Source organism: Sphingobium scionense, assembly GCF_014197035.1.
Lineage (GTDB): Bacteria > Pseudomonadota > Alphaproteobacteria > Sphingomonadales > Sphingomonadaceae > Sphingobium > Sphingobium scionense.
In genome coordinates this window covers 1-54,945 of the sequence record NZ_JACIEU010000009.1, presented here as the reverse complement: position 1 = coordinate 54,945, position 54,945 = coordinate 1, and the positions used below count along the sequence as shown (strand labels likewise).

General features: G+C 64.1%; 58 protein-coding genes, 1 tRNA gene and 1 pseudogene (1 of these 60 only partly in view). 15 read left to right on the top strand and 45 right to left on the bottom strand.

All coding sequences use genetic code 11. The features are described from left to right. The 7 genes in view from trbL to trbB are tightly spaced (at most 4 nt apart) and all read right to left on the bottom strand, a layout consistent with a single transcriptional unit that may run on beyond the window. Positions 1-63, bottom strand: the 5' portion of a protein-coding gene (trbL, locus tag GGQ90_RS12020) for a P-type conjugative transfer protein TrbL (protein WP_160984534.1). The gene continues 1,248 nt to the left of window position 1, outside the view; only the first 63 of its 1,311 coding nucleotides appear in the window; its start codon is at positions 61-63; the stop codon falls past the left edge of the window. Between the two features lies 1 nt (position 64). Beyond that, positions 65-370, bottom strand: a complete 306-nt coding sequence (gene trbK-alt / locus GGQ90_RS12015) for a putative entry exclusion protein TrbK-alt (protein ID WP_160984535.1) — start codon at positions 368-370, stop codon at positions 65-67. 4 nt (positions 371-374) lie between these two features. Continuing rightward, the gene (trbJ, locus tag GGQ90_RS12010; protein ID WP_188082361.1) at positions 375-1,133 is read right to left on the bottom strand and encodes a P-type conjugative transfer protein TrbJ; all 759 of its coding nucleotides are present in this window, start codon (positions 1,131-1,133) and stop codon (positions 375-377) included. Next, on the bottom strand, positions 1,130-3,619 hold the full coding sequence (gene trbE / locus GGQ90_RS12005; protein WP_188082360.1) for a conjugal transfer protein TrbE: 2,490 nt from the start codon (positions 3,617-3,619) through the stop codon (positions 1,130-1,132). The genes trbJ and trbE overlap by 4 nt, the downstream gene beginning before the upstream one ends. Then, positions 3,616-3,888 (bottom strand): VirB3 family type IV secretion system protein, encoded by a 273-nt coding sequence (locus tag GGQ90_RS12000; RefSeq protein WP_160984538.1) that lies wholly within the window; start codon positions 3,886-3,888, stop codon positions 3,616-3,618. Before GGQ90_RS12000 ends, trbE begins: the two co-directional genes overlap by 4 nt. Beyond that, the gene (locus GGQ90_RS11995; RefSeq protein ID WP_160984539.1) at positions 3,888-4,220 is read right to left on the bottom strand and encodes a TrbC/VirB2 family type IV secretion system protein; all 333 of its coding nucleotides are present in this window, start codon (positions 4,218-4,220) and stop codon (positions 3,888-3,890) included. The genes GGQ90_RS12000 and GGQ90_RS11995 overlap by 1 nt, the downstream gene beginning before the upstream one ends. Further along, positions 4,217-5,203: a P-type conjugative transfer ATPase TrbB gene (trbB, locus tag GGQ90_RS11990; protein WP_160984540.1), complete on the bottom strand. Its 987-nt coding sequence runs from the start codon at positions 5,201-5,203 to the stop codon at positions 4,217-4,219. Before trbB ends, GGQ90_RS11995 begins: the two co-directional genes overlap by 4 nt. Positions 5,204-5,478: 275 nt before the next feature. Between trbB and GGQ90_RS11985 the strand changes: the two genes are divergently transcribed. Continuing rightward, positions 5,479-6,120 carry a GNAT family N-acetyltransferase gene (locus GGQ90_RS11985; protein WP_223178233.1) on the top strand — a complete coding sequence of 214 codons (642 nt, stop codon included), beginning with the start codon at positions 5,479-5,481 and terminating at the stop codon, positions 6,118-6,120. Between the two features lie 80 nt (positions 6,121-6,200). On the opposite strand, the gene GGQ90_RS11975 is transcribed toward GGQ90_RS11985, so the two are convergent. From GGQ90_RS11975 to GGQ90_RS11930, 11 genes are all read right to left on the bottom strand, one after another. Then, the gene (locus GGQ90_RS11975; RefSeq protein ID WP_160984542.1) at positions 6,201-6,626 is read right to left on the bottom strand and encodes a ribbon-helix-helix domain-containing protein; all 426 of its coding nucleotides are present in this window, start codon (positions 6,624-6,626) and stop codon (positions 6,201-6,203) included. A 9-nt stretch (positions 6,627-6,635) separates the two neighbouring features. Then, positions 6,636-8,609 (bottom strand): conjugal transfer protein TraG, encoded by a 1,974-nt coding sequence (locus tag GGQ90_RS11970; protein ID WP_160984543.1) that lies wholly within the window; start codon positions 8,607-8,609, stop codon positions 6,636-6,638. Between the two features lie 14 nt (positions 8,610-8,623). Further along, the gene (locus GGQ90_RS11965; RefSeq protein ID WP_160984544.1) at positions 8,624-10,384 is read right to left on the bottom strand and encodes a DUF3363 domain-containing protein; all 1,761 of its coding nucleotides are present in this window, start codon (positions 10,382-10,384) and stop codon (positions 8,624-8,626) included. Positions 10,385-10,622: 238 nt separating this feature from the next. Then, entirely contained in the window at positions 10,623-11,306 is a 684-nt protein-coding gene (locus tag GGQ90_RS11960) for a lytic transglycosylase domain-containing protein (protein ID WP_246428228.1), read from the bottom strand. Between the two features lie 109 nt (positions 11,307-11,415). Continuing rightward, positions 11,416-11,751: a DUF736 domain-containing protein gene (locus GGQ90_RS11955; protein ID WP_160984546.1), complete on the bottom strand. Its 336-nt coding sequence runs from the start codon at positions 11,749-11,751 to the stop codon at positions 11,416-11,418. Positions 11,752-11,785: 34 nt separating this feature from the next. After that, the gene (locus tag GGQ90_RS11950) at positions 11,786-12,331 is read right to left on the bottom strand and encodes a S26 family signal peptidase (RefSeq protein WP_188082359.1); all 546 of its coding nucleotides are present in this window, start codon (positions 12,329-12,331) and stop codon (positions 11,786-11,788) included. Continuing rightward, on the bottom strand, positions 12,328-12,834 hold the full coding sequence (locus GGQ90_RS11945; RefSeq protein ID WP_160984548.1) for a DUF2840 domain-containing protein: 507 nt from the start codon (positions 12,832-12,834) through the stop codon (positions 12,328-12,330). The genes GGQ90_RS11950 and GGQ90_RS11945 overlap by 4 nt, the downstream gene beginning before the upstream one ends. After that, entirely contained in the window at positions 12,831-13,097 is a 267-nt protein-coding gene (locus tag GGQ90_RS11940) for a helix-turn-helix transcriptional regulator (RefSeq protein ID WP_160984549.1), read from the bottom strand. Before GGQ90_RS11940 ends, GGQ90_RS11945 begins: the two co-directional genes overlap by 4 nt. Before the next feature lie 126 nt (positions 13,098-13,223). Then, positions 13,224-13,772 carry a DNA -binding domain-containing protein gene (locus tag GGQ90_RS29310; protein ID WP_202408072.1) on the bottom strand — a complete coding sequence of 183 codons (549 nt, stop codon included), beginning with the start codon at positions 13,770-13,772 and terminating at the stop codon, positions 13,224-13,226. After that, on the bottom strand, positions 13,729-14,007 hold the full coding sequence (locus GGQ90_RS29305; RefSeq protein WP_160984550.1) for a transcriptional regulator domain-containing protein: 279 nt from the start codon (positions 14,005-14,007) through the stop codon (positions 13,729-13,731). Before GGQ90_RS29305 ends, GGQ90_RS29310 begins: the two co-directional genes overlap by 44 nt. A gap of 133 nt (positions 14,008-14,140) precedes the next feature. Beyond that, on the bottom strand, positions 14,141-14,410 hold the full coding sequence (locus GGQ90_RS11930; RefSeq protein WP_160984551.1) for a DNA -binding domain-containing protein: 270 nt from the start codon (positions 14,408-14,410) through the stop codon (positions 14,141-14,143). 277 nt (positions 14,411-14,687) lie between these two features. On the opposite strand from GGQ90_RS11930, the gene GGQ90_RS11925 reads away from it, so the two are divergent. Further along, positions 14,688-14,882, top strand: coding sequence for a helix-turn-helix domain-containing protein (locus tag GGQ90_RS11925; RefSeq protein ID WP_246428227.1), 195 nt, complete (start codon positions 14,688-14,690; stop codon positions 14,880-14,882). Positions 14,883-14,965: 83 nt separating this feature from the next. Here the strand turns inward: GGQ90_RS11925 and GGQ90_RS11920 are convergent, their stop codons facing one another. The 8 genes from GGQ90_RS11920 to GGQ90_RS11885 all read right to left on the bottom strand — a co-directional run bounded on the left by GGQ90_RS11920 (position 14,966) and on the right by GGQ90_RS11885 (position 22,303). Continuing rightward, positions 14,966-15,295, bottom strand: a complete 330-nt coding sequence (locus GGQ90_RS11920; RefSeq protein WP_160984553.1) for a DUF736 domain-containing protein — start codon at positions 15,293-15,295, stop codon at positions 14,966-14,968. A gap of 489 nt (positions 15,296-15,784) precedes the next feature. Beyond that, entirely contained in the window at positions 15,785-17,605 is a 1,821-nt protein-coding gene (locus tag GGQ90_RS29005) for a hypothetical protein (protein WP_202408032.1), read from the bottom strand. Beyond that, a complete protein-coding gene (locus GGQ90_RS11910; protein WP_160984554.1) occupies positions 17,602-18,786 on the bottom strand; it encodes a DUF2235 domain-containing protein in 1,185 nt (394 codons plus the stop codon). The genes GGQ90_RS29005 and GGQ90_RS11910 overlap by 4 nt, the downstream gene beginning before the upstream one ends. 8 nt (positions 18,787-18,794) lie before the next feature. Next, a complete protein-coding gene (locus tag GGQ90_RS11905) occupies positions 18,795-19,514 on the bottom strand; it encodes a DUF6602 domain-containing protein (RefSeq protein WP_160984857.1) in 720 nt (239 codons plus the stop codon). Continuing rightward, positions 19,511-20,413: a CBASS oligonucleotide cyclase gene (locus GGQ90_RS11900; RefSeq protein WP_160984555.1), complete on the bottom strand. Its 903-nt coding sequence runs from the start codon at positions 20,411-20,413 to the stop codon at positions 19,511-19,513. Before GGQ90_RS11900 ends, GGQ90_RS11905 begins: the two co-directional genes overlap by 4 nt. Beyond that, positions 20,410-20,910 carry an HORMA domain containing protein gene (locus GGQ90_RS11895; protein ID WP_160984556.1) on the bottom strand — a complete coding sequence of 167 codons (501 nt, stop codon included), beginning with the start codon at positions 20,908-20,910 and terminating at the stop codon, positions 20,410-20,412. Before GGQ90_RS11895 ends, GGQ90_RS11900 begins: the two co-directional genes overlap by 4 nt. Then, positions 20,907-21,383, bottom strand: a complete 477-nt coding sequence (locus tag GGQ90_RS11890) for a hypothetical protein (RefSeq protein WP_160984557.1) — start codon at positions 21,381-21,383, stop codon at positions 20,907-20,909. Before GGQ90_RS11890 ends, GGQ90_RS11895 begins: the two co-directional genes overlap by 4 nt. Then, positions 21,380-22,303, bottom strand: coding sequence for an AAA family ATPase (locus tag GGQ90_RS11885; protein WP_237449535.1), 924 nt, complete (start codon positions 22,301-22,303; stop codon positions 21,380-21,382). The genes GGQ90_RS11890 and GGQ90_RS11885 overlap by 4 nt, the downstream gene beginning before the upstream one ends. Positions 22,304-22,602: 299 nt before the next feature. Between GGQ90_RS11885 and GGQ90_RS11880 the strand changes: the two genes are divergently transcribed. Together GGQ90_RS11880 and GGQ90_RS11875 are read left to right on the top strand one after the other, a co-directional pair. Beyond that, complete coding sequence (locus GGQ90_RS11880; protein WP_160984558.1) at positions 22,603-22,929, top strand: helix-turn-helix domain-containing protein; 327 nt, start codon at positions 22,603-22,605, stop codon at positions 22,927-22,929. 1 nt (position 22,930) lies between these two features. Beyond that, positions 22,931-23,836, top strand: a complete 906-nt coding sequence (locus tag GGQ90_RS11875) for an ImmA/IrrE family metallo-endopeptidase (RefSeq protein WP_160984559.1) — start codon at positions 22,931-22,933, stop codon at positions 23,834-23,836. Positions 23,837-23,996: 160 nt separating this feature from the next. Here the strand turns inward: GGQ90_RS11875 and GGQ90_RS11870 are convergent, their stop codons facing one another. The 5 genes from GGQ90_RS11870 to GGQ90_RS11850 form a co-directional block, all read right to left on the bottom strand. After that, the gene (locus tag GGQ90_RS11870; RefSeq protein WP_188082358.1) at positions 23,997-24,155 is read right to left on the bottom strand and encodes a hypothetical protein; all 159 of its coding nucleotides are present in this window, start codon (positions 24,153-24,155) and stop codon (positions 23,997-23,999) included. Between the two features lie 313 nt (positions 24,156-24,468). Continuing rightward, a complete protein-coding gene (locus tag GGQ90_RS11865) occupies positions 24,469-25,383 on the bottom strand; it encodes a DUF2493 domain-containing protein (protein ID WP_160984560.1) in 915 nt (304 codons plus the stop codon). Between the two features lie 328 nt (positions 25,384-25,711). Next, positions 25,712-26,743 carry a DUF7146 domain-containing protein gene (locus tag GGQ90_RS11860; protein WP_160984561.1) on the bottom strand — a complete coding sequence of 344 codons (1,032 nt, stop codon included), beginning with the start codon at positions 26,741-26,743 and terminating at the stop codon, positions 25,712-25,714. A gap of 120 nt (positions 26,744-26,863) precedes the next feature. Then, positions 26,864-29,017, bottom strand: a complete 2,154-nt coding sequence (locus GGQ90_RS11855; protein ID WP_160984562.1) for a ParB/RepB/Spo0J family partition protein — start codon at positions 29,015-29,017, stop codon at positions 26,864-26,866. 127 nt (positions 29,018-29,144) lie between these two features. Then, a complete protein-coding gene (locus GGQ90_RS11850; protein ID WP_188082501.1) occupies positions 29,145-30,344 on the bottom strand; it encodes a DUF932 domain-containing protein in 1,200 nt (399 codons plus the stop codon). Positions 30,345-30,483: 139 nt separating this feature from the next. On the opposite strand from GGQ90_RS11850, the gene GGQ90_RS11845 reads away from it, so the two are divergent. The 4 genes from GGQ90_RS11845 to GGQ90_RS11830 all read left to right on the top strand — a co-directional run bounded on the left by GGQ90_RS11845 (position 30,484) and on the right by GGQ90_RS11830 (position 33,321). Then, entirely contained in the window at positions 30,484-30,810 is a 327-nt protein-coding gene (locus GGQ90_RS11845) for a type II toxin-antitoxin system PrlF family antitoxin (RefSeq protein ID WP_160984563.1), read from the top strand. Beyond that, positions 30,810-31,301 carry a type II toxin-antitoxin system YhaV family toxin gene (locus tag GGQ90_RS11840; protein ID WP_160984564.1) on the top strand — a complete coding sequence of 164 codons (492 nt, stop codon included), beginning with the start codon at positions 30,810-30,812 and terminating at the stop codon, positions 31,299-31,301. The genes GGQ90_RS11845 and GGQ90_RS11840 overlap by 1 nt, the downstream gene beginning before the upstream one ends. A gap of 67 nt (positions 31,302-31,368) precedes the next feature. Then, positions 31,369-31,605 (top strand): hypothetical protein, encoded by a 237-nt coding sequence (locus tag GGQ90_RS11835; protein ID WP_188082514.1) that lies wholly within the window; start codon positions 31,369-31,371, stop codon positions 31,603-31,605. An 18-nt stretch (positions 31,606-31,623) separates the two neighbouring features. After that, positions 31,624-33,321, top strand: a complete 1,698-nt coding sequence (locus GGQ90_RS11830) for a recombinase family protein (RefSeq protein ID WP_188082500.1) — start codon at positions 31,624-31,626, stop codon at positions 33,319-33,321. On the opposite strand, the gene GGQ90_RS11825 is transcribed toward GGQ90_RS11830, so the two are convergent. From GGQ90_RS11825 to GGQ90_RS11805, 5 genes are all read right to left on the bottom strand, one after another. Beyond that, positions 33,280-33,356, bottom strand: a tRNA-Arg gene (locus GGQ90_RS11825). The two genes, GGQ90_RS11830 and GGQ90_RS11825, sit on opposite strands and share 42 nt — an antisense overlap. A gap of 36 nt (positions 33,357-33,392) precedes the next feature. Beyond that, positions 33,393-33,881 carry a DUF1178 family protein gene (locus GGQ90_RS11820; RefSeq protein ID WP_188082357.1) on the bottom strand — a complete coding sequence of 163 codons (489 nt, stop codon included), beginning with the start codon at positions 33,879-33,881 and terminating at the stop codon, positions 33,393-33,395. Beyond that, the gene (locus tag GGQ90_RS11815) at positions 33,878-34,708 is read right to left on the bottom strand and encodes a carbon-nitrogen hydrolase family protein (RefSeq protein ID WP_188082356.1); all 831 of its coding nucleotides are present in this window, start codon (positions 34,706-34,708) and stop codon (positions 33,878-33,880) included. The genes GGQ90_RS11820 and GGQ90_RS11815 overlap by 4 nt, the downstream gene beginning before the upstream one ends. A 5-nt stretch (positions 34,709-34,713) precedes the next feature. Beyond that, positions 34,714-34,971, bottom strand: a complete 258-nt coding sequence (grxC, locus tag GGQ90_RS11810; RefSeq protein WP_188082355.1) for a glutaredoxin 3 — start codon at positions 34,969-34,971, stop codon at positions 34,714-34,716. A 50-nt stretch (positions 34,972-35,021) separates the two neighbouring features. Beyond that, entirely contained in the window at positions 35,022-35,768 is a 747-nt protein-coding gene (locus GGQ90_RS11805; protein WP_188082354.1) for a ComF family protein, read from the bottom strand. 41 nt (positions 35,769-35,809) lie between these two features. Between GGQ90_RS11805 and GGQ90_RS11800 the strand changes: the two genes are divergently transcribed. Continuing rightward, entirely contained in the window at positions 35,810-36,670 is an 861-nt protein-coding gene (locus GGQ90_RS11800) for a class I SAM-dependent methyltransferase (RefSeq protein ID WP_188082353.1), read from the top strand. A gap of 6 nt (positions 36,671-36,676) precedes the next feature. On the opposite strand, the gene GGQ90_RS11795 is transcribed toward GGQ90_RS11800, so the two are convergent. Next, on the bottom strand, positions 36,677-38,458 hold the full coding sequence (locus GGQ90_RS11795) for a diguanylate cyclase (protein ID WP_188082499.1): 1,782 nt from the start codon (positions 38,456-38,458) through the stop codon (positions 36,677-36,679). A gap of 165 nt (positions 38,459-38,623) precedes the next feature. Beyond that, positions 38,624-39,502: a metallophosphoesterase family protein gene (locus tag GGQ90_RS11790; RefSeq protein ID WP_188082352.1), complete on the bottom strand. Its 879-nt coding sequence runs from the start codon at positions 39,500-39,502 to the stop codon at positions 38,624-38,626. 69 nt (positions 39,503-39,571) lie between these two features. On the opposite strand from GGQ90_RS11790, the gene GGQ90_RS11785 reads away from it, so the two are divergent. Then, positions 39,572-40,465 (top strand): diacylglycerol/lipid kinase family protein, encoded by an 894-nt coding sequence (locus tag GGQ90_RS11785; RefSeq protein WP_188082351.1) that lies wholly within the window; start codon positions 39,572-39,574, stop codon positions 40,463-40,465. A gap of 142 nt (positions 40,466-40,607) precedes the next feature. Here GGQ90_RS11785 and GGQ90_RS11780 read toward each other — a convergent pair whose 3' ends face one another. Beyond that, positions 40,608-41,573 (bottom strand): acylglycerol kinase family protein, encoded by a 966-nt coding sequence (locus GGQ90_RS11780; RefSeq protein WP_188082350.1) that lies wholly within the window; start codon positions 41,571-41,573, stop codon positions 40,608-40,610. Positions 41,574-41,580: 7 nt separating this feature from the next. Next, entirely contained in the window at positions 41,581-42,075 is a 495-nt protein-coding gene (locus GGQ90_RS11775; protein ID WP_188082349.1) for a DUF2141 domain-containing protein, read from the bottom strand. 137 nt (positions 42,076-42,212) lie between these two features. On the opposite strand from GGQ90_RS11775, the gene lptF reads away from it, so the two are divergent. Together lptF and lptG are read left to right on the top strand one after the other, a co-directional pair. Beyond that, positions 42,213-43,424, top strand: a complete 1,212-nt coding sequence (gene lptF / locus GGQ90_RS11770; RefSeq protein WP_188082348.1) for an LPS export ABC transporter permease LptF — start codon at positions 42,213-42,215, stop codon at positions 43,422-43,424. A 4-nt stretch (positions 43,425-43,428) separates the two neighbouring features. Next, entirely contained in the window at positions 43,429-44,529 is a 1,101-nt protein-coding gene (gene lptG, locus GGQ90_RS11765; protein ID WP_188082347.1) for an LPS export ABC transporter permease LptG, read from the top strand. A gap of 612 nt (positions 44,530-45,141) precedes the next feature. Here lptG and GGQ90_RS11760 read toward each other — a convergent pair. Next, positions 45,142-46,302: pseudogene (locus tag GGQ90_RS11760) on the bottom strand (IS30 family transposase). Positions 46,303-46,635: 333 nt separating this feature from the next. Then, entirely contained in the window at positions 46,636-47,703 is a 1,068-nt protein-coding gene (locus tag GGQ90_RS11755) for a fatty acid desaturase family protein (RefSeq protein ID WP_188082346.1), read from the bottom strand. Positions 47,704-47,848: 145 nt separating this feature from the next. Between GGQ90_RS11755 and GGQ90_RS11750 the strand changes: the two genes are divergently transcribed. Continuing rightward, positions 47,849-49,006 (top strand): N-acetyltransferase, encoded by a 1,158-nt coding sequence (locus tag GGQ90_RS11750; RefSeq protein WP_188082345.1) that lies wholly within the window; start codon positions 47,849-47,851, stop codon positions 49,004-49,006. Between the two features lie 15 nt (positions 49,007-49,021). Here GGQ90_RS11750 and GGQ90_RS11745 read toward each other — a convergent pair whose 3' ends face one another. The 3 genes from GGQ90_RS11745 to GGQ90_RS11735 all read right to left on the bottom strand — a co-directional run bounded on the left by GGQ90_RS11745 (position 49,022) and on the right by GGQ90_RS11735 (position 53,300). Further along, complete coding sequence (locus tag GGQ90_RS11745; protein WP_188082344.1) at positions 49,022-49,837, bottom strand: sialate O-acetylesterase; 816 nt, start codon at positions 49,835-49,837, stop codon at positions 49,022-49,024. Next, the gene (locus tag GGQ90_RS11740; protein ID WP_188082343.1) at positions 49,834-52,062 is read right to left on the bottom strand and encodes a TonB-dependent receptor; all 2,229 of its coding nucleotides are present in this window, start codon (positions 52,060-52,062) and stop codon (positions 49,834-49,836) included. Before GGQ90_RS11740 ends, GGQ90_RS11745 begins: the two co-directional genes overlap by 4 nt. A gap of 329 nt (positions 52,063-52,391) precedes the next feature. Further along, positions 52,392-53,300 carry a LysR family transcriptional regulator gene (locus tag GGQ90_RS11735; RefSeq protein ID WP_188082342.1) on the bottom strand — a complete coding sequence of 303 codons (909 nt, stop codon included), beginning with the start codon at positions 53,298-53,300 and terminating at the stop codon, positions 52,392-52,394. A 232-nt stretch (positions 53,301-53,532) separates the two neighbouring features. On the opposite strand from GGQ90_RS11735, the gene GGQ90_RS11730 reads away from it, so the two are divergent. Beyond that, entirely contained in the window at positions 53,533-53,787 is a 255-nt protein-coding gene (locus tag GGQ90_RS11730) for a hypothetical protein (RefSeq protein WP_188082341.1), read from the top strand. Between the two features lie 22 nt (positions 53,788-53,809). Next, positions 53,810-54,694: a bestrophin family protein gene (locus tag GGQ90_RS11725; RefSeq protein ID WP_188082340.1), complete on the top strand. Its 885-nt coding sequence runs from the start codon at positions 53,810-53,812 to the stop codon at positions 54,692-54,694. Positions 54,695-54,945: the final 251 nt, after the last annotated feature.

Sequence of the window (54,945 nt, the reverse complement as noted above, 5' to 3'; positions counted from 1 at the left end):
CCCGCTGTCGATGTAGCGGGTGAAGACGTCCAGAAAGCGATCGACGACGCCAGTGCCGCCCATATCAGTTCTCCTGTGCCGAAGCGTCTTCGGCGATGCGGGCGGCGGGCCGCGCGCCGGGCGCGAGGAACCGGCGGCGGTTCTCGGCCCAGGCGCGCAGGCAGTCGGAGTCGCTCGCCCCGGCCGCTCCGATCGACTGGCAGCGGCGCAGTTCGATCAGCAGCGGATCGACTGTCTCCGAGCTGTCAGCGACGGCCGCCGGCTCCTCGCGCGCAGGCTCAGGCGCGCGGCTCATCTCGATCGCCGTCATCGTGATGGCGATGGCGACGAAGATGATGGCGCCGATGCGCGCGAGGAGCTTGGTGTCCATCGGATCAGTCGTGGAACATGCTTGCGTTGCCCGGCTGGTAGCCGGTGGACCGCGTCAGGAAGCGGCGTCGCCGTTCGCGGCTTTCGGCCTCGACCGCCGCATCACGCGCCGAATCCAGCGCCTGCGCCCGGCCCTGCGCGGCGAGCAGCGCCGTCAGGTCCGCGAGCTGCTGCGATTGCAGCGCGAGAAGCTGGTTGCCCGCCTGTGCCGCCTGGAGCGCGCCCGTCGCCGACTGGCTGGACGTAACCAAGCCATCCATCGTCGTGCGCGCGCCGTCGATGTTGGCGACGACGCCGGCCTGAACGCGAAGCGCGTCCTCGAACGCGCCGACGCTATCCTCCCAGCGCGCGTTGGCGTTGGCGACCATCTGCGCGTGGGTGCCGGTCAGCGCCGCGCCCTTGTAGCGTCCGTTGAACACCTGCTGGACGTTCTGCACGTCGTAGGCGATCCGCTGCGCCTCACCGAGAAGCTGCTGGGTGCGCTGCACCTGCTGCTGCAACTGCTGGAGCGAGCTGAACGGCAGCGAAGCCAGGTTACGCGCCTCGTTGATGAGGCTGGTCGCCTGCTGCTGGATTTGCTGAATCTGATTGTTGACCTGCTGGAGCGACCGGGCGGCGGTCAGCACGTTCTGCGCATAGTTGGTCGGGTCATAGACGATCCCGCCGAACTGAGCCTGGGCCGGCGTGGCGACGGTGATGCCGATCATGCTCGACGTGGCGATGGCGCCGGCCAGCATGGCACGGCGCAGGATATTGGGTTTCATGGGGTCATGTCCTTCAAGGCAAGGGGGAGCTGGCCGGTATCTTCCCGGCCACCGGCCAGCGGATCGGATTGGGGTTCGGGAAGAAGATCGACCGCCCAGGCCAGGCCGCGATGGCGCAGCCATTCGGCGGCGAAGCGCTCGCGGCCATGGGTCTCGACCAGCTCGGCGATGCGGAGCTGATCGGTCTTGGAAGACGCGGCGGCGAAGGCCAGCGCGACCTCGCCCAGCCCCAACTCGAACAGCCGGTTGCCGCGCCGCGATTGGCAGTAGTAGTCACGCTTGGGCGTCGCCCGGCTGAGGATTTCGATCTGGCGGGCGTTGAGGCCGAACCGCTCGTAGATCGCCGCGATCTGCGGCTCGGCGGCGCGCTCGTTCGGCAGGAAGATGCGCGTCGGGCAGCTTTCGATGATGGCCGGCGCGATGTTCGAGGTTTCGATGTCGGCGAGGCTCTGCGTGGCGAAGACCACGCTGGCGTTCTTCTTGCGCAGTGTCTTCAGCCACTCGCGGAGTTGTGCGGCGAAGTCCGGGCTGTCGAGAACCAGCCAGCCCTCGTCGATGATGATGAGCGTGGGACTGCCGTTGAGCCGTCCCTCGATCCGATGGAACAGGTAGGACAGGACCGCGGCGGCCGAGCCGGCGCCGACCAAGCCCTCAGTCTCGAACGCTTGGACCGATGCCTCGCCGAGCCGTTCCGCCTCGGCGTCGAGCAACCGGCCCCATGGCCCGCCAAGGCAATAGGGGGCAATCGCCTGCTTGAGCTGCTGGCTCTGCAGCAGCACGGCCAGGCCGGTCAGCGTGCGTTCCGTGACGGGCGCACTGGCGAGCGAGCCGAGCGCGGACCAGATATGCTCCTTGGCCTGCGGATCGACCGCGACGCCTTCGGACGCGAGGATCGCCGCCAGCCATTCGGCCGCCCAGGCGCGCTCTGCGGACTCGTCGATGCGGGCGAGCGGCTGGAGCTGGACACCGTCACCGGCCTCGTCGGCAAGCATCCCGCCCAAGTCCTGCCAATCGCCGCCCATGCCGATCGCGGCGGCGCGGATGCTGCCGCCGAAGTCGAAGGCGAAGACCTGGCCGTTCTCGTAGCGCCGGAACTGCATCGCCATGAGGGCGAGCAGCACCGACTTGCCCGCGCCGGTCGGCCCGACGATCAGCGTGTGGCCAACGTCGCCGACATGAAGGGAAAACCGGAACGGGGTCGAGCCTTCGGTCTTGCCATAGAGCAAGGGGGGAGCGCCGAAATGCTCGTCCCGTTCCGGCCCCGCCCACACTGCTGACAGGGGGATCAGGTGGGCGAGATTGATGGTGGAGATGGGAGGTTGGCGGACATTGGCGTAGGTGTGGCCGGGCAGGCTCCCCAGCCATGCCTCGATCGCGTTCATGCCCTCGGGGATGACGGTGAAGTCGCGGCCTTGAATGACCTTCTCGACCAGCCGCAGCTTCTCGGCGGCAATGGCGGGGTCGCGGTCCCACACCGTCACCGTCGCGGTGACATAGGCCATGCCGGCATAGTCGGCGCCCAGCTCCTGCAGGGCGGTGTCGGCGTCGGCGGCCTTGTTGGAGGCGTCGCTGTCCACGAGGACCGACGCCTCGTTGGTCATCACCTCCTTCAAGATCGCGACCACGCTCTTGCGCTTGGCGAACCACTGGCGGCGGATGCGGCTCAGCAGCTTGGTCGCATCGGTCTTGTCGAGCATGATGGCGCGGGTCGACCAGCGATACTCGAAGGCGAGCCGGTTCAGCTCGTCGAGCAGACCGGGGAAGGTCACGCTCGGGAAGCCGACGATGGTGAGCGTGCGAAAATGTTGGTCGCCGAGCTTCGGTTCGAGCCCGCCGGTCAGCGGCTCGTCGGCTAGCAGCGCGTCGAGGTGCATGGGGGTCTCCGGCACACGGACACGCTGGCGGTGGGTCGAGATGGTGCTGTGCAGGAAGGTCAGCGTCTCGGCGTCGTCGAGCCAGCGGACCTCGGGCACGAAGCCCTCGACCAGGTTGAGCACGCGGTCGCTGCGATCGGTGAAGCCTTTGAGCAACTCCCACGGATCGACGCCGGTCGTGGCCCGGCCTTCGTAGAGCCAGCCTTCGGCCCTCGCGGCTTCTTCGGCCGGCGGCATCCACAGCAGCGTGAGAAAATAGCGGCTCTCGAAATGCGCGCCTTCCTCGCTGAATTGCTCGCGCCGCTCCCAATCGACCAGTTCAGATACGGCATCGGGGAAGCTGGACGTCGGATAGTCAAGCGCTGGCGTCCGCTGCGCCTCGACGAAAATCGCCCAGCCCGAGCCTAGGCGCCGGAGCGCCCCGTTCAGTCGCGCCGTCGTGGCGACCAGCTCGGCCGGGGTGGCGCTGTCGAGATCGGGACCGCGAAAGCGCGCCGTGCGCTGGAAGCTGCCGTCCTTGTTCAGAACGACTCCCTCGCCGACCAGCGCGGCCCAAGGCAGGAAGTCGGCCAGGTGCGCAGCTTTGCTGCGATACTCGCGCAAGCTCATCATGGCCGCATCCATGTCGGATAACGGAGATGGCGGCGCGCCACGTCCACGAATTGCGGATCGCGGCGCGCGGCCCAAACGGACAGCGCATGGCCTACGGCCCAGATGGCCAGGCCGGCGATCCAGAGCCGCAGGCCGAGACCGATCGCGCCCGCCAGCGTGCCATTGACGATGGCAAGAGAGCGCGGGGCGCCGCCGAGCAGAATCGGCTCGGTCAGCGCCCGGTGGACCGGCGCCAAATAGCCGGGGATGGGCTCGACCCCGTCCGACATCAGACCAGCGCCCCGCCGCCGAAGCTGAAGAAGCTGAGGAAGAACGAGCTGGCCGCAAACGCGATCGACAAGCCGAACACGATCTGGATCAGCTTGCGGGAGCCGCCGCTCGTATCACCGAACGCGAGCGTCAGGCCCGTAACGATGATGATGATGACCGCGACGATCTTCGCCACCGGTCCCTCGATGCTTTCGAGGATGCTTTGCAGAGGCGCTTCCCACGGCATCGACGAACCACCCGCATGGGCGGGGGCGGCGATTGTCAGCGCGACGACGCTGGCGGTGGCGGCAAGCATGGCGCGGCGTGCGCCACGCGACAGAACGTGGATCATTGTTCGTCTCCAAGGTTGGGGGCTGTGAGGGAGGTCAGGCGGTAGTCGCCGGTGGCTGAGTCGAGCCCTTCGACACGGGCCAGCTCGGCGAGGCGGCGGCCGTGTCCATCGCGGACCAGCACGGCGATCAGGTCGATCGTCTCGGCGAGCAGCGCGCGCGGGACCGTGACGACGGCTTCCTGAATGAGCTGCTCCATCCGCCGCAGCGCCCCGAGCGCCGAGCCGGCGTGGATCGTGCCGACGCCGCCCGGATGGCCGGTGCCCCAGGCTTTGAGAAGGTCGAGCGCCTCGGCGCCGCGAACCTCGCCGATCGGGATGCGGTCCGGCCGCAAGCGCAGCGACGAGCGGACCAGCTCCGACAGCGAGACGACCCCATCCTTGGTCCGCATGGCGACGAGATTGGGCGCCGCGCATTGCAGCTCGCGCGTGTCTTCGATCAGAACGATGCGGTCGGTCGTCTTCGCCACCTCGGCGAGCAGCGCGTTGACCAGCGTCGTCTTGCCACTGCCGGTCCCGCCGGCGACGAGGATATTGGCGCGGGTCTCGACACCATGCCGCAGCGCCTCGGCCTGAACCGCCGACATGATCCCGGCACGCGCATAGTCGTCGAGCGTGAAGACGGCGACGGCCGGCTTGCGGATCGCGAAGGCGGGCGCGGCGACGACGGGCGGCAGCAGCCCCTCGAACCGCTCGCCGCCCTCGGGCAGCTCCGCCGAAACTCGCGGCGCGCGGGCATGAACCTCGACGCCGACATGGTGCGCGACCAGACGGATGATCCGCTCACCATCGGCGGCCGACAGCAGCTCGCCGGTATCGCTGATGCCTTCGCCGAGCCGATCGACCCAAAGCCGGCCGTCCGGGTTGAGCATCACTTCGATGACGGCGGGATCGTCGAGCCAAGCCGCGATCGCCGCGCCCAGCGCCGTGCGCAGCATTCGCGCGCCGCGTGTCTTGGCTTCGGATCGGATCGGCTGGACGGTCAAGGATCGGCCCCTGGATCAGGCCGGGCGAACCGCCGCCCGGCGTCAGGAGCACATCAAGAGACGCAGAAATATTCGATCTGCAACAGCTACTTGGCGGGGTAGTAGAGGCGGCGGTAGATACGGCGCCGGCGGCGGATTACTCCTCGTCGATTTGGATCCGCCGCGTTGAATTGGCCCGTTGCCAACGAATCGGCGAACGGTGGAAAGTGGTGGATTGTTGCCAGACCGCCTTGCAGCTTCCATGATGCGGATAGCTGTCGTTCTATTCGCGAGAGATGATGAGCAACCAAGGCGTCGATCCGCTGATCCTAAATGCATGGCTCTCAGCTCGGTCGATCGTACGGGGGTTGCCGTCGCCAGTCCCCGAATACGGAGGCTTTCGCGTCGATACTAAGTCGGACGCCGAAGTCGCCCGCTGGGTTTTCCCCAGGATAGGGTCGGGTCTCGAACAGCTTGCTCGTTCCATCAGCGAGCCGCGCTTTCTCCTTAAGCTCTGCGGTGCCGCCGACGAACTGCGAGCGGTGCTACCAATGGGCTGGGAGCTTCACACCCCGAGCTATTTCATGCAGGCAACTGGCAAGCCTCCCGCAAGGCGCCTAGCCGACGGGTATAGGATCGAGGCTAAGCGGGTCGGTATGGTGTTTGAGGCGCGGATATTCTCTGAAATAGGCGCACTCGCGGCGAGCGGTTATGCGGCGGAGACGCGGGGCGTCGTAATATACGATCGGATCGTGACGGAGCCTGAGCATCGCCGAAAAGGCTTGGGGCATGCCCTAATGCTAACGCTGCATGACGCTCGCCAGCATCCCAGCAGCCCGGAATTGCTCGTGGCCACGGAAGACGGCCGAGCGCTCTATTCGGCGCTAGGATGGGAGACGATCTCGCCATATTCGACGGCCTCGATCGTCACGCCGTAAAGTCGGCTTTTGGCGGTCGCCGCATCATTGCCGAGAGGCTGCAACTTGGCGCTTCTGGCCATCTTGCTACGAGTTTGCACTCACTCCGTCTCGGCGGCGGACCTCGGCCAGACATCCTCGGGGATTTCGTCCATCAAGCTCTTGCCGCTGGCGTAGCGTCGGCCGAGCGTTTCCACGAACCCCTCGTAGCGCTTGCGGCCCTTCACCTGCGCCGCCGCCTGATCCTCGTCGGGCAGCGGCGGGGTCACGGACAGCCAGAACCGGACGAACAGGCTCAGCGCCTCGGTGGTAAGCCCGGTGTTGCGCTCAAGCCGCTGGACCTGACGCGACAGGCGGTCGAGCCGCCGCGCGAACGCGGCCTCCATCCGGTCGGCGCCGTCCGGCGACAGGTAGGACGCCACGGCAGCCTCCACGATCGCCGAGCGTGATATGCGCCGCCGGATCGCCAGCTCGTCCACTTGCTTGGCGAGCGCGGGCGGGAAATAGACGTTAAGCCTGGTTCGCATGGTGCCCTCCTAAAGCTCGATGCCGTCGCCGGGATCGAGCGACGCCTGTCGCGCGAGCCCCTGCATTCGTCGCCGCACGGCAGCCTGGCGGACCGCGTCGTCCTGCTCGTCGTCGACGATCGAAAACTCCTGCGCCGCAGGTACCGGGGTTTCCGGCACGATGGCGACATGCTCGGGCAGCTCGGGCTCCCGGCGCAGCCCGCCATTGCCGACGTCCTCGGCGTCGCGGATGATGCGCGCGACCTGCTTCGGATCGGCGACAGCCTGCCTCCCGGTCCAATCGTCAGGACGGATCGCAGCGGCCGCGGACGCTGGTGCCTGCATGATCCGCTCGGACAGGCGCCGGTCCTGAAAATAGCGCGCCTTCTTCGCGCGGATCGGATGGACGCCCGCCACCATCACGATCTCGTCATCGGGCGGAAGCTGCATCACCTCGCCCGGGGTGAGGAGCTGACGGGCTGTCTCGGAGCGCGACACCATCAGATGCCCGAGCCACGGCGAAAGGCGATGCCCGGCATAGTTCTTCATCGCGCGCATCTCGGTGGCGGTGCCGAGCGCATCCGACACGCGCTTGGCGGTGCGCTCGTCGTTGGTGGCGAAGCTCACGCGGACATGGCAGTTGTCGAGAATGGCGTTGTTCGGGCCATATGCCTTCTCGATCTGATTGAGCGACTGCGCGATCAGGAATGCCTTGAGGCCGTAGCCCGCCATGAACGCCAGGGCGGACTCGAAGAAGTCGAGCCGGCCGAGCGCCGGAAACTCGTCGAGCATCAACAACACGCGATGGCGGTTGCCCTTCGGGGTCAGCTCCTCGGTCAGCCGGCGCCCGATCTGGTTGAGGATGAGGCGGATGAGCGGCTTGGTGCGGGAGATGTCGCTGGGCGGCACGACCAGATACAATGTCGCCGGCCGATCGCCCTCGACCAGATCCGCTATGCGCCATTGGCAGGCTCGCGTAACCTCGGCCACGACGGGATCGCGGTAGAGGCCGAGAAACGACATGGCGGTGCTGAGCACGCCCGATCGCTCGTTGTCAGACTTGTTCAACAACTCGCGCGCGGCCGAAGCAACGACGGGATGCACGCCTGCTTCGCCGAGGTGCGGCGTCGCCATCATCGCGGCCAGCGTTTGCTCGATCGTGCGCGCCGGGTCCGAGAGGAATCCGGCGACACCGGCCAAGGTCTTGTCCGCCTCGGCATATAGGACGTGGAGGATCGCGCCGACCAGCAAGCTATGGCTCGTTTTCTCCCAATGGTTCCGACGCTCCAGCGATCCTTCGGGATCGACCAGCACGTCCGCGACATTCTGCACGTCGCGCACTTCCCACTGGCCACGCCGCACCTCCAGCAACGGATTGTAGGCCGCCGAGGCGGCATTAGTCGGATCGAACAGCAGCACGCGGCCGTAGCGCGCCCGGAAGCCGGCGGTTAGCGTCCAGTTCTCGCCCTTGATGTCGTGGACGACCGCCGACGCCGGCCAGGTCAGCAGCGAAGGCACGACCAGGCCGACGCCCTTGCCGCTGCGGGTTGGGGCGAAGCACAGCACATGCTCTGGGCCGTCGTGGCGCAGATAGTCGCGGGCGAGCCTGCCCAGCACGACGCCGTTCGGCCCGAGCAGCCCGGCGCCGCGAACCTCGCGCTCAGTCGCCCAGCGCGCAGACCCGTACGTCTCGGCGTTTTTTAGTTCACGTGCGCGCCACACCGACATGCCGATGGCGACGGCGATCGACGCGAACCCGCCGGACGCGGCGATATAGGCGCCTGTCAGGAATATGCGCGGTGCATAGGCGTCGAAGCTGAACCACCACCAGAAGAAGGCTGGCGGCGGATAGACCTGCCACTTGCCGACCATGAACCAAGGCGGCCCCAGCTCGGGCTGATAGGCGAGCGCGGCGGCTGTCCACTGCGTCGCGCCCCACACCCCGGCGAGCACGGTCAGGAACACGATGATGATCTGGCCCCAGAGTATCTTGGTCGCGGACATGGAGTTCTCCTGATTTAGATCCCGAGGCCGCGCTCGCGGCCCAGCGTCCAGTCGATGCCCCCGCCGGCGCGGACGACGCCCGACACCTGTCGGCCGAGTTGCTGTTCGAGGGTGCTGGCCCACGGCACGAGCCGGAAGCCGAGCCCGTCGTCGATCATGGCGAAGCGGCCTGACGCGAGCGCGAGGCGCTGGCGCACGGTGCCGGCGATCTTCTCGCCGGACGCGGCGGGGCGATAGGCAAGGCCGGTCTCCCCCGCGATCTTCGCCCCAACCGCGTCCAGCTCGCGCTTGCGGAGCGTGTCGAGCATCCCGCGCTCGAACACCGTCCGCTCGCCGAACCTGCGCGCCAGCCCTTCCTTGACGAGATGGTCGGTGCGCGCATCCATCGCACGGCGCACCTCCGCGCCGAACCCGCCGTCTGCGACGCGCGCGCCGCGCTCGATCAGCCTGTGGTCTAGCCAGGTCGCGCCGGGCGCTTTCACCTGCGCGGCAAGGTCTATGTCCGACCGCGTGGCTAGCACCAGCGTCGGCTTCTCCTCGCCGGGCCGGCCGACGCCGCGCAACTCGACGATGCCGCCGAGCTTGGGGCTATGCTCCAGCGCCTCGACGCCCGGCAGGCGAACATGGTGGGTGCGCCCGTCCGTGCCGTCGATCACGGCATAGGCGGTGCCGGTCAGCTCGTCGTGCAACCCCTTGTCGATCAGCCTGCCGGCGATCGGCTTCTCGGGCGCACTGGTGACGACGGCGTAGCTGTCGAGCGGCCGGGCCTGCCCCCGATCCTTGAGCGCCGCGCCGATCGTGCGGATGATGTCGCCGCGCGCGCCCAGCTCGCGCAGCTTCGCCGCCGCACCTTCCGCGACCGCCCACTGGCCGGTATCCCCTTCGGCTGCGAGCCCCATCGTCTCCAGGTGCTGCAAGCGCCCGACCATCAAACGGCGGAGCCGCTGATCGTCCGGGCCGGGGCGCTCGGGGCGTAGGTCGATCACGCCCAGCTCGTCGGCGGAACGCTGGATCTCGGTATCGAGCCGGGTCCAGCGTTCCGCCGTCAGCTCACGGTCGAGCGCGCGCTGCACCTCAAGTTCGGGCTTCGGCCCAAGCTCGGCGAAGGCCAAATCTTGCGCGCGCGAGCGGAGATTGTGGCTGATGTATTCGCGGGAGATGACGAGATCGGCGCCCTGATCGGTAACGCCGCGCACAAGCAGATGGACGTGCGGATTGTCGGTGTTCCAGTGGTCGACCGCGACCCAATCGAGCCGCGTGCCCAGGTCGGCCTCCATCTGCCGCATCAGGTCGCGGGTGTATTCGCGTAGGTCGGTCAGCTCGGCGGCGTCCTCGGGCGACACGATGACCCGGAAATGGTGCCGGTCATCCTTGCACCGCGCGGTGAAACCGCGATCGTCGGCGTTGTCGCCGGCCGCGTCGAACATGCGCGTCGGCGAGCCGTCGCGGGTGACGCCTTCGCGCTTCAAATAAGAGACGTGCGCGGACAGCGGCGCCGAGCGCCGGCCACCCCGGCTTCGGGTGGTCACGGGCAGCATCTTGACCATTACGCGGCGGCCCGAGCCGAACAGGCGGCTGCGGGCGAACGCCGTGCGTCCCCGACCGAAGGTGGATTGCGCGCCACGGCGCGCTCCGCTGGCGCCGCCTCGCCGGCCGCCGCTATGGATCGCGGCGACCCGCAACACCTCGGCGACCAGGCCGCGCGCATTGCGGCCCTGCGCCTTGCTGCGCTTGGCCTTGCCCGGCCGGACTCGGAACTCGCTGTCCTCGCTCACGGGCGGGCCGCTTTCGGCCGAAAATGGCCTGTGGTGCCATTCGAGGCATTGTTTTTGCTGTCTTTTCTCTTCCGCGCGGCACGCGCGCCGTCCGACGCCCCCGCGTGAAGCCACGGAAAAGCCACGGCTTTTCGGCTGAACGGGGCACTGCTTATATCTTGCAATCGTCTTCTCAGGCACTTTTCTCCCTGATCCGTCCTGATTTCCATCCGGACTACCCCTCTGATCGCTGCGGCTATCATTGCGGTCGACCCGCGCCAGCGCGAGGAACGAAGATGCTGTCGATCGGCGTTGCGGCAGGCGGATTGGGTGAAGACAATTGGCCGACTGCGGACTGAGCGGTGGGTCTATCGGCCGCGGCGATCTCGTCCTTGGGTCGCGCCAAGTCAGCTTCTGTTGTGGCCGCGGATGTGTGGACGAACAGCGCCGAACGACGCCAGGCGAAGCGATCAGGCGGTGCGACGACAGCCACTTCGACGACGCTATCGTTGCCGGTGATTGACCCAAGCCGCGCCAGATAGGCGACTGTTTCGGCGGGCAGCGGACGGCCACGCGAAAGGTAGTCGTCGTAGCGTCCCGGTCCGGCATTGTACGCCGCCAGCATTGCGCTCGCATTGCCGTATCGGTCGTGCATTTCGCGCAGATAGGCAGCGCCCGCCGTGATGTTGTCGCGCACATCGAAAGGATCGGCTCCGAGACCATGGCGCGCACGAAGCTGTGCCCAGGTTCTGGGCATAATCTGCATCAGGCCCATAGCCCCCGCGCGCGAAACTGCACGGGGATTGCCAGCACTTTCGACCCGCATCACAGCCCAGATCCAAGCCTCGGGAATGCCGAACCGCCGCGCCGCGTCAGCGACATGCGGCGCATATGGATGAGTAACGGCGGACGGCGCAGGCGGCTGGTTGGTTTCCTGCGCCAACGCCGGTGCCTGGCTGATCGGCAACGCGGCCAGCAGTGCGGCGGCGCCGAGCGATGCGGCACGCAAACGCAGGTTCAAAGGCCTATGGATTGCGGCAGGACGCATCGGCTCAGTCCTGCTCACGGGCGGTGCGCGGGCGGTTCCAGCTCAGCGACCACGACGCCGGATCGTTGGCATTCTGGAACAGTGCCGCGCGGATCGGCTGCGGAAAGCTGGGATCGTCGATGCGCAGCGAGACGTAATCACCGGCCCGCTCGCCGCTCTCGTTCCAGCCCGCACCCACTTCCGGCCCTTCGCCGTCATTGCCGCGATGGACACGCCAATCTGGTGATTTGTCGGCACCGCCGGGTTCAACCAGGATGAGCGAGATGCGGATATCGAGCGTCGCCGTTTCGATCACGCCTTCGAAGCCTTTGTCAGTGCGGATGAAGCTGCCGATCTGCATGAGAAAGTTCCTTTCGATTGAAGTGGGCGCGAGGTCAGCGCCAAGTCAGTGGCGCGTCGGGCCTGGCTCGAGTGAGGATCGGGATGGCGCGGCCGAGCACGGTTGCTGTCGGCAGAGGGCCGAAGTAGCGGCCGTCGAGGCTGTCGGGATGCGCGGGGTTGAGAAGCAACAGCTCGTCGGCTTCAAGCGTCCGGCAGCCGCGCCAGACGGGAAGCGGACGTGCAAGCCGGTCGTGTGTCAGTGCAAGCGTGACCGGCTGTCCGTCGACGGTCACCGTGCCGCCGATCCGGCAGACGCGCTGCCCTGCCTTGGCAGCGACATGCTTCAACAGCGGCACGTTTTCGCCGAGATATCCGCGCGCCGCCATCCAGCGGCCAATTCGCTGCGGCGGTGCGACGGCGACCAGCGCTCCGAGCGGCGGATCGGTGTCGGGCAGTATACTATAAAGCCCGATCGGCGCGCTCGCACTGGCGTTCCAGACGACGCGCGGCAGCGGATCGGTAACCGCAATTGCTGCGAATGACAGGGCGAACGAAGCAGCCGCAACCGCCGTCGCGCGGGCATAGAAACGGCGGGTCATCCTTCGATCTCCCGACGCTTGAGCCACGCACGATGGCGCTCCATCGTGTACGCACGCGGCTGATGTCCGGCGGCAATGCGGTTGTGGACGTGCCGCCAATGGTCGGGCGCGGCGTCGCAGGGATCGACGCCTGCGGTGTCCACAACCTCGATATGGCCGAGCACCTGGGAGACCTTTGGCCAGCCCTCTATGGTGAGCAGGATTTCGCCGCCGGGCTGCACGGATGGTAGCGTCGTGAATGGTTCACCGGCACCGACCGCGCGCACGATGTCGATACGCGAGCTGACTGTGCCATAGTCGTTGGCGGTCCAGCGCACGAATGCGAAGACGGCGCCGGGACGGAAGCTGACGATGCGGCGACGACGATCGACGATCTCGTCCTTGGCGATCCGACCGAAGCGTATCCAATGCTCAACCCGCTTCTCGATCCACGTCAGTTGAACGTGGGTCATGCTGTCAGGACGCGGCGCGCCGTGTCCATTATGTGTGGGCGAGACGGTCATTGCCGACTCCGCGCGAAGGGCGAGTTGGCGCGCGGAAGCAGGTCGTTCTGGCCCGGCTCGCTGGTTGAATTCTTGGTGCCGAGATCGGCCCAGGCCTGAAGGTCGTCGACCGAATAGACCACCCTCCCGCCGATGCGGCGATAGGTTGGCCCGGTCCCGAAATAGCGGTGCTTTTCCAGGGTCCGTCCGGATAGCCCCAAGAAGCGGGCAGCTTCCGGTGTCCGCAGATAGCGGGGCGGCAGATTATGCGTCGTATCAGGCAAGGTCGGACTCCTGCGGTCGGGGGTGGCAGGAGGCGAAAATGACGAAGCGCGCCCGGAGAGGTGGAGTATGAAGATTTGTGATCGCGGGGATGTGACCACCCCTGCCCGAGACCCGCGAAAGCCGGTTCAGCGGATACGCAGCAGCTTGCGATAGTCGCCGTTCATCAGCGCTGTGGCGTCGCGGACGAGCCGGATTGCGAACGACCGCCCAGCCGATGTCTTCCATTCGGTCGCTGGCAGTTCGGCGTCATCTTCGCGGCCCATAGCGGCGGCAATCTGGCGATAGCTCGCCCCTGACATGCGCAAATCGAGCGCCTGAAGCATCATGGCCAGGCGTGCTTGCCGGTAGCGGGTAAGCGGCCATCCGCGTGCTGGCGGCCCCGATTGCTTGCCGAACAATCGGCGATGGAAGCGCAGCAGGCTCGTCACCCGCGTCGTGAAATCCTTGTCGAGTGGGATGATCGCCGCCAGCGGCTGACCAGGCGTCGGATCGCGCAGCCAGAGCGAATGTGCGCCGTCCCGGTCAGCCACCACGACGTGCCGGCCCTCGACCCCGGCCTGATCGGCTAGCAGCGCGCCCAGCTTCAGCGGATCAACAGCTTTGGCATTGCCAAATCCGTCCGGCGCAGCATCAAGAATGACGGTGACGGCGGTCAGCTCGGGCCGCCAGATCACTGTGTCGGCAAGCTCGGCCGGCGCATAGGCGAAAGGACAACCCCCAGCGCCGCGCGAATGCGGCTTCAGCGGCTTGGCGTGAAATTCCACTTCGCGCGATCCGCTGCTCCATCTGCGCATGTTCGGCGCGGTAGCTGCGGTTGCGCTTCAGAAATTCGGCGGCGAGTTCGGCGCGACCGAGCGTCTCGGCCGCCTTCTCACTGCCATTGGTACGCTTGTTCGACGACCCAGGCATGACAGTCTCCTGGCCGCGACCATCGCGGCCCGCGGACCAGAGCGTGGCAATGCGTTTGCGTATCGAAAAGCGTCAAAGCTGCATGCTGCCATGCACGCGATGCGCTGACGTTTCGCCAAAATGGATTGTAACGTTAATGCTTTAGCTCGCCCTCACGTGCCAGTAGATGGGCGTATCCGACCTCGGTCATCCACCGCGCGCGGGCCAGGTGACTGGCGTGCATCCGCTCGGCGCGCTCGGGTTCGAGGCCTGGATCGATGTCGAAAATGACTGCGGCCGCCTCTCGCCAATCGGCTCCGTCGGCGTCAGCGTCGAGCAATCGCAGATAGTCTGTGAGGTGCGCCTCGTCATAGGGCGTGATCGCCGGAAGCTCAGGCGCAACGTCGTCGAAGCGGCAGCTCATGGCAACGAATTCCCCCTCTTGCCCGCGACTGCAATAACAGAACTACCGCCGGAAAATACTTGCAAGTCATGCATAGCTGAACGCACCTTTTGCAGCGTCAAGATCAAAATCCGGACGGCGCTCCTTTGGTGCGAAGCCGAACGCGGTGTCAATTTGCCAGTGCATTTCACCGACATGACCTCCTTAGATTCTCTTTGTAGAGAATACTCCGTGGTTGAATCCTCTGCAATGATTGCCTTTCGTATCCATGGAAATACGAGAGGTTTTGGCCGCAAACTTGCGCCGCGCTCGCCGAGTCGCTGGCCTGTCGCAGGAAGAGTTGGCGCATCGGGCGGAAATCGACCGAACCTACATCAGCGCGCTCGAACGGTGCGTTTATTCGGCGGGGATCGACGTGGTCGACCGACTGGCACGCGAACTGGGGCTTGAAGCTGCCGACTTGCTTCGCCGGCCCGATCGTGACGGGGAATAACGCCCGTCGCGGTTTGATCCGATGTGCGCCCTTCAGAAAGCGAAGAGCCCCGCCCGGTGGACCGGGCGGGGCGTATGGCCGGATCAACCGTCGCTGCGGCGACCGTTTGGGCGCGACCAGATGAGGCTGAAGGTCTCGCCGCCCTCATCATCGAAGAGGTTGGCGTAGATCGGGGCGTTGAAGCTGGGATCGTCGAGCTTGACTGCGAGATAGTCGCGGCCTTCGTTCGAGGTCTTGCTCCAGGCGGCACCGATCTCGGCGCGGTTGACCAGAACCCGGTGCGATGGCGCGTTGTCGTTGGTGCGGGTGTCCTGCGGGATGATGCGGACGCCCTTGGCCTGAACCGAGAGGGTGACGATTTCGCCGGTGTATTCGCCGGAAGCCGTCTTCTTGAAGGTGCCGATGGTTGCCATGATGAAGTTCCTTTCCTTGGATCGAACCGCCCGATTGCGGTCTCGATGGGTGATCCAAAGGCCGGGACGGACGCCGCCGCACCGCTTGCGGCCGCAGCATCAGCGGAGGGCGGTGGGTGGCGAGTTTCTTGTCTCGCGAGGAATGACCGAAGGTCAGGGGAAGAAAGTTGCAAGCCCGCCGTTGCGGCTAGGTGGACGAGGCGAAGCCGGTCCTGGCCAGATCAAACCCGTGAAGAGATCGCTTTTAGGTGGGACGCCAAAAGAGAGATTAATGCTGGAAAACACTGCGCAAAAGCAGCGGCTCGGATATCCACCATTCGATCACATTGATCGCCAAGCCGACGCGTAATGGTGAACTTCGCGGGCAACCGAGATGACGTCATCAGATCGGCCAATCTGTCATTTAGACAAGTAACAAGACACCGATCCGAGCTGAGGTTGGAAACACCAATGTCTATTAAGAGCATGCGAAGGTCGTCGTCGCCCCGTCTACGGGCGGCACACCACATATCCCCGGACGCCCATCTCAACACAGGCCGAGAAGTAGCTCATCAATAGCCAATAAAGTTGGACGAAGTGTGGTGTAGGCGCTGTGCCCTGCGCGACTGCGGCCAGGACGCCTTCGACCTGCGCGCGGCTGAGCGAGGACGTCACGATGAACACCCGCTGGAGCACATCCGGAGCGGCGCGCACCGCGTCGAGCTTCCCAGAAATCTCATTCGGGGTACCACCGCGGATTATTCGGGCAATGTCGGTTTGGACGCCGTTGTTGCGATACCGGTCGTCCCAGCCAGCCAACTTGTTGGGGAGCATATCGGCGGGCAGGCTCATCCGGCCAAGGTTCTTAATCGCTTGGCCGACCGATTCGTGAAAGGCCGACGCGCTGAGCGACTGGTTGCCGTGCTTCGCATGGTAGAAGCTGATCATGGTTGGGTTGCTTTGCGTACTGACCCCAATAAAGTCTGCCCATTCGTCACCGAGATCATCGCAGAGCAGCACGTCGTCCCCGTCCGCGATCGTATCGACCACCGAGCGGAACACGCAGCCTTGCGCAAACTCGACTTGACCAACCTCGAACGCGCCCTTTTCGCTGGTGGTTTGGGCAAGCGATGCGTCGACCCGGAGATGCGCGAGCAGCGAGGTCGCGCCGCCAGCCAGCGCCTCGTCTCGGAAAAGTGCTCCGTCGATATAAGCAAGGGCAAGGTCGCTGAAGAGGACCGTGAACAGATTTTCCCGGTCAAGGTATCGCGATAGCGGCACTGCATCAGCGTCCTCGCCAAGGGGCTGGCTACGCCTCTCTACTGAGATGTCGGCGATCAATGGGAGATCGAGGCCCCGTAACGCGATCCGCGTTGCGCCAATACGCAGCGAGGCAATCGGAGTGTGTCCATCGTCGTCGCGGACCTCGTAAATGCTGCGACGGCGGACCACCGGAAAAGCTGGTTCAAGCGTCGCTAGTACGGCTCCGGCTTCGGGCTGTGGCAATTCCTCAACCCCATTCGCGCTTTCACGGATCAGGCGGATCCCGTTCTCGGCGGTGTATAGTGCGTCGGCCAGGCCTATCGTGTCGATACCTACAAATGTCGGTCGGACATCGGTCGGCAGCGCGGTCAGTTCAATAGGGCGCGCAAAATTGCGGATAAAACCAGCAACTACTCCGGCGTCGGCTTGGAGCAGCTCCGAAATCTGGACGGCCCAGGCGACGGTCTCTTCAACTCCGGCGCGATCGGCGCGCAGTGAAATCCGGCCGGTGGTCGGTGTGGCAGAATACACGCCGTCGTCACGCCGGACGCTATAGGCCTGGGGAATGAAGCGGCTAGCACTGCTGGTCGCTACTGCGTTCTCGAGGTCGCGCGCCTCTAGCGATTTTGACCGCAAGGCAAGCGGCGAAATCGACATGTTGCGCAGACGAAGCTTTTCGAACACCGCGTCCTGCCTGGCGATTGCGCGCTCGATCCGCTCATTGGCGATCTTGCCGAGATAGGCGGTCTTGAACGCCGAGGGCAGGTCGAGACCGGATTTGAACACGGCAATGTACGGGCCATGCTCGACGATTAGCGCAAAGCCATATACCCGCTCGACAACATTGGCTTCCGGGGCAAGGAACGACACATCGCGTTCGTGCGAGAAGCAGATTGCCGAATAACGGGCGTCGCCGAGCGCGACCCGATCGGCTCGGAAAAGATTGCGCGAGGGTTGGCGCGCCTGTGCGCGCATTGTTGTGAAGAGCCGGTTGATTGCATCGTTCGATAACCGGCGCCTGCGCTGGTGGAAAAATCCCGATTGCGCAATTTCAAGATGGTCGATCATGTGCCACTTCCAGTCGGAGCGGGTGAGGTTGGAGCTGGTGGCGCAGTCGTGAAATCGGCGGGCAGGTTGACCGGCTTGTAGCCCATGGCCATCCGCTCGATCACTGAATAATGAACCAAAGCGCCGTCAGGAATTCTGCGTGGCTCCGCGCGAGGAAGGTAATAGCCGCCAGTTACTGCCCTTTCGGGGAAGCGTTTCCATCTGCGATTCTTAGGAAGATATTCAAGCGGCCACCAAGCGGCGGTCATGGAGTTATGGATCGGGCCGTTCGCATCCGGCGCGACATACATCCTCTTGCCGCCAGGCAGGGGGGCGCCTTCGGCAAGGTGATCGAACATGGACTCATCGAGTTCAAGGCCGTGCCTTTGGGCTTCCCGGGCCATCCAGATGAGGGGAAACTTGGCGATCTGGCTTTCGGTCTCGGCCCAGCCGCCGCCGACATCACAGTGATCCCCGGCGAACCAGACGGTTTGCTGGTCCTGCACGCCCTCGGCGGCAGCGAACGGATCGGGTTTGAAGTTCTGGCTCGGCGTCCAATTGTAGAGCCGGAACATCCTGCGACGTTCATCGATCGCCGCTGCCTGCCGGAAGACGCGGACACTTGGATTAGACTTGGTGTAAGGCAGGAAGGATTGGCTAGGAAGGCGCAGCAATCCTGGGCGCACGAACACCGAGGCGACCGTGTCCCAGACCCCCAGGAAATGGATCGGCACTCGGCGTCCGCCAATTACGCGGCGAAACTGCCAAGCAATGTCGAGCCGGTCTTCCCGATCAGAACGTTTATAGGCTTTGAGCGCGTATTCAGCGAGATTGCGCTGATCGGGATCGACCAAACCGACCAAATGGATCAGCCCGGCGACCGCACGGGCGGTATAGGCGCCGCGGCTGAAGCCAAAGAGGAAGATCCGATCGCCTTCCTGATATGTGTCGATCAAATAGCAATAGGCAGCGAGGATATTGGCGTCGAGGCCCCAACCGGTCGCGAGGCCAAAGGCCGCGATCGCGCTTTGCGTGGCAGGGCTCCAATCGGTGGTCAGCGGCACAGTGCCGATTCCGGGATGATAAAAAACGCGCTGATTGTCGCTGCGTTCTGCGCAGCGATACAGCTTCACGACATTGGTCAGGTTGTCCTTGACCTCGTTACTGGTGCCATCGAGCAGCAGGATGAGATTACGCGGCATGGGCGCTGCTAATCGGCCAGCCAGCGGGCATAGGCTTCGATATCGATCATCGGCACCGTACCACTGAATTGCAGCATAGCGATGAGCTTGAACAGAAAGGCAGTGGCAGGCTTCCCCGCTTCGACCAATTCGAAATGGTCATCGCGACGGAACATGTGGCCATGGGCAGCGACGCAGCCAATATCGAGCACACCTTCGTCAAGATTGGCGGTCAGGGCTTTGCGTAACGGTTCGCCGAGCGGCGGTGACCACTCGCTCTCAAAGCTCAATATGCCGCCAAGAACGCGTATTGGCGGCTTGGGAGCGTAGGTGCCACCCGCGTGCGGGATCGGCAGACTTGTGCGATCTAGCCTACGCACGCTAGCGACCTTTTCCTGCGCATAGGAAATCATGCCCGCATCAAGGGTCTGCTTTGCCTCGAAGACCGCATAAATACTCTCGGCGGGTACTACTGTCTGTCCCTCGATCTTGAAGATGAACGGCGTGTACTGGCGATCGAACACCACAAGGTCGATCTGTTGGCTGAAATTTCCATGGCTATCCACAACGAAGGCCTTGGCGACCTGATAGCGTTGCGGGAGGTAGGTCCCGAGCAGATCCAGCCAAACATTCTCGCTACCATCTCCCTTGGTGCCGGGATGGGCAAGTGTTGCCCGTACCGAACGCAGCCGGTGCTGGATGTCCTCGTGCAGCGTGGCGAGGATGGTCGAGAGGGACCAATCGCTCATGACAGCGGAAACTTCGGGCCGAACAAAGCGCGCCACGCCTTGAGCGCCTCGCCATTCCGCCCGCGCCGGGCATGGTCAATCGCCGCACTCGCTTCCTTGCTCGCCGCCTGAAGCAGCGTGCGTGCGCGCGCCTTGCGCGCCGCGTCCATCCCGTTGCTGACCGGCGGACCCAACCCTGCGGGATCGGGCCATTGGTCAAGGATCCTGTCGGCCAACGTGGCGAAGAAGGACTGAATCTCGTAATCGAAGCGGCCATGCCAGCCCCCGTAAAGGCATTCGAGTGCCATCACCTCGATGAGGAAGGACGGCTTGACCGGCTTCTCGCCATGCCGGCGATTGTTGTTCCAATATTTGACCATGCGGACCAACCCCTTCCACTCGCTGGAAAAGGCCTGGTGCGCCGCTGTTGCCTTGTCGGCATGGATTTCGGGATTGGTCTTAATCCATTCACCCAAGTCGCGATCAGGAATTTCGTAGTTGTCGCCATCGGCAAAGGCCGGGACGACGTCGATGCTCAGCACCTGATAGTCGGTGTTGTCATCCTGGTCGGGCACGACCCCGAACGAGACGCAAACTGATCGCCCCTGCTTGCGGACCGCGGTCTCGCCATATTTATCGATAAGTGCAGCGTGAAAATCGTCGATGACGGTGTCGGGACTCTTGTCGCGGTAGTCTCGCTCTGCCTCGCCAAGCACGAAGAAGATATCGATATCCTTGAGTGGCTTGGTCTTGGTCCAGCGCTTGTATGATCCCGTGAGGAAATCGCGGTCGATTGTGAAGCGCGTACGTAGGAACTCGCGCACTTCGGTGTGCCGCTTGCTCGCGTCGGCCTGCTCCTTTGTATTAAGCTCGAGCCGGCTCTTGAACTTGCGAAATGCCTCGTCGACGGTGAGCGTCATGCACGCCTCCAATATGCGGCGCTGGCTCCCAACCCGCTATGTTCGATAGTGGTGCCAAGCGCATGGCGGGCAAAGCCGTCGGTCGAGCGACCGGTGCCATCGCTCCACCCCATCACCGATGGATGCCCCGGCTTCACCCTGAGGAGCATGTCGTATTTGGCTTCGGACGGCGCGATTCCGGCCTTGTGGATCGCGTAGCGGAGCTGGTCGGTGTCGGTGTAGAAATTGCCGTCGCCGCTAGACCATTCATACGCAATGTCGATGTCCCAACGAATGATCAGGGCGTTGGTTCGCGGGTGGAATATCTCGAGGACGACGCAGGTCAGATGGCCCGACTCGAGCCATTCCTTGATGCCGCGGCGATGCAGCTCCCAATTATCGACGAACTTCGTTGGATCGAGTCCGGACAGCCGGATGATATCCTTGAAGCTCTTCAGGATGTTGTCTGCCACATAGGTAGTGGAGTGCGTGTAGGAATAGGCTGAAACCGTCGTCATGATCCTAGGAACCCCGCTGGATCGAAGGTGAGGCCAGCCGCCGCGTCACTTTTGGTTCCCGCATCAGCGGAGAGACCGTCGGAGACGTCGCGGGCGGTGATGCGCTTGCTGTGGCGCGCCAGCGCGGACTGAACCCAGCCAAGATCGTCGGTGAGGCAAGGCAACGAGATCGCCCAGTCACCCTTCAGGGGGTCATAACCCAGAACATCTTCGTTGCTGTCAGACCCCTCGACGGCATCTTCGTCGTAGAGGCAATAGATCCGCGTGCGCGGGCCGTCGCAGCTCACGACGATCGGCACATCCCGGGGAGCCTGATCAGAAATCGTGCTTGCGGCGGTTCCCGCCACCGCGATCAGTTCCTCGCGGTCTGCGACAGGGCATGCCCTGGTCAGGAGATCGACGATCGCCGTCCATGTCTCGTGCGCGTCGCGCGCGGGACTACTGGCGAAAGTACGGCGGAATACGGTGCTCATCTTGCAGCACTCCACTCAGTCGTACCGCGCCCCTTGCTGGCCGCCTTTGCGGCGGCGAGCAGTTGCGTCACGTTCAGGCGTTCAGGGTGCATGGCGATCTCGGGGGACGCGGCAAAGGCGTTGGCAACCATCTTGCGAATTGCGCGGCCGTCGAGACCTACGCTCGCAGCAGCGCATGCCGAAAAGTCGCGATGTAAGGCGAGTTCACCGATCGCGGGGTAAATCTTTGCCAGTCCGTTGAGACAGTCGCGCAGGATGAGTTCGCACGCATGTTTATCGGGCAACGGAATTTCGAGCACCAGGTCGCAGCGCGAGGTGAAGGCGCTGTCGATTGCTTGCGGGAAATTGCTCGTCGCTATGAAAAGTAGATTGTTGTGGCGCTCGGCGAGCGCGTCTAATTGGACGAGAACAGCGTCGGTCGCGCGATGCACATCGACCGGATTGGCATCCATGCTAAGTTTGGACCGGTCAACAGCGAGGGTTTCGACTTCGTCCAGCAGAACGATTGTTGGGCCTTGCATCGCTGCTTCCGAAATCGACTGGGCGAACAATTCGGAAACAGCGCGTTGCGTCTTGCCCATGGCCGAGCTTGTCAGCGTGTGGGGCTCGATTTCGAGCAGCCGGAAGGGCGCGCCCTTGAACGACTCCGCGGTACGATGGGCAAGGCCGCGGGCGAGCGAGGTTTTCCCAGTACCGGGCGGCCCAACCATCAGGATCACCCCATGCAGCGGCAGAACCGTACGCGGCACCTTTGGGCGCATCGTAAAATTCAGCATTGCCTGGGAGAGGAGCTGTTGTTTAATTTCCCGGTCGAGGACGATCGAGTCCCATAGTGCGCCAAGTACGGGGTCAGGTAGCTCGCGACTCGCACTAATCCCCTTAGCGAGATCGGCGTCGTTAGCTGGGGCAGTGCGCATCATCTGGTCCTTCGAGATATTGTGTGATTAAACTGATCGCTGGCAAACGATTTGCATTGGTCGCAATCGACTGAATGTTCGCATCGGTGACCAGCTCGTTTGACGATCCAGCTTTGCGAGTGCGCTGTGCTGCGGATTGCAAATCATACGTCTTCCCTGTCGGATTCGTCCTTACGAGATCGTAAGATATATCGAACATCGCTTGCGGTCAACTGGTCGGACGAAAATGTTCGTTTGACCGAACGAGTCTTGATTCATAAAGGGACAGCGGGATAAAATATTGAGTGGTAGGAGATCAAAACATGTCGTTAGCGACGAAGCTTCAGAAACTTCGCACGGCAAAGCGACAGTCACTTCAGGATGTCGCTGACGCCATCGGGGCATCAAAGGCGCATGTTTGGGAACTGGAAAAGGGCACGGCCAAGAATCCGTCAATTGAGCTCGTCCGGAAGCTAGCTGATCATTTCGGCGTTTCGATTGCCAGCCTGGTCGGAGAAGGTCCAGATGAGGGCAACGACGATGAACAATTGCTCGTAATGTATCGCGACCTGAAAACGCTTGATGCAAAAGAACGCGAGTTGATCGAGGACATCATCAAAGGGATGCAAAAGCGGCGCGACGGGGGGTAGGATGGATATAGACCGAGTCGAACTTGCGGACTGCGGTTCGCCGGAGAAGATCATTGCCGAGATCATGCGGCAAGTGCCTGAAATGCAGATTCCTGTTCCGATTGAGGAACTCGCCGTGGCAGTCGGCATCACCGATATTCATCGCTTGGAAACGGCAAGCTTCGAGGGCGGGCTAGTGACACAGCCTGAACGCGCGAGCGGTGTCATTCTGGTGAACAGCAGAGCTACCGCGCAGCGTCAGCGCTTTACGATCGGGCACGAGCTTGGCCATTATCTGATCATCGCGCACCAGCCCGCATCCACTGGCCAGTTTACGTGCTCGAAAGCAGATATGGCGATCCGTGAGGCGGATCGCGACAATCGTGCGCGGCGGATGGAAATGGAGGCTAATCGGTTCAGCGCGGGCATCCTGATGCCGCTTGCGCGTTTCAAGCCCGACATGCGCAATCTGGGGACACCAGCGCTAGAGCATGTGTTCACGCTGGCTATGCGATACAATATGAGCAAGGAAGCGACCGCTCTCCAATATGTTCTTCATCAAGATGCGGTTTGCGCGGTAATCATCTCAAAGGATGGCGTCGTCCGGCGGATATACAAGCCCAACCGTTTTCCTTTCATCGATGTCCGGGTTGGGACAAGTCTGCCCACGCCTTCGCTCAGCGCGCGCTTGGCCGGTGATCAGCAATCTGATTGGGATGACGTTCACGCCGGGGTGTGGCTGGCGATCGCGAGAGAAGTCCGTCACCATAGCTTGCAGGAACAAGCCTATCGTTTGCACGACGGATGGATAATGACGCTGCTCATTTATGCCGATCAGGACGAAGAAGAGGACAGCGACGGTCAAATTTCAGATGCATATGACGTGTGGGAGAACCCACGTTTTCCATCACGAAGCCGTCGCCGTTAATTGGAGCGGCTACGAGTTCGTTATAACTGGGCCAAACGAAAATGCTTCTATTGCCGACACCGTTTCAAAAACGTTCTAGGCCAAAGGAATGCTTCACGTCGGCTTTTGCTGGGCACGTGAGCATTCCTCTGCGGCTGAAGTCCTGTAAGCAGTTGCCCGCCTAGTACGGATCGTACACCTGAACGATCAGCATCGGATCGCCATCATAATCGGCATCGGTCATGACGGCGTAACCATCGCTGGTCTGGATCAGCACCACGCAGGTCATCAGCGTCTTGGCGAGGCTCCAGGCGAACTTTTGGGCGGTGGGAAGCGACATGATCTTTGCTCCTGTCTCAGGAGCGGGGACCGCCCCCGCTCGACAGGCGCACAGGCGACCGACGCGCGGCCGCGATCACCGGAGGCGGAGCTGAAGGCCGCAAGCTGTGCTTAGCGGACCCCTTGCGGGTTGATCGTCACAAGGCAGCGCATTGGTCAGAGGTAAGCCAGAGAGAGCGGGGCGTTCCCGCTTCGGAAGGGGATGCAGTGTCGGTTTTCCGGCCGGAGTTTTGCTGTCGTGCCACTCACGCTGTTGACCATCGGAGCAGTGCTCCTGCCAGCGATCAGGCAATGCCCATTGATCAGGTCGGCGGCTAACCCTTGCGGAAGTCGAACACGGGGATGCCGAGCTTGCGGGCTTTGTCGGCAAGGTTGTCCTGAATGCCAGTGCCGGGGAACACCACGACCCCAATCGGCAGCACATCGAGCATCGCATCGTTGCGCTTGAACGGTGCCGCCTTGGCGTGCCGAGACCAGTCAGGCTTGAAAGCCACCTGCGTGACTTTGCGATTGTCGGCCCAGCAGGCGGCAATACGCTCAGCACCTGATGGCGCGCCGCCGTGCAGCAGAACCATATTCGGGTGTTTTGCGCGGACCCGGTCCAGTGCCGCCCAGATGGCGTCGGTGTCATTGCAGTCCTTGCCGCCGGTAAATGCGACCTTGGGGCCAGCAGGCAGCATGACCTGGGTTTCGGCTCGGCGGCGGGCGGCAATGAAGTCGCGGCTGTCGACCATGGCTGCGGTCAGCGCGCGGCGGTTGACGAGGCTGCCATGGCGCGGATGCCAAGCCGAACCGGTATGGGTGCGATAGAGATCGCAGGCAGCATCGCGCATCAGTTCATGGGCATTGCGCCGTTCGATCAATGTCAGACCCTGGGCCAACAATCGCTCCAATTCGACCGATGCCACCTCCGAGCCGTCCTGGTCGCGCTGCGATCGGCGCTGTGCCTGCTCATTGTCGTCAAGTTCGCGTTCGACGCGTTCGGCGGCGCGGTGGAACAGATTGACCGTTGACCACAGCAAGTCGTCGAGATCGGGTTCGAGCCGGGTATCGGCTAGCGTACCGATCAGAGCGTCGAAAATGTCGGCAACGGCACCTGCGACACGGTCGCCTTCGGGTAATGGTCGCGGATCGGGTTCGTCGTGGAATGGGCGGAAGCCGTAGAGTTGCAGTTCGTCGAGTAAATGGGCGGTCGGGGATTGCTCCTGGGGTTCGTCGTGCTCGGTCATGACGGGCGCTCCGTTGTCGGACCGCGCCTCTCGCGGCCTTCATGGGCGAGCAAAGAGCGGGGGCGGACCGGGTCGGCACCGATGTGGCCGAAGCGCAGCGGAGGATGGCGAGCACGACTTTCTTGGCGCGCGAGGAGCCGCAGATCCGGGGTCCCCGCGCGGCTTGACGCGTGGGGTGGTCGCGGCGGGGAAGAAAGTCGCGCACAGCCATTGCCGGCCCAGTCGGCTTCCGCTTCTCTCGCCCCTCTCGAAGGCAGAGGCGCGGCTCTGTCCGGAGTGATGGATCATGACGAACATAGCTCGGGCGCAGAGACCTCACCGCCTATGCTCAGCCGATGAACTGTTCGGCATCCTCCGGGGCAAGCTGCACTCGCACCGCTGCCCGCATCTCGTCCCGGCCAAGCCGCTGCAAATCGTCATTGAAGTCACCAAGGGTGGCAGTCAGCATCAACGGCTCGATACCAGCCACGATCGCGCGCTCGGCCAACGTGTCAGCCGCATGTTGTCCAGCGGGATCGTTATCGCGCGCAATGTAGAGGCGGCGCAGCGATGGCGCGATTCGCAACGCGGACAGGTGACCCGCTGAAAGACCGGCGATCATGGGTATGGTCGGCATGATCTGACGGAGCGACAGTGTCGTTTCGATGCCCTCTCCGACGACCAGGACTGATCCGGCCCGACCGAACCGCAAGCCGTTGCCGAGGAGATGACCCATGGCGCGACGCGGAGTAGCAACGGATGCCTTTCCGCTGCCGTTCGGATCGAGCCAGGTGCGGTGGATGCCGGTCAAAGATCCGTCATCACAGCGGATTGCTGCAATCAATGCCGGGAACGCGCTCGGCGTGCCGGGCGGATCGTCTTCGTCGGCGCGATACCAGCAGTTGGGATGGAACCGTAGCGAGCCGCACGCGCGCAGGTCGATGATGCCTCGCTGGCGCAGATACGTCTCGGCAAGCGTGTCATGGATCGGCTGCGATATCGCCCACAGCCGTCGTGCAGCTTCCGGCGATCCGGTCGGTACGGGCGGCAGCGGTTCAAATGCCTTTAGTTCTGGCGGCGGCAGAGCCAGAAAGCGCCGCGCTTCCTCGAGCGTGTCGGCAAGAGATGCAAATCGCTGGTTGGCGGCGATAAGGTCGAGCAGATCGCCATGCTCGCCGGTGGCCGCGTCGGTCCATTTGCCGGCAGCACCCTTGCCGGCGTCGGGTCCGGTCAGTCGCACGAACAGGCTGCGCCCCGGTGTGCCTTCGACATCGCCGATGAGCCAGTAGCGGCCCTGTCGGCGGCCTTGGGGTAGATAGTAGCGGCAGACGCTCTCGGCATTGCGAGCAAGCTGCCGGGCAAGGTCGGATGCATCTGGCATCTGATCCTCCTGAGACAAGAAGAGGGTCCGCCGCGCCCAAGCAATCCCCACGAAGCAGGCTTCGCGGGGACCCCGATGCACGGCGGACCCTCAGTTGCGAGCGGGTCTGGGGAGCGCGACCTACTCGGCGGCGACGGCGAAGGGGGTGTCGCCCTCGGCCTCGGCATTGTCGTCGATCAGCGCTTCGTCCGCCACGGACCGTGCGCCGTCGTCTACCGCCGGCTGCGCTTCGCCAATGGCATCGGCATCGACCATGGCCTCATCAATGGGCGACTCGACCTCGCTTTCGGTCGGCGCTGGCAGTGCGCGACCGGGTGTACGCAGCGGTTCGGGCAACCAGCCGCTGCCTTCGAGCAGCACAGCTGCCCGTGCCGCCATGTCCGGCTTCTTGAGATGCGCGATGCTCTCAGCCACCTGTTCGCCCTTTGCTTCGCCCACTGCCTGAACGATCCGCGCCTTGGTCACGCGGCCAAGGAATGTGTCCGCGGTTGGGGCCCAACCCGCTGCCGCCATGTCTAGATCGACCGCTTGCGCGAGGCTGTCGGCGTGGGCGAGCGCACGCGGCCTGCGGTTGTAAGCCTCGAACGTGGCGTTGACCGTGCAGGCGACGCAGTGGGCGAACAGCGACTTCTGCTGTTCGCCGTCCATGTCGCCAAGGGCATCCCACAGTGCTTCGGGTTGCGCGGGCAGCAGATCGGCAAGCGCCCGGTGCCGCGCATCGATGGCCTGTGCGGACGCCGTGTCGCCAAGCCCAGGTGCCTGCTGGCCAAACCCGACATGCTTGGCGTCGAGTTCGAGGCAGCTGTCTAGCGCATAGCGGTAGAACAACCGCAGCACGATCGCATGGAGGCAGGCGTGGAATGCCACCTCCGGCGACCGGGCCACTGCATCGCGCAGGGCGATCGTGCGGTGCGCGGTCAGTTCGGACATCAGCCGGTCAGGAATCGGGCGGAGGCCTTCATCCTCCTCGGGCTCAGGCGCAACCTCAACATTGCTGTCGATGCCGGCCTGATCGCCGCCATCGTCGGTGCCGTTGTCGGCATGGCCTTGGTCCCCTTCCACAACAGCACCTTGCTCGGGCTCGACGGGCAGTTCGTCCTCGGGCCGAACGAACCCGCGCTCGATCCGCAGGCTACCGTCGGGTGCGATGCTGATGAATGCACCGGCCCGCGCAACCTCATCGGCATCATAGGCCAGCGGCCTCTGATCGAGCGCTTCGATCGCGGTTTCCAGCTCGCCCAGCCGTTCGTCGACCTCGTCGGGCAGCTCGGGCGAGTCCTCGTGCTCGGCAATCAGCCCATCGTATTCGGCCTGGAGCGCATCGCGCGTGGCCTGCTCTTCAGCGGTGATCGCCACCGGCGTGCCCCGGAGCTGGCGAAGGCCATAGGTATGGCCATAGGGAAAGTCGGGCGCTGCATCGATCCAGCGCCAGCCTTCGGCTTGCACCTTCATCGCCTCATCGCGCAGGCGTTCGGAGACCATCAAGTCGACCAGCCCGACATCCTGCAGCCAGCCGCCGTCGTCACCCTGGAACAAGTCGCGCATGACGCCGCCGCCCGCCTCGATATAGGCATCGATGTCGATGAAACGGGCGCGCTTGTCGCAGGCACGCACCGCGCCTTCGGTCAGCATCCGGCGGATCGCGTATGGCTGGCGGTCGTAGGAGCCGGCGAGCCGTTCGAAGACCTGCTCCTGACGCTCATGGTCGCCATTGACCGTGAACGCCATCAGCTGGTCGAGCGTGATCTCATCCTCGGCATAGGCGTCGAGGATCTTCGGCGACACGCTGGCGAGCTTCAGTCGCTGCTTGACCACCGCGACCGACACGAATTGATGCGCCGCAATCTCCTCCTCGGACTGGCCCTTTTCGCGGAGCGCCAGAAATGCACGGAACTGGTCGAGCGGATGCAGCGGTGCGCGCTGGATGTTCTCGGCCAGGCTGTCTTCCTCGGCATCGCCCTCGGTGCGGATAATGCACGGCACCGGCGCGTTGCGCGGCAGCTGCTTGCGCTTCACCAGCAGTTCGAGCGCCCGGTAGCGGCGACCGCCCGATGGCACCTCGAACATGCCGGTCTCGTTGCCATCGGCATCGACGACGGCGCGGACGGTGAGCGACTGCAACAGCGTGCGCCGGGCGATATCCTCGGAAAGGTCCTCGATGCCGACACCTGCCTTGATCCGGCGGACGTTGGACTGCGACAGCACCAGCTTGTCGAACGGGATGTCGCGTGAAACGCTGAGCGCGAGCTTGGGATTGGGATTGGACTTGGGCATGACACTTCTCCGGACGGCCCGGCCGGGAGCCACTCTCCCGACACCTCGAACCGTCACGAAGCGAAGCGCCGCCCTCTTCCTCTGAAGAGAGCGACGCCGCGAACCGGGATGACGTTGAAAAAGAGAGCTATGCCGCCACCCGGTCGAACAGCTTCTTGGCGCGACCTTCGAGATCAAGCCGGGCGTCCTGCTGCACCTTGCCCCGCGCGAAGGCGGTAATGCCTTGGACGAAGTCGAACACGGACTCCGGTGGGCGACCTTCCTCGGCCAGAACCGTGTCGATGATCTTGGTGGTCTCTGCCTTTCCGAACCCCCGCTTGCGCAGGAAATCGCTCCGATCTTCATCCGAGCGCGCGACGATGCGCTCGCGCGCTTGCCGGATGCCGTTGACGAACGGCAGCGGCGAGGAATCCGCGAACCGGGTCAGCGCCGGTGCCGCCTCATATGCAAAACGGTTAGCGGCGTATTTGCTGTGCCGGATGCTGATCTCTTCGAAGTCCTCGACGCCCCAGAGGTTGCGGTTCTGGCAGACGGCACGGAGGTAGAAGCTGGCGATGCCGAGTGTTTTGGCGCCGACCTCGCTGTTCCAGCAATAAAAGCCTCGGAAGTAGATGTCGGGCGATCCGTCTGGCAGCTTGCCCGCCTCAATCGGGTTGAGGTCGTCGACCAGGAAAAGGAACACGTCGCGGTCGGACGCATACAGCGTGGTCGTATCGGCGCTGATATCGACCATGGGATTGTAGATGCCGGTCGACCAGTCGAGCACGCCCGGCACCTTCCAACGCGTGTCGCCCGTGCCGTTGCCAGCGATACGCTGCACGGCAGCGACCAGCTCATGGTCGTAGATTCGGCCGTAATCTGGACCGGTGACCGCGCGCAGTTCCATGCGGCCGTCATCGGTCTCCAGCGTCTTGACCTGCTCTGCGCGGCGGTTGGTAAGCCCATATTGCAGGTTGATGCCTGCCAGCGGCGCCGGAAGCTGGCGCAGATACGCCGCCGGCGCGCCGACCAATGCTGCCAGCTGTCCGAAGCTCCAATGCGTTGGCGAGATCGGTTGCTCGGCACCAGGCAGGATCAGGTCGAGCCGTTCAGCATCGTCGCGGCTGGCTTCGACCCGCACTGCGGCACTTTCCACCGTGCGCGTGCGGCTGCGCTCGGCCCGGCCCTTCACCGAGGCCATCAGCGCATTGAGCGACAGATAGCGCTCGTCGGCGGGACGACTGAACCATTCCGACGAAACCCGACCTACCCGCTGGCCGCGACCGACATCGACCTTGTAGCCACCGCTCAGGTCAGGGCTCGCGTCGAGAACTTGAACTTGTGTCATGACATGTCTCCGCGACGGCCCGGCCGAGAGCCTCTCTCCCGACACTCGAACCGTCACGGCGACAGCCGCCGCCCTCTTCCTCTCTTCTTGACTTTGTAATGCGATCTCCTTACGAGCAGCAGGCGTATAGGAGACCGCCATGTCCGCAATGCTTGAAGAGATCAGCACCATCACCGCCAAGGGCCAGACCACGGTTCCGAAGTCGGTCCGGACCGCACTTGGCGTCGATTATGGCGGCAAGATCGCGTTCCGAGTCGACGAGCGCGGCGTGTCGGTCCACCGCGCGGAGGTCGATAACGAAGACCCCGCCATTGACCGGTTCCTGGCGTTCCTTGCCGACGACATTGCCCGGCGACCCGAGGCGGTCACTGCGCTGACGCCGGCACTAGCCGAGCGTCTTGCGGCGCTGACCGAAGGTGTGAAGGTTGACCTCGAAGCGCCGATCGATGGCGACGTCGATCTGTAATGCTGGAGGTGAACGGGTGGCAGCTATTCGCCCATCCGCTGTTCCTCGATCAGATCGAGAGGTTGGCAGCGGCGGCCGAGAAGGCGCAAGCAAAAGACCCGCGCGGCTGGCGCAAGTCGGCCAACGCGAAGCTGCTCGCTGCCCTGCGCCAGTTGGTGTTCGAGAAGATCCCGCAGGATCCCACCCGTCCTGAATACCGCCAAGGCGGCACACTCGGCGATGCGCGGAAACACTGGTTCCGGGCCAAGTTCGGCGGCGGGCGGTTTCGATTGTTCTTCCGCTACAGCAGCAGCGCCAAGGTGATCGTGTTCGCCTGGGTGAATGACGAGAACAACCTGCGGACCTATGGCTCGAAGTCTGATGCCTATGCTGTGTTCCGCAAGATGCTCGACAGCGGCAACCCGCCCGATGATTGGGTGGCGCTGATGGCAGCGGCAAGTGACGATGAAGCGCTCCAACGATTCGAGGCGGCTACGCCGGAAGCGCCGTGAGCACGTATCTGCACTACGCTGGTAATCAGGGTTTGCGCGACGCGATATGCAGCGACAGCATCGGCCCATGCCGCTGCCACGCAAACGCCGGATCCGCGCGCCACGCAAATGGTCGCAAGACATTGGTGACCTGCATGATTATGTTAAGGCACCGCCGCAACGCGCATATGTCGGCAAGACAGACACAGAGATCGCTGTCTCAGATGACTGGCCCGATCAGGTTCCGATCAGCGACGCTGAACTGCGCGTCATCGAAGGCCATTTGCGCAGCGAACTCGACAAGCTGTTTGGTCCGCTGCCGTGATCTGAGGAGTAGTAAGCCATGACCAGCACGGCCCGCCGACCGGATCAGGAGGTGGTGCCGGTTGCCACCACCGCGCGCGCTGCGCTTTATCTGCGCGTCTCGACCAGCAAACAGGCCGAAAGCGACCTGTCGATCCCTGACCAGCGTCGTCAGATCGAAAGCTATTGTCTGTCACGCGGCTGGGAGGTTGCTGACACATTCGTCGAACCGGGTAACACTGCCACCGATGATCGCCGACCTGCATTCCAGGCGATGATCGAAGCGGCGATGAGCAAGCCGCCTGCGTTTACCGTGATCGTCGTTCACAGTTTCTCGCGCTTCTTCCGCGATCAGTTCCAATTCGAGTTCTATGTCCGCAAGCTGGCCAAGAACGGGGTTAGGCTTGTCTCGATCACCCAGGACCTTGGCGATGATCCGATGAGTGTCATGATGCGGCAGATCATGACCCTGTTCGACGAGTATCAGTCGAAGGAGAACGGCAAGCACACCCTGCGCGCCATGAACGAGAACGCCCGGCAGGGCTTCTGGAATGGCGCACGGGCACCGATCGGCTACCGGATCGTGGCAGCCGGGCAGCGCGGGGCAAAGATCAAAAAGGCGCTGGAAGTCGATCCGATTCAGGCTGAAACGGTGCGGCGCATTTACCGAATGGCGTTGAACGGGGTTGAAGATCGCGGGCCGATGGGACTCAAGGCGATTGCGAGCTGGCTCAACGAGAACAACATCCGCACCCGTGATGGTGGGCGATGGGGTGTGGGAGCTGTTCACCAAATACTGACCCGCACGACCTATATCGGCCAACACCGGTTCAATACGCGCGATCACAAGACCCGGCGGCCCAAGCCGGAGAGCGAGCATGCGATCATGGAAGTGCCGGCTATCATCTCAGAGGTTGAGTTCGAAACCGTGCAGCGGTCGCTGAAGGCGCGAAGCCCGAAGATGATGCCGCCGATGGCAGTGGGTGGTCCTACACTGCTTACAGGCATCTGCTTCTGCGCTTGCTGCGGCGGCGCGATGACGCTGCGGACCGGGACCAGCAACACCGGCAAGGAATATCGGTACTACACCTGCGCGACCAAGGCCCGACAGGGCGTGAAGGGTTGCCCCGGCATCACCGTGCCCATGGACCGGCTGAACGACGCCGTCATCGCGCATATCGAGAAGCGGCTGCTTGAACCGGTGCGGCTGGAAGCGCTTATGGACCAGATCCTCGAACGCAGGGACGACTGGGTCGCCCAGCGCCGACTGCACGTTGCCGATCTTGAGCGCCGGGCGACGGAAGCCGAAGCCAAGCTCAAGCGGCTCTACGAGGCCATCGAGAATGGCGTGCTCGATATGAGCGACCCGTCGCTCAAGGACCGCATTGCCGAACTGGCCGCAACCCGGGATCAGGCGCGCGGCGACGCTGACCGTGCGGTATCGCACATCGAAAAGATTGGTCCGGCAATCACACCGGAAAGTCTTCGGGCCTTCGCGAAGGCGGCCCGCAAGAAGCTGCGCAACAACGATGGGTCGTTCGCTCGCGACCATATCCGTGCCGTTGCGCAACGAGTCGAAGTGATCAGTAAGACCGAGGTCCGCATCCGCGGTCAGCGCAGCGAACTGCTTAGAACCTTGACCGCCGCCTCTGGCGTAGAGGCGGCGGTGCTAGGCGTTCGTGGTTTTGAACCGAAATGGTGCACCCGACGGGATTCGAACCCATGGCCCTCAGATTAGGAATCTGATGCTCTATCCTGCTGAGCTACGGGTGCACGCAGCGCCGGCTCTATTATGCGCGGCCCGCGCGGTCAATTCTTCGCTTCGGGCGGAATCACCGGAAAGGGCAGTTGCGCGACATTAATGCCTTCCTCGGCCAGTGCCTTGGCTTCGGCCGGGGCGACCTCGCCATGGATGCTGTCCTTGTCCTGCTCGCCATAATGCATGGCGCGGGCCTGCTCGGCAAAGCCGCGTCCGACCCAGGTCGAGCCTTCCAGCACCTTCTTCTGTGCGTCCGCCAGCGCCTTGACCAGCGCGCGCATCTTTGCCTCGTCCGGCCCGGCCGCGACCGGCGCCGTCTCCGCTTCAGCCGCCGACTGTTGTTGCGGAATGATCTCGCGCCGTTGATTGCCCTTGGCCGCCACCGCCGGCGCCATCAGCGCCTTGCCGATGCGCGTGTCACCACACAGCGGACAGGCGAGCAGGCCGCGCGCCTTCTGGTCGGCATAATCTGCACTGGAACCAAACCAGGCCTCGAACACATGGCCCTGGCCTTCGCACTTAAGGTCGAAAACGATCACCTGATCTCAACATCCTGTGGTATCACGCGCCGATTGGCGATGGCGGGCACCCGCCCGCGTACCGCCTCTACGCGGCTGAGGTCGAGATCGGCAAGGGCCAGCCCCGCGCCCTCGCCCATGTCCAGCAGCACATCGCCCCATGGATCGACCACCAGGCTATGGCCATAGGTGGTGCGCCCGTCCTGATGCTCGCCCGCCTGCGCGGCGGCGATCAGGAAACAGCCCGCCTCGATCGCGCGGGCGCGCAGCAGCACATGCCAGTGCGCCTGCCCCGTGGGCACGGTGAAGGCCGCCGGCGCCAGCAGCACGGTCGCCCCCGCATTGGTCAGCGCGCGGTAGAGATCGGGAAAGCGCATGTCGTAGCAGATGGAAAAGCCCATCCGCGCCCAGGGCGTATCGACCGCCACCACGCTTGTCCCCGGCCCATAGACCGAGGATTCGCGCCAGCTTTCGCCCGATGCCAGGTTGACGTCGAACAGATGGATCTTGTCGTAGCGCGCCCGTATTTCGCCCTGATCGTCGATCATGAAGCTGCGATTGGCCCAGCGCCCGTCGCTGCGCGCATCCTTGAGCGGCAGCGACCCGATATGGACCCAAAGCCCCTCGCGCGCCGCCGCCTCGCGCACCGCGGCCAGCACGATATCGTCCGCCTCGCCGCGCAAAGTTTCTGCCGCGCGCTTACGATCGCGGTCCAGATAACCCGCCATTTCCGGGGTGAAGAGCATGTCCGCCCCCTCCCCCTTGGCGCGCGCCGCCGCCTCCTGAATCGCGGCGGCATTGGCGACCGGGTCGATCCCGGTCGTCATCTGGAAGATCGCGGCGCGCATCGGGCTTACAGGCCCAGCAGCGGGTCGAGCTTGCCCTCGCGGTTCAGCGCGGCGAGGTCGTCGCTGCCGCCGATATGCTGGCCGTCGATGAAGATCTGCGGCACGGTGCTGCGCCCGGGCGCCCGCTCCAGCATTTCCTCGCGCTTTGGACCGCCCAGCGAGATGTCATATTCCTCGAAGGCAACACCCTTGCCCTCCAGCAGTGCCTTGGCCCGCGCGCAATAGCCGCACCAGTCCTTGGTATAGATTTCGACCTTTGCCATTATCTTGTTAAAACTCCTTTACCCCGAAATTGGGGGGAATGCGCGCTTTGTCAATCGTCGGCGGTTCTGGGCAGGGCGCGCGCCCAGCACAGCAAATGCACCTCGCGCGCACCGCCGGCCTTGAGCAACCTGGCACAGGCTGCCGCCGTCGCCCCGCTGGTATGAACATCGTCGACCAGCACTATCACCTGCCCGGCCAGCCCATGCCCCTGCGCCAGCGCAAAGGCGCCACGCACCGCCTGCGCCCGCTGTTTCGGATTCATTCCCCGCAAGGGCTGCGTCCGCTTCACCCGGCGCAGGCCATGCTTGTCCACCGCCAGCCCCGTCAGCCGCCCCAGATGATCGGCGATCAGCGCCGACTGGTTGAAGCCGCGCCCCCACAGCCGCCAGCGATGCAGCGGCACCGGCACGATCAGCGCGCCCTCCCTATCCGCCGGCACATGGCGCAGCATCTGTCCCGCCACCAGTCGGGCAAGGCCGATCCGCCGCCCATATTTCAACCGCAGCGCCACCGTCCGCGCGACATCGCCATAGGCCAGCACCGCCCGCGCACTGTCGAACGGTGGCGGCTCCGCCAGGCAGGCGCCACAAGCCGCCCCCTCCCCCATCTCATGCGCGAACGGCAGGCCACAGCGCGCGCAGCAGGGCGGCCCCAGAAACCGCATCCCGCTCCAGCAATCGAGGCAGAAACCATGATCCGCGCCGACGATCGCGCCGCATCCGGGGCAGCGGGGCGGAAGGGCATAATCCATGACCGGACGCATCACGGTCTTGAGAAGCGGGACCAGCGACATCATCTGCCTTGTCCGCGCTTCGTCTCCGATGCACAAGGCCCGCCATGACTGCCCCCGAAACCCGTCCCGACATTTTCGACCGCGCCCTGCGCGCCCGCCACCGCGACCGGATGCTCGGCGCCTTTGCTGATCATGACTTCCTCCACCGCGCTATGCTGGACGAACTGCTCGAACGGCTCGCCGATGTGCAGCGCGACCTGCCCGAAGTGTTGCTGGTCGGCTGCCCGGACGGCAGCGCGAAGGCCGCGCTCGAAGCCATGGGCAAGCGGGTCGCCTGCGCCGATCCCGGCTTCCTCGCCGCGCAGCGGGTCGGTGGCGTGCAGGCGGACGAGGATGCCCTGCCCTTTGCCGACAATAGTTTCGATCTGGTCATCGCCTGCGGCACGCTCGACAGCGTCAATGACCTGCCCGGCGCGCTGATCCTGATGCGCCGCGTGCTGCGGCCCGACGGGCTGATGCTCGCCGCCTTTGCCGGCGCCGGCAGCCTGGCCCGCCTCAAGTCCGCCCTGCTCGCGGCCGAGGGCGACCGGCCCGGACAGCATGTCCATCCCCAGGTCGATGTCCGCTCGGCCGGCGATCTCCTCAGCCGCGCCGGCTTCGCCATGCCGGTCGCCGACGGCGAGACGCTTAATATCCGCTATGGCGACATCGTCCGGCTGATGCATGATCTGCGTGGAATGGGCGCGGGCAATGCGCTCGCCACCCGCCCGCCTGCCCTGTCGCGCGACGTGCTGATGCGCGCCGCCGCCCATTTCGCCAACGCTGCCGATCCCGACGGCCGCACTGCCGAACAGATGGCGCTCATCTATCTGTCCGGCTGGAAACCCGACGCCAGCCAGGCCGCCCCCGCCCGCCGCGGCAGCGCCACCGTCTCGCTAGCCGCTGCGCTCAAGGGCAAGGACTGAGACGATTCAGGCTGAAAGCGCTTCCGCGCGCGCGTCCAGCACCACCCGGTTCCGTCCCTCGCGCTTGGCGCGATAGAGGGCTGCGTCGGCGGACTTGATCAGGGTGGAGCCGTCGCGCTCCATGCTCTCTTCCCAGGTGGCGACGCCGAACGACATACTGGTCGCCCCCAGCGTGCGGCCACCCTGGCTCACCATCAGTTCGCTGATCGCCTGGCGGACGATCTCCACCCGGCCGGCCAGCACCGCCGCCGACGTCCCCGGTGCGATGATCGTGAACTCCTCGCCGCCAAAGCGGCAGACGACGTCGCCGTCACGGAAGCGGCTGCGCATTTCCGATGCGACCGCCTGCAATACGGCGTCGCCCGCCTCATGGCCGAACTCGTCGTTGAAGCGTTTGAAATGGTCAATGTCGCACATCACCAGGCTCAGCGGACTGCCGGTGCGCGTGGCCCGGGCGATCTCCAGCGCCAGCGTCTCTTCCATATAACGACGGTTGAACAGGCTGGTCAGCGGATCGCGGATCGTCTGTTCGCGCAGACCGCGCTGCAGGCGATGGTTGACCAGGGCAGACGCGATATTCTCGGTCAGCACGGTCAGGCGGAAGCGGTTCTCCGCCCCCACCACGCCGCGCAGATAGAGCACGCCGATCACCTCGCCGCCGGCCAGCAGCGGCTCGCAATGATAATGGTCCGCCTCGGCCCCGACATGGGCACAGACGATGTCCGATCCCTCTTCGGTCACATAATGGCTCTGCCCGCGGCGCAAGGCCCAGCACTGGTCGGGCGCAAAGCCCGCCTGCTCGACCTCCAGCCCGCCCCAGGCCGCAATCGGCACCAGCAGGTTGCGGGAATTATTATGGGCATAGAGCGCGCCGGGAATATCGGGCAGCACGCGCGGCACGAACACCCGGATGATCGCCGCCAGTTCCTCGTCGGTGCGGGCCGCCTGCATCCGATGGGCCATGCCGCCCAGCAGTTCGATCACCTCGCCGCGCTCGCGCAGCACCTGGGCATTGCTGCTCAATTCCTGGTTCGCGACCTTCAGCCGTTCCTCGCTGTCTACCTGGTCGGCGACCGCCGCCTCCAGTTCGCCGGCCATCGCGTTATAGCCACCGGCCAGCCGTTCGAACTCGCTCGACCGCATTGCGACATCGATACGCGCGCTACGGTCACCCGCACCCAGCTTGCCCATCACCGTCATCATCGCATCCACCGGACGGCGGATGCCGCGGATCAGCGCAACGCCCATGATGACGATGATCGCCACCGTCAGCGGCGTGCCCAGCAGCACCAGCCAGCGAATATAGTTGAGCCGCCGCTCCACCGCGCCCATGCGATCGACCGACAGCGAACGCTCCTCGGCCAGCAGATCGCCGACCCGCGCCTCGACCATCAGCATAAGATAGCGGCCCCGCCCGGTCGCGGTCGACGCCTGAGCCCCGGCAAAATCGCCGGCGCGGGTCATTGCCGCAGCCTTTTCCAGACTGGCGGCCCGTTCCGTCACCAGCGCGCGCACCTGCCGCGCCCGCTCATTCTGGGCGGAATTGTCGGCGGTCAGGTTAACCAGCGCGGCCGCATCATGCTTGGCGGCAGCAATCTCGGCCGCAACCGTCTCGCCAAATTCGGGATTGCGGGTCAGCGTATAGCCGCGCTGGCCCGACTCCGCCTGCTGCAAATGGCCCAGCGTCCGGTTCGCGGTCTTGAGCACCTGCGACGAATGCGTCACCCAGCCCAGGCTGCTGCGCATCTGCATAGACCCGTCGAGCAGCAGCCCGGCGAGCAGCACCATCACCAGGCACAATATGCCGCACAGCACCACAATCCGATGGGACAATGATCCGACCAACTGACACTCCCCGGGTCTGCAAGCCCATCGCCTTTGGTCAATCGCTACGCGGATGCAACATGAATCATTGTTTTTTATGGGAATTGCGACCGATCGAAGGCTTCTGCCTCAGCGCACGCCTTGTAGCATAGCCACGCTGCCGACCGTCGGCGGGTCGATCACATCCCGTCCCGTCCATGCCTCGCCTTCCCGCACATAGTCGACATGGCTCGCCCGGCGAAAGGCATTGCCGTCCCACACGATCACCTGCAGTTCGATCGCATTGTTGCGCCGGACATGCAGCCAGTTGAAGCTTTGCGGCTCGGCATTGCGCAGCCGGGTCGATGTCGCCGTCCCCGCCTGGATCACCAGCGCCCCGCCGCTATGCGCCACCATCTTCTGCGCGGCTTGAGCATAGGTACGATGAAAATGCCCGGCCAGCGCGACATGCACCCCGGCCTCGCACGCCGCCTGCACCGCATCCTCATGCCGCCCCACCGCCTCGCTCAACTCCCCGCCCCGGCCGATCGGCATGGCGAACAGCGGATGATGGGTCACCAGGATACGGGTCTTGGCCGCCGCGATCCGCGCGAAACTCTCGCGCAGCCGGTCCATCTGGCCATGGTTGATCCGCCCGTCCTTGATCGTCAGCGACCGGGCGGTGTTGAGCCCCAGCATCGCGACCTCATCATCCTCGTAGAAGGGACAGAGATCGCGGCTGATATAGCGTTTGTAGCGCGCCAGCGGCCGGGCGAAGCGCCGCACCAGGTCGAACAGCGGCACGTCATGATTGCCGGGGATCACCAATATCTTCAGCCCCGCCGCGCGCAGGCGATTGAGCCAGGCCGCCGCCGCCCTGAACTGCTCCACCCGCGCACGCTGGGTCAGGTCGCCGCTGATGACGACCAGGTCGGGCCGACGCGCCTCCAGCCATGCGGTGGCGGCGTCGACGATGCGTGGATCATGCGCGCCGAAATGAATGTCGGACAGATGGGCGATACGGGCCATTCGCCACTAACGAATCCATGGCCGTTCGTTTCCGATGGACCCGAAATCGTTGCGCGGTGTTATTGCGGCATGGAAACGAAAGCGCTCCCCCGGCAGGCGATCCTCGTCGTCAACGCCCATAGCCGACGCGGCCAGGACAATTTCGATCAGGCAAAGGCAAAACTGGAAGCGGCCGGCATCGAGTTGATCGCCGCCCATGCGGTCGACGACCCCGAGCAGATGGCCGCCACCGTCCGCCAGGCGGTGGAGAGCGGCGCGCCGATGGTCATCGTCGGCGGTGGCGACGGATCAATGTCGGGCACCGTCGACGAACTGGTCGGCAAGGATTGCGTGTTCGGCGTGCTGCCGCTCGGCACCGCCAACAGCTTCGCCCGCACATTGGGCCTGCCGCTCGACCTCGACGGCGCGGTCCAAGCCATCGCCACCGGCCAGCGCCGCCGCGTGGACCTCGGCATGATCGACCGCGACTATTTCGTGAATGCCGCCTCATTGGGCCTGTCGCCGATGATCGGCCAGACCGTGCCCCACAAGCTCAAGCGCTACCTCGGCCGCATCGGCTACCTGCTCTGGGCGGTGAAATGCTCGGTCGGCTTCCGCGCCTTTCGCCTGACCATCGACGACGGGGTCAAGGAAAGACGGATGTGGTCGACCGAGGTGCGCATTCTCAACGGCCCCTATCATGGCGGAGTCGAGCTATCGGATCATGCCGCCGTCGATACCGGCGAGATCGTGATCCAGGCCGTCGTCGGCCGCTCCAAGCCGCGCCTCGCCTGGGACTGGTACGCCAAATTCGTGAAGCTGCGCGACCGCAACGCTCATACGGAGGAATTTCACGGCCGCCAGTTCAAGCTGGCCTGCCACCCGCCCCAGAAGATATCGATCGACGGCGAAGTGCTGGCAAAAACCCCCGTCACGGTAAAGATCGCCGCCGGCGCCGTCGATGTAGCGGTCCCGCGCGACTAGGCGGCGAGGGCCAGTCCGGATGGTCGGGAAGCGACCAGTTGCAGACTGTTCCCCCCCTCCCGTAGACGGGAGGGGCATGGTAGGAAACCACCCATCCCGTCCATTCAGCAGGCGCCGAATGTGCCCCGCCGCTCAGCCGATCTCAGGCGGCCAGGCGCAGGAAGGGCACCGGCTCGGTCGAGCGCAGCAGGATCGGCTTGCCTTCCGACGCGCGGAAGATTTCGCCGTCCAGGATCACGCTGCTCTGCGCGCCTTCGATACGGATCGTGTCGCCCTGTTCCAGATGGATGCCCTGCATCTGCTGCTTGCCCATGCGCCCGAAGACGCTGGCCCACACCAGGCGCAGCAGCGCCGACACGCTCTGGTCGACCGCCATCAACTTCATGTTGCCGCGGCGGCTGTCACCCGGATCGACGCCCAGCAGCAATCGCTCCAGCGTGGTCACGATCAGGACCGAGAAGCGCCCCGCCAACTGCCCCTCGCGCATCAGCGAAATGCTGACCGGGTGGCTGGATTGTGGCAGGAATCGGGCACGAATACCGAAAACCAGCGACGCCAGCACGGCGAGCGCGGTCAGGAAATGGCTGAACCCGTTGGACAGGCCCAGCGGATAGATCTTGTCCCGGCAATAGAGGATATAGTCGGCCAGGCCCGCTCCCCCTAAGAACATGCCCAGCACCGGACGGGTCGTCTGCCCGTCGGTCAGCGCGATCAGCTCGCGCTGCACGACATGGTCGCCCAGCCCCGACTTGGCGATCTCGACGATGCGCTCCAGCGCCTTGATCGGGTCGCCATGGATGCCGAGGTCCAGTGCAATCAGGTTGGTCTTGCCATTGGGCAGCACCGCGATCGGCGGCACCCGACCGCAAAAATGCTCGCCCTGATAGAGTTCGGTCAGCGCCGCCTGAACCGTCCCGTCGCCGCCATTGATGACGATGACCGCCGGATCGACCCGCGCGATCGTCTGCAGAGCGCGGCCGATCTGGTCGGCATGCTCGACCTCATAATGGAAGATGTCCGGGTTGTTGGCACAAAAGCTGCGCACGCGCGGCAAAGTTTGCCGGTTGCCCGTGGACTTGGGATTGGACAGGAGCGCGACGCGGACCATGACGACCTTACATATATTTGAGGTTGATGGTGATCCGGGTCACACCCGGTCCAGCATAGAAGGCGGCCTTGTCGACCGATGGCTTGCCCAGATTGAAGATGCTGATCGACGGGTTGTTGGAAAAGCCGCCGCCGTCCCGCGAAATGTCGGTCTTGCCGTTGCCGTCCCGATCATGGCGCACCGCAATGCCATATTTGCCCGCTTCGGGCACCGGCATGCAGAACCGCATGGCGCCGTCGGACGGACGGACGACATTGTCGATCCGATAGAGCCACTCACCCTTGGTCAGCCAGCTCGCCCTGGTGGCGTGATAGGATTGCAGGCGCACGCGGCCGGTCGCCTCGGCAAAGCCGCGCACATCGACCAGCACCGCCGGCCCCTTGGCCGATGCGGCACAACGGGACAGATCGTTCGTGATTTCCTGACCATGGGCCATGGCAGGCGTTGCGGCCAACAGGACCGCCACCGGCATCAGACCCACTGCAACTTTCAACATGACCATCAGACTCCTGGAAGCTATAGCCGCCCGATATGTTCGAGCGGCGAGCCCCTGTTCGCCCCGCGACTCTTTTATTAGCTGACTCGCATATGGGCGGGGTTTGCGGCCAAAACATGGTGATGGGACGACGACATAGAGAAATGCTGACCGCCATCGACCGATATCTCGCCCGCCTGATCGCCCTGCCGCTTCTCGGCACGCTGGTGATCGCCGCGATGCTGCTGGTGCTCGACAAGATGTTGAGCCTGTTCGATTTTGTCGCGGCCGAAGGCGGCCCCGTCAGCGTCGTGTGGCGCATGCTCGCCAATATGCTGCCCGAATATCTCTCGCTCGGCATTCCGATCGGGCTGATGCTCGGCATCCTGCTCGCCTTCCGCAAGCTTGCCACCTCCTCCGAACTCGACGTGATGCGTGCCGTCGGCCTGTCCTATGGCCGGCTGCTGCGCGTCCCCTACATGTTCGCCTTCGCCCTTGCCCTGCTCAACCTCGGCATCGTCGGCTGGGTCCAGCCGCTTTCCCGGCATGCCTATGAAGCGCTGCGCTTCGAACTGCGTTCGGGCGCGCTCGGCGCATCGATCAAGGTCGGCGAGTTCACCAACCTGGGCAAGCGCATGACGCTGCGCATCGAACGCAGCCTGGACGAAGGACGCAACCTGCGCGGCATCTTCGTGCGCGCCGTCGGCAAGGATGGCCAGTCGGTCGCGGTCACCGCCGCACAGGGCGCCTTCCTTGCCACCGACGATCCCGACACCATCATCTTCCGCCTGCGCGACGGCGTTCTGGTGAACGACGCACCCAAGTACAAGACGCCGCGCATCCTCTCCTTCTCCAGCCACGACCTGCCGATAGACCTGCCGCAGATCGAGAATTTCCGTGGCCGCGACGTCGATCGGGAAAAGACCCTGCCCGAACTCTTCTCGATGGGGCGCGATCCCGCCACGCCCACCAAGCTGCGCAACGAGGTCCGCTCCAACTTCCATTTCCGCATGGTCGAAGTGGTCATGATGATGCTGCTGCCGATGGCGGCGCTCGCCTTCGCGATCCCGCCCAAGCGCTCGACCTCGGCGCTCGGCGTGTTCCTCTCGATCGTCTTCATCGTGACCTATCACAAGATCAACCAATATGGCGAAAGCATCGGCTCGCTGGGCAAGGTCGACCCGATCATCGCGCTGTGGGCGCCGTTCGTGCTGGCCTCCGGCCTGATCTTCTGGATGTATCATGTCATCGCCCATCGCCCCGGCGGCCAGCCGATCGCCGCGCTGGAATATGCCTTCGCCAAGCTCGGCAAGCAGATCGGCCGCCTGTTGCGCTTCGTGACGCGACGCGGCGAGCCCGCCAAGGGAGCAGCCTGACCCCATGCAGTTCGATTTCTTCCCCTCGCGCCAGGTCGGCTGGTACATGGTCCGCCTGTTCCTGACCCGCACCCTAGCGGTGCTTGCGATGTTGGTGGTCGTGCTCCAGATGCTCGACCTGCTCGGCAATTCGGGCGACATCCTGGCCTATCCGGGCAATGGCGACGCCCAGCTCTGGCATTATGTCGGCCTGCGCGCCCCCCAGATCGTCGCCCGCTTCCTGCCCTTTTCGGTGCTGCTCGGCACGCTCATCATGCTGGCGACGCTGAACCAGAATAGCGAGATCATCGCGATGAAGGCGGCGGGCCTTTCCGCCCAGCAGATCCTCGCCCCGCTGGTCGCCGCGGCCTTCGGCGTCGCGCTGCTCAGCTACGCCTTCAACGAACGGATCGTCGCGCGCTCGACGGCGATGCTCAGCGCATGGCAGGCGGTCGATTTCGGCCCGGTCCCGGCCGACAGCGGCATCAAGACCAATCCCTGGGTGCGCGACGGCAACAATCTCGTCACCGCGGCGATCGTCGCGGGCCATGGCACCAACGTGCAGTTGCGCAAGGTCGAGATCTTCAACCGCATCAACAACAGCCTCACCACCATCATCACCGCGCCCAAAGGCCATTATGACGCCGCCAGCAAAAGCTGGGTGCTGGAAGGCGCACGCCAGTTCGACGTCGCCCGCGGCACGCTCCAGAATGTCGGCACCGTCCGCTTCGGCAGCGATATCCGTCCCGACCAGTTCACTCTGGCCAAGGTCGATCCCGACGCGCTGACCTTCAGCGAGTTGCAGGCGGCGATCGGCGACCTGCACGATGCCGGGCGGCCGACCGCCGAACTGGAAGGCAGCCTGTGGCACAAGCTGTCCGGGCCGCTCTCGGCCGTATTGATGCCGATCCTAGGGTCGGTCGCCGCCTTCGGCCTCGCACGCTCGGGCCAGCTCTTCCTGCGCGCGGTGATGGGCATGGCGCTGGGCTTTGCCTATTTCGTCGCCGACAATTTCTCGCTCGCCATGGGCAATCTGGGCGCCTACCCGCCCATCCTCGCCGCCTGGGCGCCCTTCCTCCTCTTCCTGCTGCTCGGCGAGACAGTGCTGTTCAGAACCGAGGAATAGCGCGTCCTCGGCGGAGCGATGAATAGGGGTGGTCAGCGGCTGGCAAATCTCGTCATGCCAGCGAAGGCTGGCATCTCAGGCAGATGCACGCCACGTCAACGGATAGCGAGACGGTCCGCCCTCCTTCTACCACCGCCTGAGCCCCCAGCCTTCGCTGGGGTGACGGAGTTGGGTGGTTAGGGGACTGTCCGAAATCCTCCCCAAGCTCGCTTGGGGAGGGGGACCGCCGAAGGCGGTGGAGGGGCAATAGCGTTGCGCTTGCGCCATTTCCCCTCCGTCAGCGCTCCGCGCTGCCACCTCCCCAAGCAAGCTTGGGGAGGAACTGGGAACATGTCCGCTTCTTGTCATTTTCAATCACAAGCGGCGCAGATGGCAGCATCCTCGCCAATCTGCCCATCGCTACCAACAGGTGCGCCGCAATTTACGCAGACTGCGCCGACGCCTTCAAATTCGTCCCCGTCATTATATGTTCTGCCAGCATCGCGCCGACGGTTCTCAGCAAACTGCACCCACTCTTCTTTCGAGTATCCCATCGAGAACTCCTAACTGTCGGGCTGCCACTATAAGCAGGTCAGGTAAATCGTCTGTGAATGGTCGTTAGCCGTGGTGGGTTCAACGGGTGGCGGCAACGCAGGCTTGGAAACGCTCTGCGGGTGTTTGGTATTCGAGCGTTTTCCTTGGCCGTTCGTTGAGTTGCCGGGCAACGGCACTCAGCTGGGCCTGGCTGTATAACGACAGATCTGTTCCTCTGGGGAAATATTGCCGCAGCAGGCGATTGGTGTTTTCGTTGGAGCCGCGCTGCCAGGGCGATTGCGGATCGCAGAAATAGACTTCGACATCGGTAGCCAGTGTGAGGCGGGAATGGTCGGCCAGTTCCTTGCCGCGATCCCAGGTGAGCGACTTGTACAGTTCGCGCGGCAGGCGCTGCGTCTGCCTGATCAGCGCCGACACGACGCTCCTTGTATCCTTGTTGGCGACCTTGACCAGCATCACATAGCGCGAATGCCGTTCGACCAGCGTTGCGATGTAGCTGTTCTTCGTGCCGCCGATCAGATCGCCTTCCCAGTGGCCGGGAATGGCGCGGTCCTCGACACAGGCGGGGCGTTCGCTGATCGACACAGCATCCTTGATCTGGCCCAGCCCATGGCGCTTGAGGCTGGCGTGCCGGGACCGGCGGATGGTGCGCCGGGCGCGCAGATGCTCCAGCAGTTCCTTCTTCAGAACCCCGCGCGCCTGTATGTACAGGCTTTTGTAGATAGTCTCGTGTGACACCTACCTGTGCGGCTCCTCGGGAAAGCTGCGCCTGAGCCACCCCGCAATCTGTTCCGGTGACCATTTGCGGCGCAGCTTGGCCGATACTGCCCGGGCCAGTGGCGGCGAACAAGCCAGCTTGCAGGACTTGGGTCGCAAGGCACGGTCCCATGCTGCCTGATCGGACGCGGTCGCCCGATACCGTGCAAGGCCGCCGTTACGCCTGACTTCACGACTGATCGTCGAAGGCGCGCGGCCCAGTCGCCGTGCTATCGCACGCAAGGGTTCGCTCACGCTCAGGCCCCGCGATATCTCCTCCCGCTCGGCAAGGCTCAGCGCAAGGCGGCCACGCTTGCGATCGGCCGGCCTAATACCGCCGGTCGGCGAAATCACCGAAAATACCGACGATGCCCCTCGATCAAACCGTCGCCCGATCGAACTCATCGATTCCCCGCGCTGCCAGCGGTCCCATATCTCCGCTCGCTGGCTGGCCGTGTAATAGATCCGACGACGCTGCTTCATCGCGACACTCCATCTTCCTCAAAAGATTAAAGTGTTGTCGCCACCCGTTGAACCCACCGTCAAAGCCCAACATCGTCATTGCGAGCGTAGCGAAGCAATCCACCGGCGCGAGATGGTCGCTTTCCACCGTCCCCGGTGCGCAGCTTTCCTGCTCGGACATTCCCTGATCTGGAAGCCAGGTCCGATCCCCGCTTTGCCGGCCAGATCATGACCAACCGATCACAGCAAAAGCGTCACGCAACCTTCGCCTCGCAACCCCGCCCTCTCCCGTCCACCAAACAAAAAAAGGCCGGCGTTTCCACCGGCCTTCTTTCCTGTCCCGTTCCACCGCGATCAGCGCGCGTGCATCGTGCTCCGGGCGATCTTGGCGACCAGCGGGAACATGCCGGTATAATTGCCCTGGCGATAGGGCGAGTCGATATCGAGCGTCGCCATCAGCTGCCGATGCGCGGCCGCCAGATTATGATAGGGCACGCTCGGCAGCAGGTGATGCAACGCATGATAGCGCAGGCCGACCGGCGCCCATAGTTCGGGCAGCGTGCCAGGCGGCGGCACATTGACCGAATCCAGATATTGCGCCGTCACGGTCATCGCCTCGCCCTCATTCTCCCACAGATGGGCGACCAGCGTGCGCAGCTGGTTGATGACGGTCATCGCCGAATGGATCGCCATATAGACGAGCAAAGGCTTCCAGCCGAAGGCGAACACGCTGCCGACCAGCGCCAGCGCGAACAGGCAGGCGCCCGCTTCCTGCCAGTGCCACATGCGGGCGAAATCGCCCTCGGGCGCGCGGCGGCGATAGGCGGGATTGATCGACAGCGCCGAAAACTCCGCCACCACCTTGCGCCGCAGCGGCGGGATGATGAGGCTCAGCGGCGTCAGCACGCCGAAACGCAGGATCAGGCCGACCGGCGCCAGCGCGGCAACCACGATGAACAGGGGCAGCGACCAGGGCTTCATCAGTGCCAGCGGCAGATATTCCGGGTCTTCCGCCGTGCCATAACGGGTGCGGGCATGGTGCTGGGTATGCACGCCTTCATACAGGAAGGACGGGATCATCAGCGGAATGCCGACCAGCAGGTTCCAGCCGAAGCGGAAGCCGGGCAGCGCGCCCTTGCGAATATGGGTCAGCTCATGGATGAAGCTTGCCGCGCGATAGAGCGCCATCATCGACAGCAGGGCGCAGCCGATCGCGATCGCCACATTCTGGGCCAGAATAGCGCCGGCCAGCGCACCATAACCGACCAGCGCCGACAGCAGCAGATCGGGCCAGTAGATGGCCGAGTTCGCGGTCGACAGGGTGCGCGTCAACTCGGCAGCGGCGCGCAGCATCTTCGTATCATCGGGAATCGCCGAATGCGTGCGCGACGCGGCGGCCAAAATGGGATCATGCACAGTCATGCGGTCTTCCCTACACTCCAAATGCGCTGCAATCGTGGCAGCAACGTGACATATTCACCCTCTTAGCGCCCCTGCCCCGGCCCGAGATTGACATTCCGCAAACAAGCGCCGAACTGCTCGACACATTTCTTCAAGGGCCTGCGCCGTGGCATCAACCGATCTCCTCATCACCCCCGTTTCCTCCAAGGCCGATCTCAAGGCCTTTGTCGACCTGCCCTGGCGGCTCTACGCCAATGATCCCAATTGGGTGCCGCCGCTCAAGTCCGAAGTCTACGGCCTGCTGACGCCGGGCAAGAATCCCTTCTTCGACCATGCCGAGGCCCAATATTTCCTCGCCCGGCGCGGAAACAAGGTGGTCGGCCGCATTTCCGCGCATTTCGACAAGCTCGCGCTGGCGCAGCCGGTCGAACAGGGCATGGGTCCGGGCACCGGCAATTTCGGCCTGTTCGAGGCGGAGGATGCCGAAACCGGCGCCGCCCTGATCGCCGGGGCCGAAGGCTGGCTCAAGGCCAAGGGCATGACCCGCGTGCTCGGCCCGATCTCGCTGTCGATCTGGGAAGAACCGGGCCTGCTGATCCAGGGCCATGATCATCCGCCCACGGTGATGATGGGCCATAACAGCGCCGCCTATCAGCCGATGGTCGAAGGTGCCGGCTATCAGCCGGTCAAGCAGCTCAAGACCTATGAACTGGACATCACCAGGAATTTCCCGCCGCTGATCGAGCGCATCGTCGCCTCGGGCGAAAAGAGCCCGCGCATCACCATCCGCAAGGTCGACAAGGCGAAATTCGATCGGGAAGCCGCGATCATCCTGGGCATCCTCAACGACGCCTGGGGCAAGAATTGGGGCTTCGTGCCCATCACCGACGCCGAAGTCGCCTTCACCGGCAAGAAGCTCAAGCCGCTGGTGTTCGAGGATCTGATCATGATCGCGGAGCTGGAGGGCGAACCGGTCGCCTTCATGATGACCCTGCCCGATCTCAACGAGGCGTTGAAGCCGCTCAATGGCTCGCTCTTCCCGTTCGGCTGGATCAAGCTGCTGCGCTGGCTGCGCAAGCCTCAGGTCCGCACCATGCGCGTGCCGCTGATGGGCGTGGTCCAGCGGCTGCAATCGACCCGCATGGCCAGCCAGCTCGCCTTCATGATGATCGAATATATCCGCCGCGAGGCGCTGGCCCATTATGGCGCGACGCGGGGCGAGATCGGCTGGGTGCTGGACGACAATCAGGGCATGAACGCAATCGCCGACGCCATCGAATCCAGGGTCAACAAGATCTATCAGGTCTACGAAAAGACGCTATAAGGCGGCGGGCGCGCTTCAGCGCCCGCACCCATCCGCCTGCAAGGCCATCATCGCCCGCGCCATCGCCATGCCCAGCCGGCGCTGGGCATCGGTCACCAGGTGCAGTTCGTCCGCCTGCCGCACAAGGCCGCCGGTTGGCACCATATAAGCGCAGCGCAGCCTGATGTCGCCCTGCGCCGCCTGCACCACCGCCCATCCCGGATAGCGCGCGACATGCTCCGCCGCCGCTGGCCGATCGGCGATCTGCGCAAAGAGGAACGGCAGGTCTGCGCGTCCCAGATCCCGCCGCAAATGCCCGACCAGATCGACCAGCGCAGCGCCATAGCCCGTTGCCGCCGTCTCATTCTCCGTGTCGCTCTCGCCCTGATACCAGAGGATGCCGGCCAGCCGCCCCCGGACCGATCGCACCCGCGCCAGGCACGATCCATAGAGCGTCGTCCGATCCCCGCCGGGCCGCCAGCGCCCGATCGCGCTGCCACCCTTGGCGCAGGGGATCAGGAGGATCGGCCGCCGCTGCCGCGCGATCAGCGCGCGGGCAAAGAACAGGCCCGGTCCGACCGCCGCCAGCCGGTCCTCCGACACCATGTCCTGCTGCCCCTGCGCACTGTCGATCGGCTCCATCGCCGGTCGCACGATGCCGTCATTGCCCAGCAGCATCACGCCCGGCACCGGCGCCCTTTCCGGCTCGGTCAGGTCCGCCAGGGCGCCCCGTCCCGACATGTTGGACTGGCCGGCCAGCACATAGATGTCCGGCAAGGGCGCTGCGCCGCCGGCCGAGCCAGCCGCACCGATCAGCGCAGTCAGGCCCAGCCCGGCAACCCGCCAGTTCAATAGCTGTAGCTCAGGCGAACGCCGCCATAACGATGGAAATCACGCGGCACATAGCCCTGGATTGCCGTCGTCCCATAACGGTTCGACACATCGTTGATCAGATAGCGATAATGCTGGTCGAACAGATTGTTGATGAAGCCCATCACCTGCCAGGACTTGTCGGCGCTGCGCAGGCCCAGCGCGATGTTCACCATCGCATATTCCGGCTGGATGGTCCGCGGATTCTGGTCCAGCGGCACGACCTTGCTCTGCCAGGTGACGGCGCCCTGCGCGACCAGTTCCAGCGGCCCCTGCCCCAGCGGCCGGGCATAATCGACATTGCCCGCCAGCTTCCATTTGGGCGAGATCAGCATCGCTTTGCCGCTCAGATCCTGGCGCGGCGGCGTGCCGACGCATCCCAGCGCCGCGGTCTGGTTCACATAACAGGCCGCGCCGGCAAAATCCTTGAACTTGGCGTCCAGATAGGTCAGCGACCCATTGATGGTCAGCCCGGCCACCGGGCGGATGCTGGTTTCCATTTCCAAGCCCCGGATGCGCACCTTGCCGACATTGGTCAGGCGGAAATTCTGCGTCCCGTCGGCCAGATTTTCCACCGCCTGGGTCTGGAAATCGCGGAAATTGGAATTGAAGACCGTGACGTTCAGCGTCACCTTGCGATCCAGCAATTGCGATCGGAAGCCCAGTTCCAGGCTGTCGGACTTTTCCGGGTTCACCGGGCCGGCGTCGGCGCGCGCCTGGTTGAAGCCCGACGAGATGTCATAGGCCTGCCCCTTATGCCCGGTCGCATAGGTGAGATAGAGGTTCATGTCGCGCGCGACATCCTGCTTGATGCCCAGCTTGTAGGTGCCGAAACTGTCGCTGCTGCGCCCCGCATAGACCCGGCTGGCCGCCAGATCGGTGAACACATAATCGATCTTTTCCCGGCTGTAGCGGCCACCGGCGATCAGCGTCGTGCCGGGCAGCGGATCATATTCCAGCTGGCCAAAGCCCGCGATCAGGTCGCTGCCATTGGTCGCGTCCCAATTGGCGTTGGAAAAAAGCGGCCCGCGATAGAAGTCGCGGCCAATGTCGACATTGCTGTAATAGGCGCCAAGCGTATAGCGGAACCGGTCCTTGCCGGGCGAAATCAGCCGCAGTTCCTGGCTGAACTGCTCGCTGTCGAAATGGCCATATTGAAAATTCTGGAAGCTGGTGATCGCGGAATCGTCGCTGTCGAACCAGTCGTGCGACTTGTAGCGGTCATGCGCGGTGATCGACATGATCGTCGGGCCACCCGTATCATAGCTCAGGCGCAGCGACTGGGCGAAATCATTATAGGTGTTGCCGGTCGGGAAATCGATCGACACGTCCGTATTGTCCTTGCCGACCGTGATACCCGGCGCGAACACATCCTGGGTGAAGGCGGGATTGCCGCGCAGGATCGCATTGTCGCCCAGTTCGATGAAGGGTCGCGTCGCTGTCGTCCGTCCGTCGGCATAATCGATCGCCAGATCGGCCTGCAACTCAGCCGTCGGGTTCCAGCGCAGCTTGTTGCGGGCGGAGAAATAACGGCGTCCGTTCAGCGTCTTGCCATCGGCCAGGTTGCGCGAATTGCCCTTGAAATCATCATAGTTGACGCTGGTGCGGAAACCCAGCGTGTCGGTCAGCGGCCCGGAAAGAACCGCACCGATCTGCTGCTCGTCATCGGTGGTGATCATGCCGCGCACTGACGCGGTCAGCGTCTTGGTCGGCGCCTTCGACACGATATTGATCAGGCCGGCCGAGGCCGATTTGCCATAAAGCGTCGTCTGCGGCCCGCGCAGCACCTCGATCCGCTCGATATCCGAAAGATCGGTGAAGGCGCGCGACTGGAAGGCCAGCGCTACGTCGTCCAGGATCACCGCAACGCTCGGCTCTACGCCGGGACTGAAGGCCAGGGTGCCGACACCACGGATGGCGACATTGGCGCTCGCCGGATTCTCCGCAGGCCGGATGCTAAGCGACGGCGACACCCGGCTCAGGTCGTTGAAATCTTGCACCGCGTTTGCTTGCAACTGGGCTTCCCCCAGCACCTGCACCGACAAGGGTACATCCTGCACATTCTGTTCGCGCTTCTGCGCCGTCACGATGATGTCGCCGGACGAGGTATCGACCGCCTGCGCATGAGCCTCACCCGCCAGCGTCCCCGATGCCACGCCAACCAGCAGGCTCGCCATCACGACTGCCATCCTCGAATGCCGCTTCATCAACCTCTCCCGATCCTATGTTCAAAACCTGTCATCGGGAGCCACCGGCCGATGCGCCGGTTTGTCCGACTGCACCAATCGCAAAGCCCACATTTCGGGACTCGGCTCCAGATTTAGAAAAGTCTGTAACCGACAGATCAGGCCAGCGCAACATATTGGTCTAACCAATAATGAGAGGCACATCACTTGTCAGGTAAATTGGCCTGACAGATCAGTTTCCCATGATGACGGACGCTCTCCTGCCGGGAAGGGCGGCCATGAATCACGATCGGCGCGATCAACGGTCCGCAGACAGTCGATCGCGCCGATCGCGCATAGTCAAAATCGGATCAGGCGGCGGCTGGCGTCGCTTCGGCCGGTTTCAGATGGCGCGCCAGGAAGTCGAGGCAACTGCGCACCTTGGCGCTGTCGCCCTGCGCCGGCAGATAGAGGGCAACGATCGGCGATGCCGGCAGCGGCACGGCGGGCAACACCGTCTGCAACCGCCCCTCCTCCAGATCGTCCGACACCGCCCATAGCGACTTGATGACGATACCGGCACCATTGAGCGCCCATAGCCGTGCCAGTTCGCCGTCATTGGTGCTCAGCACCCGGCTCGCTCGGCTGTTGTCCCGCCCCATATCCACATCGATCGCACGCCACATGTCCTGCCCGCCGCCGATGACGATCCGGTCATGGCTGGCCAGATCCTCGATCGTGCGCGGTACGCCGCGTCGGCTCAGATATTCAGGCGAGGCGCACAGCATGCGCGGATTGTCGGCCAGCCGTTTCATGATCAGGCCGCTGTCGGGCGGCGGATCGAAACAGATGGCGATATCATGGCCGGTCTCTACGATATTGGCGGCCTGCCCCGCCGCCTCCAGATGCACCGCGACCTCCGGGTGCAGCGTGGCATAATGCTGGAACAGCGGCGCCAGCCGGCTGCGCCCGGAATGCAGCGTCGTCACCACGCGCAGCGGCCCGACCGCCTCGGTCGCATTGCGCATCACCACATTTTCGGCCTGGTCGATGTCGGACAGCGCCTGCCCGGCCTTCTCGTAGAATATCTGCCCTTCCTGGGTCAGCGTCATGTGCCGGCTGTTGCGGCGCACCAGCATCACTCCCAGCCGCGACTCCAGTTGCGACAGCCGGCGACTGGTCGCGGCGAGCGACAGGTCCAGTCGTCTGGCCGCTTCGGACAGGCTGCCCGATTCGGCAATTTTCACGAAGGACAGGATTTCAGCATAACGGTCGGCCATGCGCAAAAAGCTATGCGCGTTACGCTGCATTGCAATAGGCGCAAGGTTGCAGCTCCGTATGAAAACATTGCCACATCTCCCGAACGACACGGAAATGCGACGGAATTTTGCTGAAGTTACCGCTATCGCAAGGCTGGCTTGCAGGGCGCGGAGCGCGTTGACCGTCGCTTGTGCATCGCATCATTTTTCGAACAAAGGCGGCCCGTCGGCCCCATTTTCGGAAAGGACCGTCATGATCCGCACGCTCGCAGCAACGCGCGCCGCTCCCACGCCCAAGGCCAACCAGCGCCTTGCCTGGAACGATATCGAGGCGCTGCCCGTCTATGCCGCCATGGCGCTCTGCTTCGCCTGCGCCTGGCTGGCGATCAGCGACAGCACCCCCACCATCTATGCGACGATCCTGAAGGCGGTCGGCATCATCGGCGGCATGGCATTGCGCCACGCCTGGCTGAAGCTGGACGAGGCCGACGGCACGGACGCCGCCTGACCTTTTAGAGAACCGCCCCCATATGATCGTCGGACGTGCCCCGCGCATTCGCCAGAGTTTCCAGACCGCATGGCGCGCGCTTATCGCGCTGTTCTTCTGGGATCTGGCGGTCACCATCTTCTACTTCATCTCGCCCTTCAAGGCGCCCGCGCTGCCGCTGACCATCTTCGGCACCGCGCTCGCCCTGGTCCTCGGCTTCCGCGTCAACTCCGCCTATCAGCGCTGGTGGGAAGGCCGCATCCTGTGGGGTGCGATGGTCAATGTCTCGCGCAGCTGGGCGCGCGCGGTGATGAACTTCATCCCCGACCGGACCGAAACGGCGGAATTGCGCCAGACCCTGGTCGAGCGCCACATCGCCTATGTCCATGCGCTGCGCTGCCAGCTCCGCCGGATCGATCCCGCGCCCGATGTGCGCCGCGTGCTCGCCGGCCCGGAGATTCCCGAACTCAGCCGCCGCAACCCCGCCAACGGCCTGCTCGACGGATCAGGCCGCCGGGTCGAACAGGCGCGCGCGGATGGTTGGATCGACAGCATCCAGCAGACCCAGATCGAACGGCTGCTGGTCGACATGTCAAACGCGCAGGGCGGCATGGAGCGGATCAAGAACACGCCGCTGCCCGCCCAATATCGCAGCTTCCCCAAATTCTTCACCCGCCTCTTCTGTATCCTTCTGCCGATCGGTCTGGTCGAGACGCTGGGCATCGCCACCCCAGTCGGATCGGCGGTCGCGGGCTTCATGTACCTTGCCGTGCTGCAGATCGGCGACGACCTGGTCGATCCGTTCGGCAACGACGTCCACGACCTCCCGCTCGACAGCATCACCACCACGATCGAGGCGGACATGTGCGACACGCTCGGCCGCGAAGGGCCACCCCCGGTCCAGCCGGTCGACGGCGTGCTCTGGTAAAGCCAAAGATCGCCCGCCAAACCGGCCATCACCCCGGCTCCTTCCACAGGCTCAGGACAGGCTTGACCCGGCATCCATTCAGCGCGCCCTCGCCCTCGTAGCGCACGATGGATCCTGACTTTCGTCAGGATGACGCCTGTGGAGATTGGCAGACTTCGACCGAGGCTGTGTAAAAACGCCTTTGTATGATAGGGTTTTCTGGCGTCTCGGGAGACTTGGTCATGGGCCGTTTCGTCGAAGGGGAAGATCGC

Bases quoted from the DNA above. Each gene is read 5' to 3' on its own strand.
- GGQ90_RS11845 (WP_160984563.1), top strand. From the start codon at position 30,484: ATGTCCGCAATGCTTGAAGAGATCAGCACCATCACCGCCAAGGGCCAG.
- GGQ90_RS11840 (WP_160984564.1), top strand. From the start codon at position 30,810: ATGCTGGAGGTGAACGGGTGGCAGCTATTCGCCCATCCGCTGTTCCTC.
- GGQ90_RS11910 (WP_160984554.1), bottom strand. From the start codon at position 18,786: ATGCCGCGTAATCTCATCCTGCTGCTCGATGGCACCAGTAACGAGGTC.
- GGQ90_RS11995 (WP_160984539.1), bottom strand. From the start codon at position 4,220: ATGATCCACGTTCTGTCGCGTGGCGCACGCCGCGCCATGCTTGCCGCC.
- GGQ90_RS11795 (WP_188082499.1), bottom strand. From the start codon at position 38,458: ATGGTGCTGCTCGCCGGGCTGCTGCTCGACGGGTCTATGCAGATGCGC.
- GGQ90_RS11755 (WP_188082346.1), bottom strand. From the start codon at position 47,703: ATGACTGTGCATGATCCCATTTTGGCCGCCGCGTCGCGCACGCATTCG.
- GGQ90_RS11875 (WP_160984559.1), top strand. From the start codon at position 22,931: ATGGATATAGACCGAGTCGAACTTGCGGACTGCGGTTCGCCGGAGAAG.
- GGQ90_RS11735 (WP_188082342.1), bottom strand. From the start codon at position 53,300: ATGGCCGACCGTTATGCTGAAATCCTGTCCTTCGTGAAAATTGCCGAA.
- lptF (WP_188082348.1), top strand. From the start codon at position 42,213: ATGCTGACCGCCATCGACCGATATCTCGCCCGCCTGATCGCCCTGCCG.
- GGQ90_RS29305 (WP_160984550.1), bottom strand. From the start codon at position 14,007: ATGCCTGGGTCGTCGAACAAGCGTACCAATGGCAGTGAGAAGGCGGCC.
- GGQ90_RS11970 (WP_160984543.1), bottom strand. From the start codon at position 8,609: ATGTCCGCGACCAAGATACTCTGGGGCCAGATCATCATCGTGTTCCTG.
- lptG (WP_188082347.1), top strand. From the start codon at position 43,429: ATGCAGTTCGATTTCTTCCCCTCGCGCCAGGTCGGCTGGTACATGGTC.
- GGQ90_RS11880 (WP_160984558.1), top strand. From the start codon at position 22,603: ATGTCGTTAGCGACGAAGCTTCAGAAACTTCGCACGGCAAAGCGACAG.
- GGQ90_RS11930 (WP_160984551.1), bottom strand. From the start codon at position 14,410: ATGAGCTGCCGCTTCGACGACGTTGCGCCTGAGCTTCCGGCGATCACG.
- GGQ90_RS11830 (WP_188082500.1), top strand. From the start codon at position 31,624: ATGACCAGCACGGCCCGCCGACCGGATCAGGAGGTGGTGCCGGTTGCC.
- trbJ (WP_188082361.1), bottom strand. From the start codon at position 1,133: ATGAAACCCAATATCCTGCGCCGTGCCATGCTGGCCGGCGCCATCGCC.
- GGQ90_RS11775 (WP_188082349.1), bottom strand. From the start codon at position 42,075: ATGGTCATGTTGAAAGTTGCAGTGGGTCTGATGCCGGTGGCGGTCCTG.
- GGQ90_RS11730 (WP_188082341.1), top strand. From the start codon at position 53,533: ATGATCCGCACGCTCGCAGCAACGCGCGCCGCTCCCACGCCCAAGGCC.
- GGQ90_RS11905 (WP_160984857.1), bottom strand. From the start codon at position 19,514: ATGAGCGATTGGTCCCTCTCGACCATCCTCGCCACGCTGCACGAGGAC.
- GGQ90_RS11885 (WP_237449535.1), bottom strand. From the start codon at position 22,303: ATGATGCGCACTGCCCCAGCTAACGACGCCGATCTCGCTAAGGGGATT.
- GGQ90_RS11895 (WP_160984556.1), bottom strand. From the start codon at position 20,910: ATGACGACGGTTTCAGCCTATTCCTACACGCACTCCACTACCTATGTG.
- GGQ90_RS29005 (WP_202408032.1), bottom strand. From the start codon at position 17,605: ATGATCGACCATCTTGAAATTGCGCAATCGGGATTTTTCCACCAGCGC.
- GGQ90_RS11790 (WP_188082352.1), bottom strand. From the start codon at position 39,502: ATGGCCCGTATCGCCCATCTGTCCGACATTCATTTCGGCGCGCATGAT.
- GGQ90_RS11955 (WP_160984546.1), bottom strand. From the start codon at position 11,751: ATGCAGATCGGCAGCTTCATCCGCACTGACAAAGGCTTCGAAGGCGTG.
- trbK-alt (WP_160984535.1), bottom strand. From the start codon at position 370: ATGGACACCAAGCTCCTCGCGCGCATCGGCGCCATCATCTTCGTCGCC.
- GGQ90_RS11950 (WP_188082359.1), bottom strand. From the start codon at position 12,331: ATGACCCGCCGTTTCTATGCCCGCGCGACGGCGGTTGCGGCTGCTTCG.
- GGQ90_RS11785 (WP_188082351.1), top strand. From the start codon at position 39,572: ATGGAAACGAAAGCGCTCCCCCGGCAGGCGATCCTCGTCGTCAACGCC.
- GGQ90_RS11865 (WP_160984560.1), bottom strand. From the start codon at position 25,383: ATGACCGAGCACGACGAACCCCAGGAGCAATCCCCGACCGCCCATTTA.
- GGQ90_RS11850 (WP_188082501.1), bottom strand. From the start codon at position 30,344: ATGACACAAGTTCAAGTTCTCGACGCGAGCCCTGACCTGAGCGGTGGC.
- GGQ90_RS11780 (WP_188082350.1), bottom strand. From the start codon at position 41,573: ATGGTCCGCGTCGCGCTCCTGTCCAATCCCAAGTCCACGGGCAACCGG.
- GGQ90_RS11920 (WP_160984553.1), bottom strand. From the start codon at position 15,295: ATGGCAACCATCGGCACCTTCAAGAAGACGGCTTCCGGCGAATACACC.
- grxC (WP_188082355.1), bottom strand. From the start codon at position 34,971: ATGGCAAAGGTCGAAATCTATACCAAGGACTGGTGCGGCTATTGCGCG.
- GGQ90_RS11855 (WP_160984562.1), bottom strand. From the start codon at position 29,017: ATGCCCAAGTCCAATCCCAATCCCAAGCTCGCGCTCAGCGTTTCACGC.
- GGQ90_RS11860 (WP_160984561.1), bottom strand. From the start codon at position 26,743: ATGCCAGATGCATCCGACCTTGCCCGGCAGCTTGCTCGCAATGCCGAG.
- GGQ90_RS11815 (WP_188082356.1), bottom strand. From the start codon at position 34,708: ATGCGCGCCGCGATCTTCCAGATGACGACCGGGATCGACCCGGTCGCC.
- GGQ90_RS11835 (WP_188082514.1), top strand. From the start codon at position 31,369: ATGCCGCTGCCACGCAAACGCCGGATCCGCGCGCCACGCAAATGGTCG.
- trbE (WP_188082360.1), bottom strand. From the start codon at position 3,619: ATGATGAGCTTGCGCGAGTATCGCAGCAAAGCTGCGCACCTGGCCGAC.
- GGQ90_RS11975 (WP_160984542.1), bottom strand. From the start codon at position 6,626: ATGCGAACCAGGCTTAACGTCTATTTCCCGCCCGCGCTCGCCAAGCAA.
- GGQ90_RS11870 (WP_188082358.1), bottom strand. From the start codon at position 24,155: ATGTCGCTTCCCACCGCCCAAAAGTTCGCCTGGAGCCTCGCCAAGACG.
- GGQ90_RS11800 (WP_188082353.1), top strand. From the start codon at position 35,810: ATGACTGCCCCCGAAACCCGTCCCGACATTTTCGACCGCGCCCTGCGC.
- GGQ90_RS11725 (WP_188082340.1), top strand. From the start codon at position 53,810: ATGATCGTCGGACGTGCCCCGCGCATTCGCCAGAGTTTCCAGACCGCA.
- GGQ90_RS11890 (WP_160984557.1), bottom strand. From the start codon at position 21,383: ATGAGCACCGTATTCCGCCGTACTTTCGCCAGTAGTCCCGCGCGCGAC.
- GGQ90_RS12000 (WP_160984538.1), bottom strand. From the start codon at position 3,888: ATGTCGGACGGGGTCGAGCCCATCCCCGGCTATTTGGCGCCGGTCCAC.
- GGQ90_RS11900 (WP_160984555.1), bottom strand. From the start codon at position 20,413: ATGACGCTCACCGTCGACGAGGCATTTCGCAAGTTCAAGAGCCGGCTC.
- GGQ90_RS11805 (WP_188082354.1), bottom strand. From the start codon at position 35,768: ATGATGTCGCTGGTCCCGCTTCTCAAGACCGTGATGCGTCCGGTCATG.
- GGQ90_RS11740 (WP_188082343.1), bottom strand. From the start codon at position 52,062: ATGAAGCGGCATTCGAGGATGGCAGTCGTGATGGCGAGCCTGCTGGTT.
- GGQ90_RS11945 (WP_160984548.1), bottom strand. From the start codon at position 12,834: ATGACCGTCTCGCCCACACATAATGGACACGGCGCGCCGCGTCCTGAC.
- GGQ90_RS11985 (WP_223178233.1), top strand. From the start codon at position 5,479: ATGATGAGCAACCAAGGCGTCGATCCGCTGATCCTAAATGCATGGCTC.